Consider the following 57,671-nt stretch of genomic DNA (forward strand, 5'->3'; position numbering starts at 1 on the left):
GAAACGCTTTACAGATAATGGATTTTCTACTGATACTTTTATCCCGTTTTCTACTAAATAATAGGCTAATTTATAATGATAATATCCCGTTGCCTCCATTACACAATGGCTAGTTATAGTTAACAATTTAACAAACTTGTTAAACCCTGAAAAACTATTTTTAAACTGATAATAATTACCATCTGAATCCGTAACATCAAAAACTGATTTACTGATATCTATTCCAAAATATTTAATATCTTTATACATAAGAAAAGTTTTATTGAAAGGACAATCTACACGAGTTTCAACTACTTAAAAGCGAGGTCTAAAAAGCCTCATAGAACTGTACGGAATCTGAGTAGAAAAGAGAGGGGATTTTCAATGTTGTCGAGATCTATAGTCTCTACATGTATAATAACCTTAATCCTCTCTTTTGTGCTTTCTGGTTTAGTACTTAAATTTACTACTTTGTAAACTTAAGCCGTGTATAATTCATTGCTAGTACTAGCCTACTTACGAAAATTCTCGCGAATTTTCTATTCGGTTTGTATTTGCTAAATTAGTTGCTGAAACACGCAACGAAATCATACACAAACACGTTACCATTAATAGTGCTGAATGAAATTTAAGATTACTTAAAAGCTCAAGAAAGTATTTTAAAAGTATCGCTTATTTAGCAAATTATTAGATTAATATCCTTTTTTGGGAACTAAACGCCAAAGTGTTCTTTGTCCATTTAAAATATGTTAAAAATATTGAATATGCAGTTTGTAATTGAAAAATTATAGGCTGGCGTTCTGCCTCGTTCTTATTCCAAAAAAGGTGGTGGTGCTTAAAACTATGTACCAACCTAAACGCTTTATGGTTGAGTATATCTTCCAGGTTTGATTGTTTAAAGTTAAAGGTGTTTTCTGTTTAGATAGTTAAGGCTAGCGTTCTGCCTCGGTTGGTTTTAAGAGTATTTAGTATGGCTCTAGTTTTACATTTGGTTTGTGTAGCACTAAAAAGGGTAACAATGCATATAAAAAATAGCTACTTTCTTACTGGTTTCAAATATTTTACTAAATTTGATATTCAAAAAAGCTATGAAAACTTCCGAATTAAAATTCGCAACTTTTCATATCCTTAAACGTTGGCATTCATATAGTGAAAAACTTCAAAATTAAATTTGATTTCTGAAAAAACATATAGACCAAAAGCACCTCTAAACCAATTTGTAGATTTCATTTGGATTGGACAAGCACCTGAATTGAACATTGAATCCAATCATTATGCTGCTTTATTTACAGAACTTATTTTTAATTATGGAAACACATTTAATGTTGATGGTCAGAATGTAGAAAATTTTAAAAATAAATATGTACATCAAATAATTTCAGGCTTAAAAACAGAGCCATTTCAAACAAAAATATCTGGAATATACAACTCAGCTGGATTAATTTTGAAGCCATTTTGTTTTGGTTTTCTTTTAGATAAATTAGGTACTAAAGATTTTGAATACCTATCTGAAATAATTTATGAATTTCTTTTTGAAAGTAATACACCTAATTTCAAAAAATTAGAATCGGAATTAGAAAACATTTTCTGTAAAATTCAATTGGATAATGATTTAATAAAATATGAACAGTTTATTTCTAAGAAAGATTTAAACAATGGAGTTATGCAGAGTTTTAACCAATCAATTGAAGTTTCTCAAAAAAACTTTATTAAAAAATTTAAAAAGCATTACAAAATAACGCCAAATCAATACTTTAAACTAAAAAAAGTTAATGAAACTATCCAATTAATTGAAAATAACAAATCCTATAATTTGACAGAAATAGGATTACAATCAGGTTTTTATGACCAGTCACATTTTATAAAGATTTTTAAGGGATTTTGTGGTTATAGCCCTAAAGAACATTTAAAAAAATTTCAAAGGTAAATTCTGTACAATTTTTTCATTGCAGATTATAAGAATTTTGCACTTTTAATTTATACAAGATAATTATGGAAAATAAAAACAAAGTATTTATTGCAAAAAGTTTAGACGGTTATATCGCAGACAAAAATGGAGGCCTTGATTGGCTACAGTCTATTCCAAATCCCAACAATGATGATATGGGATATGTGGAATTCACCAACGGAATTGATGCACTGGTTATGGGACGAACAACATTCGAAACTGTAATCGGATTTGATGTTCCTTGGCCATATAACAAACCAGTTTTTGTTTTGAGTAACAAATTAAATGAAATTCCTGAAAGCCATAAAGAAAAGGCTTTTTTAATCAAAGGAACTTTGATGGAAATTTTAGACCAAATTCATAAAAAAGGATTTCATAAATTATATATTGATGGAGGAACAACTATCAGAAGTTTTCTAAAGGAGGATTTGATAGATGAAATGGTACTTACCACAATTCCGGTTTTATTAGGTAGCGGCTCTTCCTTATTTACAGAACTTCCAAACGAACTGAATTTCGAACTAATTGAAAGAAAAAAATATTTAAACCAAATAACACAGAATCATTACAAACGGAAAAAATAAAATACGAAATGCCAACAAAGAACTGTAGTAAAAAAAACTAATTTTTGTTTAATTTTTAACCAAAGTATTTCTGTAAGTTTCATCGTATATTAATCTTGATTTCGCGATAGCAAAGGCTTGTTTTAATAGCTTATTACAAACGGCTATTAAGGCAAGTTTCCAAAGCTAAATCTCTATTTATTCAAGAAAATGAGACTTCAAAAGAAATTAATGAACTGATTAGGTTAACAGATAAACCGACTCAAATTGAATTTAAAAAAATAGTAGAATTAATCAAGTTAGTTAATAATACTGAACATTATAGTGGTTCTCAATGGCACGACTATAAAATTCATTTGAATGCAGTATTACTAGAAAATGAATTTGAATCAAAAATATTATAAAAAGCCAACAGGTAACATTGGCAATAATTAAAAAACAAATGAAAAAAATCAATCTTATCGTAATAATCTGTCTTATTCTTTGTTCTTGTCAGAACAACAATGAGCAATTAGAAGTTTTTCCTGTCGAAAAAATTAATTCATCAAATCCCGATCCAAATCTAGCTCTAATCCCTGTAATGAATGGAAGCATATTTTTTATAGCTGGAAAAAACACTCCTAAAAATGCTACTTATAGAATGTATTTCGACACTTCTAAAAATCCTAAAACAGTATTTGATTTAACAACAACAGAAAAGAAATATACCAATTTGAAAATTAATAAAACTTATTATTGGAGAGTAGAAACAATTGGAGTAAAAGGAGAAGTTTTAGCAAGCTCGCCTATTTGGAATTTTACAACAGATAATAAAATTATTATAAGAACCCAAAAAGATTTGGAACTATTAGGTAGTAATAAATATTCAAAAATTGAAGGAACATTAGTTATTGGAGACCTATTCAGCCTTACTGAAACACTTCCTCCTCCAACAGATATATCTGACTTATCACCTTTAAGCGATTTAACACATGTCGTAAAACTTGTAATAAACAATAATAACTCTCTTATAAACCTTAATGGATTATCAAACCTTAAAGTTATTTATAACGATTTATTTATTGGTCAAGGACAAAATTTAAGTGGAGGTAACTCATCATTAGTTGATATTAGTGCTTTATCAAAAATACAATCACTAAATGGAACATTAATAATATACAACAACAATAAACTGAAAAATTTAAATGGTTTAGAACTTCTAAAATCTATTCGTAAAGATTTAGTTATTGAAGATAACTCCATGTTAAATAATTTTTGTGCTCTTACAACACTTTTTAATAATACTGGATTATCTGAAAATTATTATGTCAAAAACAATAAATATAATCCCACTAAAAAAGACTTGATTGAGAAAAGATGTAATAATTAATTACTTATTACCATCACATTATAAGGTTAATTATTAGTTTTGACTGTCTTTGCTTCTGTCATTTATTTGTTAACTTTAGTCCCTCTAACACATAATCAAATCATACATAAATACGTTATAAAACATTTGTGGAACGAATATCAACGGAAAAATGAAATTAAAAAAATGATTTATTAATATTTTTTATATCAATAGTTCTTTCTTGTAAAAAAAGAAAATAAAATTCTTAATGCTAAACAAGTTTCAACTACAGAAAAACTAAGTAATTAATTACTCTAGGATATTTTAATTATTTTTATCAAAAAATATAGCTACTAAAATTAATTATTATGAAAAAAACGGTATTATTACTTTTAACATTTTTCTCGTTTTCTATACACTCACAAATACCTAAAGAAGCTTTCGACTTAACAAATTCTTTATCAGATTTATGGAAAAAAGAAAACTCAAAGGAAGCCATAAAAGCTTCTAAGGAATTAAATAAAATTTTTCAACCATTTTTCATTGAAAACATACACAACACATTAGCTCAAACTATTCATAGAAATAACGGAAATGGTAATGAATCACTTTTTCTAAATCAACTTTATAACCAAAATCAAGTATCAATAAATAAAATAATTGAACCTATATACTTATGGAATAAATCGCTAAAAATAAATAAGCAAGCTGAAGCTAATTCATTATTAATTAAATATTATAAAAAACTATCTAATTCAACAAATTATAAATCAAAAACTGAGTTATATGCTTTTCTAATTATAAAAGGTTTTGATAAAAAAAAATTAGGAAACACTAAGTTAAAAAATAAAATTTTAACAAAAATATCATTTAATATATCTTCAAACCAACTTATAAATAGTACCAAAGAAAAAAGTAGAAAAAATAGTGAAGAACGTGCACATTATAGATTTTTACTAGCTTATTATTACAATACTCTCTTTAATAAAAATAAGATTGAAAAATTAATTAAAAATGCTTCAAAATATAGTCCTGATAAATCCGATTTAAAGAATATGTCTGGTTTTTTTTATGATGCTCACATTTTAATTAATGGCCCACATAATATAAATTATAAGAAAAAATATTTTACTTATTTAATTAAAAACGGCAAAGGTGAACATGCTGAAAGCATTTTATTAGAAAGAGCTTATATTCAGCCAACTGATGAAAATTTAAAAGATTTAAAAGACTTTTATAGCATAAAAACGGCAAATAAGCCTTTTGATTTTTTTTGGAATAATTATCTCAATTCTAAAATGAAAAAAGTTCCAGAAATTAACTTAAAATTCCAATCTGAAACTTTAAACCTAATAGAAAAAAGGAATAACTGGATTTATATTGACATATGGGGTGGGGAACTTGGTGTAAACCTTGTATTAAAGAACTTCCTAAATTTAATATTTTAGCTAAAAAATATAATGAAACATCAGGATCGAAAATAAAATTTTACACACTTTCCTATAATTCAGAAAATCTAGAAAATTTTATGACTAAGAACAACTATACTTTTCCTGTTCTTGAAATAAACGATCAAATAACTAAATTATTTAAAGTAAACGGTTACCCCACAAAAATTTTAATTTCACCTGATAATAAATATCTTAAAATTCCTTATGGAGTTAACTGGACTGAATATATTAAAAATTATGCTCTAATAAAAAATTAATAATGTTATTTATAAAACTACTTACTTTTAAAGCAAATTTTATATAACAGATTTAAACCTAAAAAATGAAAGGAATACTATTTATTGAAAATTACATTTCTAATCCTTCTGAATTATTTAACAAATTAAAAAGCAATGTTAATTGGGATGAAAGAATGGCTAATAGAAAAACTGCTAGCTTTGGAAAAGCATATAATTACTCTCAAATAAGTTATCCTTTTCAAAAATTTTCAGTTGAACTGACTTCAGTAATTGATTTAATTAATAAAAATCTAAACTTCAGGCCTAATAATTGTTTAATTAATTATTACTTAGACGGAAACTCAAAAATGGGTTTTCATTCTGATCAAACTGATATTTTATACGAGAATACAGGAATTGGAATTTTATCAATTGGAGAAACTAGAGTTTTAAGATTCCGAAATATTAATGATAAAAAATTAATAGAAGACTTTAAACTTCCTTCTGGCTCATTTATCTATATGACAAATGAAATTCAAAAAGAGTGGCAACATTCTATACCTAAATCAGATACTAATAATGGACGAATGAGTTTAACATTTAGAAAAATTAAATAATTATTAAAAAAATAAAAAGTTTTCTTTTTATCAAACTACACAAAAATAATAAAAAACAATTTGCAACCACAATTCTCTTTATTTGATTTACTTATTTTAATTGGAATTATTCAAGGAGTCATTACTAGCATATTATTACTTAGTACTAAGAAAAATAAAAACAGTAATAAATTTTTAGCTTTTGCTTTATTATCTTTTTGTTTTTTAAGTACTAAACCTCTTCTACACACTTTAAATTTATGGAATACATCCTTTTTTCGATTTTTCCCTAACGGAGTAGAATTAGCATTATCTCCTTTAATTTATTTTTATATAAAATCTCTCATATCTCCAGGATTTCGTTTTAAAAATAAAAATTGGATACATTTTATCCCTTTCACTTTGGCACAAACGTATGCTTTTGTTGTTTACTTTTATGCTTTACTAAGTCCCGATTTTTATGAAAAAGATTTAATTGCCCTAAACTTCAAGTTTAACTATATAAAACAACTAGAAGAATATTTACTATTGGCTTTTCTACCTTTCTATCTATTTTATGGCTATAAAGAACTTACTGATTATAAAAAATGGTTATGTAATACAACATCAGACAATACATATCCAAATTTTAAGTGGCTACAAAACATCTATTCACTATCTATCTTAATTGGTGTTTTTTTACTTACAAACCATACTTTAGATATATTTTTCAATCTAAAAAACAAAACAATTATTCATTATAATCTACTTACTCTTTTTATAGCTTTTATAATTTATTATTTAGGATTAAAAGGATACTTACAGCCTAATTATACGTTCAGCAGACATGAAATTACTTCTCAAAACAAATCAGTTATACCACTCTCTAATATTAAACTAGAAGAAACGATAGATCATCTTCAAAAAGCAATGCTTAAAGATAAAATTTATTTAAACCCTAAATTAAACATTTACGAACTATCAAAGTTATTAGGTATTTCTCAAAAAAGTATATCGTTGGCCATTAATCAACATTATAAAATGAATTTTAGAGACTTCATAAACGACTATCGTATAAATGAAGTTAAGTCTAAACTAAATGATTCAAACTACAAAAAAATGTCAATTCTTGGTATAGCTCTTGAATGTGGTTTTAATTCCGAAGCTAGCTTTTATCGTATTTTCAAAAAAAATACAGGAATATCTCCAAAAGAATTTATTGAACTTAAAAATGATACTAAACTATAGTTTTTACTCTCAAAACAGGTTATGAGAGTTCCTTTTTAAATAAAAAAGTAACGAATTGAAAAGCTTTTTTGTCCTTTGTATAAATAAATATTTACATTATGAATTATACATCAATCAAAAAATGGATACTAGTCATTTTTTTAATTTTAATTACTATTAGTATTGTATCTTGTATTGGAATTAAATCACAAATCAACCAACATCTTGGAAAAAACACAGAATTAGTAGACACATCAATTTTTAAAATTTCATCCAACCCAATAGCTATAAAAAATATAAGTGTATTATCTCCAGATAGTTCAAAAATGTTAGATAGTTTAACTGTTTTAATTAAAAACGGAAAGATCTTAAACATTGCCAAAGGAATAAATATTACAAACCAATACAAAATAATAAACGGAACAGGAAAATACCTTATTCCTGGTTTTATAGACTCTCACGTACATTTAAAAAACAGTAAAAATGATTTACTTCTATATTTGGCTAATGGTGTTACTTACATAAGTGAAATGACCGGAAGTAAAAGGCATTTAGAATGGCGAAAGGAAGCTCAAAATGGAGCTGTAAGCCCTAAAATATATGTAGCAACAAGAAAAGTAGGAAGTGAAAAAGGTTTTATTAGAAAAATAAAAGAACTTTATTTTGATCAACCACTAAATTACACAACAGAAAAAAAAGCTAGAAAAGCTGTCCGAAAATTCAAAAAACAAGGATTTGATGCAATTAAACTTAATGGTACATTAAGTAAAGAAATACACCATGCAATTACTGATGAAGCGAAAAAACAAAATATTCTAACTACAGGCCACTTAAGTTACTCTATTGGGTTAAATCATTTTTATTCCTCTGGACAATCACAGTTATCTCATATAGAAGAAATCACTAAAAATACTATGGAAGATTATACTGGCGTTGTTTACAATACTCCTAAAATTTATTTAAAATATCTTAATCAAAATAGTGATTCAATAGCTATAAACCTCAAAAAAAATAATATTGTTGTTTCTTCAACAGTTTGGGTATCCGAAAGTTTTCCAAAACAAAAATTCGAACTTAATAATTTTATTAAAACCATTGAACTTAAATATACAAACCCTGGTTTAATTGAAGGGTCAAGACTAGCTAAAGGCTGGCTTCCTGGAAATAATGCTTATGAAGATATAGAAGTTAAAAAAAATCCAAAAATTAGTGAAAAATCAAAAATATTTTGGAAAACCTACGCTAAAGCAATTAAAATTATGGCCAAAGCATTAATAAGGCATAATGTAATTTTAACAGCTGGAACAGATGCTAATGTTACTGGTGTAGTACCTGGATTCTCTTTACATGATGAATTTGAATCATTAAAAAAATGTGGTATGTCAAACTCTAAAATTCTTCATAGTGCAACAGTTGTTCCTGCTGAATGGATGAAAAGTAATACTGGTAAAATTAAAATTGGTTATGACGCTGATTTGGTTCTTTTAAATAAAAATCCTTTAGAAGATATAAAAAACACGAAATCAATTAACACAGTAATTGCTAATGGAAAATTGTTAAACAGAAGAAGTTTAGATAAAATGTTGCAATTAGTAAAAGAAGCTAATCATAGAAGTAGAAAAATAAATATTGATAAATATATTGAATAAAAAATACCTAGTTTAATACTTTTGAATAATCAATAAAGAAAAATTACTGTTATTTCTAGTGGTAGTTAGAGTGTAAATTAAAAAGTTTGCACTTTTTTGATTATTATAATTACATTTTATAAGTTAGTTCGTCTAATAGTTAATTAGAATCTATAGGTCTTAATTAAATCTGTACTGATGATTCTATCATACTAAAAATACAATCAATGTGCGAATCCAATTTAAATTTATTTAACCTAATCATAATTGCATCTGTTTTTATAGGAACAACATTCGGAATGTTACTTATTTTTACTAAACGAATTAATAGAAAAGCTAATATTTTACTTGGTTTAGTTACCTTTATTATTGTGTTATGGAATATTTGGGTATTAAGTTTAGATTTTCAAATAACAAATTACTTCCCATTATTTTATATAATCCCTTTAAATTTTTCACTAGCTCTTGGTCCATTATTATATTTATACGTAAAAAGAATAACCAATTTTAATCATCTTTTGTCTAAAAAAGGTTTTCTTCATTTTTTACCTTTATTATTAGAATTAGTTGTTCACTTAATTATAAGCTATGATGCTTTTTCAAATAATATTATTGGTATTGAAACAAACACTTACCTTAAATTAATGCCTATTTTACAGTTATTTGCTATTATTTCCATTGTCACATACTCTTTCTTTGCTTTAAAATCTATTAAAAAATATCATTCATGGCTGCATAAAAACTATAGTAATAATGATGCTTATAAATTAAAGTGGCTTTACAGGTTAATTATAATATTTGCCCTTCTTTGGTTTTTGTGGGTTCCTTATACTATAATTGACTATGTAGTATTTAATTTTCAGCTAGGCATTAATGATTATTATCCCATGTATGTTTTACTTTCAGTAATAACTATTTGGATAAGTGTTGAAGCTTTTTTAAGACCTGAAATAATTTTACTTGAAGCTAAGAAAGAAAAAAATGACTCTGAAGAAAACAGCACAATTAAAGAAAAAACATCTGAAGAAATTATGAAAAAGGCTTCTTGGTTAAAAGAACAAATGCTAATAAATCTTTTTTACCTTAACTCAGAATTGACACTAAAGTCTTTAGCAGAAAGCCTTAACATGCATCCTAATATTTTATCTAAAGTAATAAACGAAGGTTTAGGTAAAAACTTTTCAGACTTTGTAAATGAATATCGCGTAAACGCCATTATTGAAAAAATGCAAAATAAAAGATATGACCACATAACTCTATTAGGCTTATCATTTGAATGTGGCTTTAACTCTAAAACCACTTTTAATAGAGTATTTAAAAATATTAAAGGTATTACTCCCTTACAATATAAAAAATCATTGAAAAATACTTCTGAAGCACAAAAAATGAGTACCATTCTATAATTTGGAGCTATTGGTACTTCCTTTGAATAGTAAGTTTGTTGAATAACATAATTTAATATTCAAAAAATGAAATTAAAATACAATTTAATCTTTCTTACTTACCTTATAATCTTTTGTAATACTATAATTAGTTTTGCACAAAAAAAGGAAATTGAAAATATTAATTTTTCAAAAATTGATTTTCAAAAAGTTAAAACCACTCCAAATTACTATTCTAATAAATTCATTTTAAATAAAGATGAATTTCTAAACATTCATTTTAACTTAAATAAGCCTCTTATTGAAAGTTTGAAGTCATTGGCTCCTAACTTAACGCAAAATCAATTATTAAATAAGGGAAATTTCCAATTCACATTTTTAATAAATGGTAAAAAAGTTTATGTTGAAAACTTAAATAAAGGTGCTGGTAGCATTAAAAGTAAAACAACTCAACTTAAATTTTTAATTCCGCTACTATATCCAAAACAAATTGATTTTTGGGGATGGTTTATGTGGTTAAAATTTATGAAAATTGGTGGCGGACAAGATTATTTTAGTGAAGGTAATCATTCTTTATCCATTCAAATAAGACCTTATATAAAAGAAAAAAAAGTGAAAGTTGGAAAAATTATAGCACAAGGAAATATCGCTATAAAAGTAGCAAAAATAACAGTAGATGAACGTTTAATACCAGTTCAAGAAATACTACCAAATAGTGGTTGGGAATTATCTAATGATAAATATAACCATCAAAAAATAGAGGCTTTAAATAGGAAAATAGCTGAAAAAAGATTTGAAAATATAAATGGAATTGTTGTTATTAAAAATAATAAACTTTTAATAGAAGAATATTTTAATGGAGAAAATAGAAATAGTTTACATGACTCAAGATCAGTAGGAAAATCATTTGCATCAACACTCCTAGGAATAGCTATTGATGAAAAACATATTAAAAATGAATATGCTTTCTTAAAAGAGTTTTACAAATTAAAATTATTTAAAAATTATACTCAAAAGAAAGATTCTATAACATTAAAGTCTCTTTTAACTATGAGTTCTAGTTTTCTTGGTGATGATACCGATTATAGTAGTCCAGGAAATGAAGAAAACATGTATCCTAAAAAAAACTGGTTGAAATTTTCACTTGATCTCCCCTTACATAAACATAAAAAAATAGGACAAGAGTTTACATATTTTACCGCTGGAGTAATCATTTTGGGTGATATTATACATAAATCTGTTCCTAAAGGATTAATTTCTTTTGCTGATACAAAGCTATTCGCTCCTCTTAATATTACTAATTATAAATGGCAATATACTCCTCAAAAAGTTGGTAACACAGCTGGTGGAATACAATTAAGAGCTATTGATTTTGCTAAATATGGGCAGTTATATAAAAATAATGGTCAATGGAAAGGTAAACAGATTTTAACAAAAAAATGGGTAAATAAAAGTTTATCTAAACAAATATCTCAATCAAATGCAGGTATAAAAAATAGACATTATGGTTATCTTTTCTGGAATAAAACATACACAGTTGCTAATAAACAGTATGAAGTTTCTTTTGCTAATGGTAGGGGTGGAAATAAAATTTTTATTTTTAAGAACATTCCTTATGTTATTGTAATTACCTCTTCTGCATATAACACTCCAAATGCACATTCTAATGTTGATAAAATGATGGCTCAATATATATTACCCGCAATACTACCAAATTAGTAATATATCTATATTAATACTCATCATTAGCTTTATTGTAAAGCAAATGATGAGTATTAATAATAACTATTTTATTTATATAAAAAAGGTAGTTTTTTAAGCTTATTGTAACCTATATATTTCACCTAGCGTCCAACCATAAAATAATATATAGAAACCATAAAAATGAAAAGAACCTCTCTTCCAAAATATTTATTAGCAATTATTTCTTTTATCCTTTTAAATTTTCAAACAATTAGTTATGCTCAAAATTTAGAATCTACTATCGATAGTATATTGCAAAAAAAATATCCTACAAACGCTCCTGGTGCTACTTTTTTGGTTTCAAAAAATGGGAAAATCATATATAATAAAGCTTTTGGTCTTGCTAATCTTGAATTAAATGTTCCTATGCGTCCTAATAATGTTTTTGAAATAGGTTCTATAACTAAACAATTTACGGCTATTTCGATTTTAATGCTAGTAGAACAGGGCAAAATAAAATTAAATGATGATATAACTAAATATATACCTGACTACCCTACTCGTCAAAAAAAAATCACAATACATCATTTATTAAATCACACTTCTGGTATTAAAAGTTATACTTCTCTAAAAAAACTTTATAGTATAGACAAAAATGATATATCTCCTGAAGAACTTATTAATCTATTTAAAAACGAACCTATGGATTTTAATCCTGGTGAGTATTATAAATACAACAACTCAGGCTATGTAATTCTAGGTTATATAATTGAAAAAGTATCAGGTTTAACTTATGAAGAGTTTGTTACTAAAAATATTTTTAAAAGATTAGGCATGAAAAATTCTACGTATGGAAACCATAGAACCATTATTAAAAATAGAGCATCAGGATACCACCTTAAACAAAATTATCAAAACTCTAGGTTTGTTAGTTATACCCTATCCTATTCAGCAGGGGCACTTCTATCCTCTGTTAATGATTTAAATATTTGGCAACATGCATTAACAGAAAATAAGCTTTTAAAAAAAGAAACAATAAAGAAAGCCTTCATTAATTATAGTTTAAAAAATGGTAAGAAAACAAACTATGGGTATGGATGGAATATAAAAACTTTAGGTAATATAAATTCTTATGAACATGGAGGTTTTATCTTTGGCTTTAAATCAATGGGAGTATATTTACCTGAATCAGGTATTTATGTTATCGGTTTAAATAATTGTGATTGTAATTCTCCAACAAAAGTTACAAGAAAGATTGCAGAAATAGCTCTTAAGCATTTAAACTGAATCCTAAGTAATAAAACTTAAAACCTTACCTAATTGACATCTAATCTTTTTTCAATAACAAAATAATACGTAATTTACATACTTAAGTTAGATTTAAGTTTAAAAGTATGCTAACATCTATTATTTTGTTTTCTGGATTTGCTGGTATTACAGTATTTGTAGGTGGACTCTTGGCTAATTATTTTAATCATCATATTAAAGAAAGCCCAATAAAATACGGAATCACTCATACACTCATGTCATTTGGAGCTGGTATCATTTTGTCTGCCTTAGCATTAGTTTTAATTCCAAAAGGTATGGAAGAACTAAGCTTGGTTCCAATGGCTTTCTCGTTTCTTATTGGGGCAATTCTCTTTATGCGCTTAGATCAGTTTTTAGCAAAAAAAGAAGGAAAAACTGCTACACTGTTGGCCATGATGATGGATTTCATCCCTGAATCAATTGCTTTAGGAGCTGTATTTGCTATTGATTCTAGTGCAGCAACTCTTTTGGCTATATTTATTGGATTGCAAAACTTGCCTGAAGCTTTTAATTCTTACCGCGATCTAGTGCTAAGTGGACTTAGCACTAAAAAAACACTTTTTATATTTTTAGCTTTAAGTTTTTTTGGAATCATCGCTGCTTTAATTGGATACTTTCTTTTAACTGACTCTCCTAAATTAACAGCACATCTAATGACTTTTGCTAGTGGAGGAATTTTATATTTATTAGTCCAAGATATCATACCAGAAAGTAAACTAGAAAAAAATTACTTGACTTCTTTAGGAGCTACATTAGGTTTTCTTGTTGGTATTATAGGTGAAAAGATAGTTTAACTATACTCAAAATAACAAAATAAAGACATTTAATCAATCCCTCACTCCTATTCATTTAAATTACTTTTTTTTATGCATGAAGCATAAATTGCATAAAGATGTCGCATTCATGGCGGGACCAAAAACAGTAATGTCATTATACTTTTGTACTTCATATTTTTAACATTTACACATTGAATAATAAAAGAATTAAGTTTCATAAAACACTATTACATGAAGCTATAAGCATTATCAAAACTCCAATAATAATTGCACTACTTGTAACCATTGTTCGCTATATTTTAGAACTGTTAGGTATTTCTGAAAACATTATTTTCATTATAGGATTACTCTGGTTAACCTTGGGATTTTCCATTTACTGGGGAATAAAATTAAGTGATACTAAAACCCCTTTTATATTACTTCTTTTATGTTTAACTATTTTTTCACCCTTATCAAGAATTCCCGTTGCAATTCTTTGGTGGGTTGATAATAAATGGGAAATTGGAACTCATTATGGATTATATTTTAATAGTTTTGAGCAGGCTTTATTTAATCAAATAATTTATGGCTCTTTAATCCAGCTAATACCTGGCTTCATACTTGGTGCAATTACAATTGCTATTATGCAAAAGCAACATAACAAAAAACATAAAAATGGATAAAAATCATCTAGCAGAAAAGATTAAAGAATTAAGAAATAAAAGAGGGATGTCTCAAGAAGTACTTGCAGAAGAATCTGGTTTAAGTTTAAGAACAATACAAAGAATTGAAAATAGTAACTCAAATCCAACTGGAGAAACGCTTAAACGGTTATCCAATGCTTTGCATGTAACTCCAGACGAATTAATTGATTGGAGTGTAAAAAAAGATACTAAAAGTTTACTTTTTTTAAACCTCTCTGCCCTAACTTTTCTGTTTTTTCCACTACTTGGAATTTTAGTGCCTTTTATTGTATTTACAAATAAAAAAGAAAAAGTTAAAAATATTGATACACTAGGGAGAGATTTAATAAACTTTGAAATAACATGGAATATAGTATTATTTTCCCTTCCTATTCTATTATTTATTTTGTCAAAAACGCCACTTATAGAAAACCTTACTCTTAAATTATTTTTTATTTCTATTGGAGTGTTATATTTCTTCAATTTATGTTTTATTCTTTTCAATACTCTAAGAATTAATAATGAAAATATCACTATTTATTATCCTAAAATTAAATTTTTAAAGTAGTTTATACTACCTACATCTGAAGAAGTTATTTTTTTAATTAAAAAAAGTAAATAAAACAATCAATTAATAGAGAAATCAGTATTTTTAACACAATTACTATACTAGCATTAATCGTCATTACATTAAAAAATCGAGGCACTAAAAAATATATTAAACATTATTTTACCCATTGAAAATAAAGATTGGGAAGCAGTAAAACCACATTTATCAGTAGTTAGTTTTGATAAAAATGAAATATTACTTTCTCCTCCCAATATTTGTAATCATATAATTTTTATTAAAAATGGATCTATAAGATCATATTTCAGAGATGATAATTTAATGGAAACTAATTTATTACTTCGTTCAAAAAATGAATTCATAACTGATTATGAAAGTTTTATTAGTCAGAAACCTTCAACTTTATGGATACAAGCTATTGAAAAAGGAGAAATGATTCTTTTAAATCATAAAGGACTATATTCTCTTTACAACAATTCTTTTTATTGGAATAAATTTGGTAGAATTATAAGTGAACAAATTTTTATTAATAGTAAACGAAGAACTGAGCAACTTTTATTTTTAAGTCCTAAAGAAAGATATTTACTTCTTTTAAAGGAGTTCCCTGATTTTTTTCAAAAATATTCATTAAAACATATTGCTAGTTATTTAGGTATTACTCCACAATCATTAAGCAGGATTAGAAATCAAATTTCTAAACATTAATTACCCAAAGTTAAGTGCCTATTTTATTTTATTATTTGAAATTTGCTTTAAAATAATAAGATTAATTCCATGAGAACAATTGATATTATTGGTGCTGGAATAGGTGGGTTAACAATGGCAATAGCTTTAGAACAAAAAGGCTTTAAAACAAGAGTTTTTGAACAAACAGAAAACATTAAACCTATAGGTGCTGGCATTATTTTAGCTAATAACGCAATGCAAGTTTATAAAGCACTTGGATTACACAAAATAATTGAAGAAAAAGGAAATCATATTTCTTCACTAAATATTACTAAACCAGATTTAATCCCTCTTTCAAAAGTAAATCTATCAGCATTTGAACATAAATTTGGGGTTAAAAATATTGCAATACACAGAGCTGTTTTACAGCAGATTTTAATTGATCAATTATCTTCTTCTTCTCTTAAATTAAACTTTAAGTTAGAAAAAATAACAAAAAATTCAAATGGCCATACCTTAAAGTTTAAAACGGGGCAAACTATTCAATCTTCAACCCTAATTGCTGCAGATGGATTAAACTCAATTGTTAGACAGCAATTATTTTCAAAAACCAATATTAGAAATGTTCAACAATTTTGTTGGAGAGGAATTACAGATTATTCTTTACCTCTAAAGTATCAAAATGAACTAAACGAAGCGTGGGGAATGTCTAACAGGTTTGGGTTTGTACAAATTGCTAAAAATAAAGTATACTGGTATGCGCTAAAGTCTTTTAAAAAAAATAAAGAAGAATTAAATAGCAACAACATCAAAAACTACTTTTCTCAATACAAGACTATTATTCAAGAAATAATATCTTCTACAAACAAAAAACAGATACATACTGCAGAAATTTCTGATTTAAAACCGATTAAACAGTGGTATAAAGAAAACGTATGCCTCATTGGAGATGCTGTCCATGCAATGACCCCTAATATGGGACAAGGAGCTTGCCAAGCAATAGAAGATGCTTTTATACTTTCTGAATGCTTAAGTAAATATCAAAATAACATTGCTTTTAAAAAATTTCAAAAATTACGAATAAAAAAAGCTCATCAAGTAGTAAAAAAAAGTTGGATGATTGGAAAAATAGCACATTTATCAAACCCATTTTTAATTAGTATTCGTAATCAAATAATCAAGCTTACGCCAGAATCAATCAATAAAAAACAGTTTAACCAAATTTTTAAAATCTCTCGTTTATGATAACCCTAATTTTTTCTTTAATTTTATTTTTTACCTTTACTTTGTTAGGAAGTTTTCATATATATTGGTTATTGGGAGGTACATGGGGTGTAAAAAAAGTTATTCCTACAAAAAATAATCAATTAAAAAGTGTTGCTATTCCTAAATTTGCAACTGTTATAGTAGCAGCTGTATTAATATTATTTGGTTTTGTTTATCTTGTAAAAACAGAACTAATAAATATTGAACTACCTAATATAGTTATAGAATATGGATATTGGTTTATTCCTTGTATTTTTATAATTCGGGCAATTGGAGAATTTAACTATGTAGGATTTTTCAAAAAAATAAAAGGCACTGAATTTGCTAAGGCTGATTCTAAAATATTTTCGCCCTTATGTTTGGGTATTGGAATTCTAGGAATATTAATACAGACTATTAAGTAGTAATAAAAATAAATATGATGCAACCAAGGATAGAAATACTTCCTTCAAAAAAATTAGTAGGAAAATCGTTAAAAATGTCATTAGCAAACAATAAGACTCCTAAATTATGGGGAGACTTTATGCCTAATAGAAAAATGATAAAAAACACAATTAATTCCAATTTTTATTCAATTCAAATTTATGATGAATCATTAAATTTCAAAAACTTTACACCAAATACAGAGTTTATAAAGTGTGCTATGGTTGAAACTTCAAAATTTGAAGATATTCCTGAGAATATGGAAACTCGAATTTTAAAGGGTGGACTTTATGCTGTTTTTATCCATAAAGGAATGGCTAAAGATTTCCCTAAGACATCTCACTATATTTTTAGTCAATGGTTACCTAATTCTGATTTTGAATTAGACCAGCGAGAACATTTCGAATTATTAGGAGCAAAATACAACCCTATTGATGAAAACTCTGAAGAGGAAGTTTGGATACCAATTAAAGAGAAAAATCTTTAAAATTTGTTTTGAAAGACCTTATTTCGTATCTATTTCCTAAATTAGAAGCATAAAATATGTAATTAAACTATTGACAGATACGCTTCCAACATGAATACAGAAAATATACTCAAAATAGGAATGGCTCAAATTTCGCCAGTTTGGTTAAATAAATCAAAAACTATTGAAAAAATAAAAGACTCTATTAACAAAGCTGGAAATTCAAATTGTGAACTTCTAGTATTTGGAGAAGCACTTCTTCCTGGTTACCCTTTTTGGTTATCAATGACAAATGGTTCAGAATTTAATTCTACCGTTCAAAAAGAAATACATGCCCATTATATAAGAAACTCTATTCAAATTGAATCAGGAGAATTGGATGAAATTTGTAGTCTTGCAAAAAAGAATAATGTTGCCATATATTTAGGAATAATAGAACGTGCCAAAAACAGAGGTGGCCATAGTTTATATTGTTCTTTAGTATATATAGACTCTGAAGGTGAAATTAAATCTGTACACAGAAAACTACAACCAACTTTTGAAGAACGATTAACTTGGTCACCAGGTGATGGTAATGGATTAAGAGTTCATGATTTAAAAAAATTCTCTGTTGGTGGTTTAAACTGTTGGGAAAACTGGATGCCATTAGCAAGAACTGCACTATATGGTATGGGAGAAAATTTACATATTGCTGTTTGGCCAGGATCTGACACTAACACAAAAGATATTACTAAATTTATAGCTAAAGAATCTCGATCTTTTGTAGTATCAGTTTCTAGTTTAATGAAAATTGAAGATTTTCCTAAAGGCACACCACATTTAGAAGAAATACTTAAAAACTCACCTAACATTTTAGCTAATGGTGGATCATGCATAGCAGGACCTGATGGTGAATGGGTTGTTGCTCCAGTTATAAATAAAGAGGGCATAATCACAGCTGAAATTGACTTTAATAGAGTACTGGAAGAAAGACAAAACTTTGATTCTGTTGGACATTATTCTAGACCAGATATAACAAAACTTACCATTAATAGAGAAAGACAATCTGTAATTAATATTATAGATTAATTACTTATAAAAAATAACTCCTAAGCATACCATTTATAATTTGAATGAAATAGAAAAAATGTTGAATGTTTTTATAAAAGAGCTTCGTATTACTGAAGAAAAACTAATCAATGAACTAACAACAAATTCAACTTTAACAACACATAAAAAAGGTGATTTTATAATTAAAAACAACCAATACATTAAAGTATTAAAAATTGTTTTACAAGGAAAAGTAAGGGTTTACCAAGAAAATGAAGAACGTGAAATCCTAATTTATTATTTAAACAGCATGGAAACTTGTACTCTGTCTCTTTCCGCTTGCTTTGAAGATTGTAAAAGTAGTGTAAATGCTATCGTTGAAGATAATTGTACTATTTTGAATATCCCGGTAAGACATGTTAAAGATTGGAATTTTAAATACAAATCTTGGAATACTTTTACCACAAAAACTTTTAGAGAAAGTTATAACCACTTAATAAATCAATATTCAACCCTAGCTTTTCAACCTTTAAAAGATAGATTGTTTGATTACTTATTATCAAAAGCAACTGATTCAATTGTAAAAAAATCTCATCAAGAATTAGCAAAAGAATTGGGTACTTCAAGAGAAGTAATATCTAGACTTTTAAAAAAGCTTGAAAAAAACAATAAACTTCATCTTGGACAAAAAGAAATACTCCTTTTAGTAAAATAAATAAGCCTGTGATAAAAGTCACAGGTATTTACTTTTTTATCATCTTTTCTTTGTAATAAACTTAAATACATTAAAATGAAAAGATTTAAAATAGTTCTACCAATATTTATATTTCTAATTGTGAGTAATTCTTTTGGACAAATTTCAAAAAATAAAAATAAATCACCCCAACAATCTTACATTAGTCATAGTCCAACTAAACATCATAAAGTAGCTTTAGAAGTATTAAAAGCTAGTAAAACATGGATTTCAAACTTTAATACTAAAAACATAAAAGCCTGCTTGCAAGGATACTCTAAAAAAGCAGTTATGAATGTTACTCCTTATGGTGTAAAAACTGGTAAAAAAGAAATTTCAAACTTTTGGAAACCTTTTATTAAATCTGGTGCCACTAACTTAATATACACAAATGTAAGTATTGAAATAGCTAATGAAACTACCGCTTTTTTATCAGCTAATTGGAGTATGAATGTAGGAAAAGGTATTATATTTCAAGAGAAATGGAAAAAAATTGAAGGTCAGTGGTTACTAACTTACGATAATTTTCAAATATTGGAACAGTTTAATACTCCACAAGAAAATACTACTTCCTCTATTACTAGTCATAACATATTAGAAAAAGTTATTACAGCATCAATAAACTGGATAGAAGGCTTCAATACAGGTAAAAAAGATGTGTGCGGAAATGGATACTCCAATAATGCTACAATGAATGCCGTTCCTTTTACATCTGTAAATGATAAAAAGAATATCAAAATATTTTGGGATAAACTAATTACTGACGGAGCTACAAATCTTACCTATCATAATCCAACATTCAGTGTTAAAACAAACAATAGTGTTATACTTTCATCTCATTGGAGTATGAATATTGGTGAGGGAAAAATTTATCAAGAAAAATGGGAAAATATAAAAAATGAATGGCTATTAACATATGATGAATTTCAAATAATTAAACAATATTAATAACTAACACCTACTTTAAAATCAAAGTAAGTTATTTATAAAAAGCCAAGAATAATTAGTATTTATTCTTGGCTTTTTATAGATGTTTTTAAACAATACTAATACGTACTTTCTTACTTTTTAAGCGAGTATTATTTAAACTATCTACTAAACTTTTAGCTTCAGTAACAGGTACAGCAATAAATGCACAATCTTGTTTAAGTTCTATAACACCTAATTGATCTTTAGTTAAATTCCCTTTTTTAAAGAAAAGTCCAGCGATATCTCCTTTTGAAATTTTGTCTTTTCTTCCTCCTGAAATAAATAACGTTTCCCAATAACGAGGTTTCAGTTTTTCTTTATTAGAAATAGTTGCATTTGGCACATTCTTAATAAACTCAGGCAAATTTTCTTTTTCCCATTTTAAAACATATGCTGTTCCTTTAGCATTTACCCTAGCTGTTCTACCATTTCTATGTGTGAATTCTTCTACTCTTTGTGGTAGTTCATAATGAATTATATAATTCATTTCTGGAATATCAATACCTCTTGCTGCTAAATCTGTAGCTATTAAAACTTGACTTGTTCCGTTTCTGAATTTTATTAAAGAACGCTCTCTATCTCTTTGCTCCATTCCTCCAGAAAAACAACTATGTGCTACTTTACTTTTTGATAAAAAGTCACTTACATGTTGAATACTATCTTTTAAATTACAAAAAATAATTCCTTGTTGATTACCAACATGAAGTAATAAGTTTAAAAGTGTTTGATTTTTATTCTTTGCTGGAGAAACTACAGTTTTTATAGCTAGTTTTTTTGGTTTCTTACCTGTTAAATAGTTTAATACTGTTGGGTTATTTAACCTCACAAAATCTGGCACCTCTGATTCTTGGGTTGCTGATGTTAAAATTCGTTTATTAATGTTTGGTAACTGGTTAATAATACCTCTCATTTCATACTCAAAACCAACTTCTAATGACTTATCAAATTCATCAAGTATTAATGTTTTAATACTATCTTTAGAAAAACGTTCATTTGCAAAATGATCTGATATTCTACCTGGCGTACCTATTAAAATACTTGGAGTATGTTTTAATTCTATTTTATCTTTTGCCATAGACCTTCCCCCATAAACAGCATTTACTTTTAATCCTGTTCCCATTTCACGAATAACTTGCTCTATTTGAATAGCAAGCTCTCTTGAAGGAACTAAAATTAATACTTGAACTTCTTTATTATTTGGATCTATTAACTTTAATGTAGGTAATAAAAAACCTAATGTTTTTCCAGTTCCTGTTGGTGAAAGTATTACAGTATTTGCTGTAGTATCAATAACTGAAATAGCCTCATTCTGCATTTCATTTAATTCATAGATATTTAATTTTGCTAAAATATCCTCTTGCGTTTTAATTGTATTTGCCATAATATATACTATCTATGAATTTTTTATTTTTCGCAAAGATAGTTAGTCTTATAACAGTAATTACCATTTAATATCTAATAAAAAACTCATTAAGAAAGTTCTTAATGAGTTTAAACAATATAAAATAATTTATTTTTAATTATTTGGATATGGATTTACATTCTTTGACCATGTCAACACTGTTTCATCTCTTACTGTTGAAGGACTATTTGGCATTGCTTTATAGTAAGGATTCCCTTTATCATAACCAATTGAACTTAACTTTACATCCCCATTACTCATAATATCTATTTTAGAATACCCAAAAAAGGTGGCTGAACCAGGACTTCCACTATTCCCTGCAATTACTTGATAAGTACCTTTATTACCTGGTTGCATACGTTGATAATCATGTAAATGTGCTGACAACATTGCTACCACTTTGTTTTCTACCAATTTAGGCCATAAAACTGGACCTTCAGGAAACCCTTTATGCCCTGTTTCTGGTTTTCCACTTACATAATAAGGTTTATGACCTAATACAAAAACATGATCTATTTTAGAATCTTTTTTATATTCTTCAACTTTATTAATTATCCATTGAGTTGGTATTTGCCCTTCTAAACCATAAGGATTTTCTTTTGTTGGGCTATTATAAGTATCGGTGTTCATCAATACAAATCCAATATTTTTTCGAGTAAAAGCAAAAGTCATTTGATTATTAATACTATCATTTCCTTTAACATAATCCCTATCTTTAGGCATATATTCTGCCATATGCTTCATCCAAATTTGAGTAGCTCCTTTCAAAGGCCATTCATCATGGTGAGGTACATTATAATCATGCCAATATAACATTTCATGATTCCCTGGAATGGCTACCATTTCTATATTTGATTTACTAATAGAACTAAAACTAGTGTTATAGTATAATTTCTTCCATGCAATTAGTTGATTTTCTAACTTAGTTGTAGTAGATTCTGCCAATACCATATCTCCTAAAAAGAAAAATAAATCTGGTTTCCTTTTTAAATCAGAAATTTCGGTCCAAATTCGTTTCATTGCTGATAAGTTAGCTGTTGAAGCATTTGTTGCTTTAGTATCTCCTACTTGATGCCTATCTACTCTATTACATCCTAAAAAAGTAAAACTAAAAACTATAGAATCTTGTTTTTTAGAAACCTCTTTAAATTCTTCTTTTACTATTTTATCTTTTTTCTTCGTATTACAACTAGTTCCTACAAATATAATTAGTAGTATTAGTACATATTTAGCTCTCATAATTGATTGGTTTGGTTACTATTCAAAGTTAATTACTTCTCTTCTTTTAATTCTAAAAAAATTACTCTCTAAAATCAACAACAATTGGCGTTTTAGAAGTTGTATTATTTATATATAAATCAGACTCGCTTACAAAAGCCACAGTGACATTTATTTTTTCTGGGTTGACTTGGAAAATTTGTTGTAATCTTTCTTCAACTAGATGATAAATTTCATTAACCTCGGAATCTTTTGTATTTGTTTTTATTAATAAAAACTTCACATCAACTTGTGTCTCTGAATTAAAAAATAGTTGAATTTGAAAACGGTCAACTTCATTAAAAATCCAATCAAAATCATTTATAAAATATGCTTCAGCATCAACTGAAAATGATTTAGATTCTCTAGATACTAATGTTAAAACTCGTTTATTTCCTTCTTCTTTTATAGTTCCTACATCTCCCATCTTATATCTAAAAACTGGAAATCTTTTTCTTAATAAATTAGTTACCACTACCGTTCCGTTTCCATTATTATCTGGATTTTCTACTTCTACAATTATATCATCCAATATATGAAATGACATTGGTTTTTTTGAATAATTTGACCAACCCCATATACCAGTTTCCGCTGAGCCATATAACGAATAAATTTGTTGAACTCCAAATGCTTTTTTTAGAAGAACCACTTGAGATGCTAATAAAAACTCACCAGCATACATTATATTTTTTATAACTAATTGCAAATTATTATCAAGTACGTACTTTGCAAAAAGCACCAGTTTTGATGGTGTTCCCATTACTATGTTCCCTTTGAACTGTAATGCACTATTGTATACTAATTCAAAAGATGAAGACGCTCCTAAAGAAATAGTTGTAGCATTACACTTTTCTAAAACATCATCTACAATAGCAGCTGTTCGATACATATCTTTGTAACTAAATAAGTTTAATGCTATGGTTTTAGATGAAAACATTCCAAATTTAACTAGCTCTTGAGCTAACAGTTTACGTTGGTATAAGTTTTCTTCGATATCTACTGGAAAAATAAGAGGCTTTGCCGACGAACCTCCAGAACGTACTAAATATACCCCTTTTGATTCATCCTTTAGTTTGAATTTACTACTTAAAATTTTTCTTAAAGTATGTTTTTCCATAGGAAATACCTCAGACATAGATTGAACATCATCGTAATATTCTTTAAATAAAGAAGATGATTTTACTATAGAAAAATGTTCCTTCAATTTTTCATTTATCATTTTTCGCTATCGTTTTAAAATTTATGAAGAAAAAAGTAATGTATTTGATTTAAAAATATTTTTCTATACTTCACTATAAATTTTATTTTTTGAGATAATGTATTCAAACTAGACATTGCATGATTAATCCATCGTTTTGATACAACTCCTTTTAATCGTATATCATAATAATCAGTGCTTTTATTAAACCTAGTAAGTACAGGTGGAAAATCAATTTCTTTCCAATGATTATACTTTTTTCTTGAAGCACTTCCTGGTACTTCTCTAACTTTTAAAAACTCTCCCATCAATAAACCAACAGTATTCCTCTCTTTAATTATCATTTTTTTTAACACTCGATACCAATAGTCTATTCCCTCATAAATAATAGGTTCTTCAATGTATTTAATTGATTCACCATACGTTTTTTTTAAAACTACGTTAGAGCCTAATAAGTAAAAATTATGTGATGTAATTAATTTTAAAGGATTATTTATACGGTAAACATTAGGTTTTATTAATGTAAGTTCTTTTTTTAATTTATCAATTTTTGGATATACTCTATTACTTGGAAATAACTCAATTCCTAAAACTAAAAAATTAATGGTATGTAATGACATTACATGTATTGCTGTTTCAATCAAATTTTCTTTGTAAATATCATCTGCATCTAAAAAACTTACAATATCTCCAGTCGCTTTTGAAAATCCTATATTTCTAGCATATCCTATTCCATAATTTTTTTTTAGTTCAATCAATTCTACACGAATCCTTTTAAAACAAATAGGAGCTATTTTTAAATAGTCTTTCACTATTTGTAAGCTATCATCTGTACTTTTATCATCAACGATAATTAATTCATAAGGTAACTTACTTTGTACTGCTAAAGAATGTAATGTTTCTTTAATATAAGCAGCTTTATTATATAATGGAATTATAATTGAGAACCTCATTTATTTCATTCTTATAGCACTTGGTAATACATAAGCTCCACTGTGAACATTAATAATACTTTGTTTTGATCCTCTATAAACGCCTAATCCAAATGAATTTTCATTGTAAGCTAATAACATACCAACAATATTTATTTCTTCAATACTTTTATCATTTTCTATAGAAAACTTTTTTTGTGGTATATATTCTTGGACCATGTATTCACTCCATTTTTCATTAATTATTTTTCTCCAAGTATCTGAACTACATTCATTTTTAACAAACATGTCAAGTCCTCTACCTCCACTACTTTTTTTAAGTACCCAGTTAGCATTAGAGTTAATTAGTTGGTCTCTGATTATTTCTAAATCTAAAGTATAAGACGGGATAAGATATTTTTTTAAAAAATTATAGTCTTCACTGTTTACATACCTTCTCATTATTTGCTCATCATATAAAGCTGCTAATACTTTTTTATCATGAATTAAAATAATTGAACGTACATCATTTATACATTTTTTAGATCGTATTAACGCTTTTAAAACTGAAGGCTTTAATTGCATTAGTTCTTCCCTATCCATTTCAAGAATAAACTGAGTAGCTTCTTTAGCTTCAAAGATCAATTTACCTTCAACAACTTCAAAATCATTAGGTGAAACATCTTTAATAGTAAAACCTAGTTTAAGTAACTCATTAAACATTAAATATGCTTCAGTTCCTTTTTCTTTATTATGTACATAATATAGTGTTTCTTTTATGTCAAAATCATTTGACAAATTTGTAATAAATCCTGACTGTTCATCAATAGAATCCCATTCAGTACCTTCTTTTGGTTTTAGTTCATTTAATATCTCATTTATATAGTAACTAATCATCCAACCATTAATAGGATATCTACACCCTATTTCACAAATTTTTGGTACTCCTGACATATCAAAAACTAAATCTGGACGATACATACCTACTTTGTATGGTATTGAATATGCTTCTACTAATATATCTTCTAATTCTTTATCTAACTGATAAAATTGCTGTATTCTTTCATCATTAAAATAATTTAGAACTATCTTTTCAAAAACATCATTCAATAAGTTTGTTAATCTTGAAAACTCTACTTTTGAATTAGAGCTCATTACAACTGGAACATTTTTAAATAATTTTGTATCATGAGATAGCGTTCCTAAATGTTTTTTTAGTAACTGATTAAATTTTAATGCATCAACTCCTACCTTAGAAATATCCCAAGTATTTTCATCCTTTTTATTAACCTTATCTTCAATCATCTAAATTATTTTAAAAAGTGTATTCTTGAGAAAGTTCTTTATTTAAAACTCCCATTACCTCAGATTTTAAATGTAAATAGTCTTCTATTATTTGTTTTAAATCATAATTATTTACATCTATTTCAAAAGCCTTTGCATAAGAATTAACTGCATCTACTGCATGAAAAAAATGATTTTTCTCTGTTGGACCACAATGAACACGAATCCATGCAAGAGCACTGTCTATTTCTGACTCAGTTAAACGCCCTTCATCTTGCAACCAATTTTCAAATAAAGGAATGATAAATTCAACTTCACCATGTGTATAAATTTCATGTACTAAAGTTGTTAATAAACCTACCATAATATCTTTATTACGTAACGAATTTTTATCTTTCCAAGCCTTAAATGCTATCGCTTCTTTATTTAAAAATGTATTAGACAACCAAGAATCATCGCCAGCAATACTTGTTGCCATATTATAAAATAATTTAGAGTGTAATATTCTACCTACCACTGCTAAATCTTCATCAACAATTCTATTTAAACTTGATACTGATTTAAATAAATCATGTTCACTTTTTACTTCTTGATTTTTATGAATAATCATGGTCATACGATTACTTAAACCTGCAACTGTCATTGCACTATTATTTGTCTGACTCCAACTTTTAAAAAAAGTATTTAGTACTTCTTTATTTTGTTTTTGGGATGTAAATTCTTTAAAAGATTCTTCTATAACTGAAAACTTTTCTTCTTGTAAAGGAAAATAAGTAGACAACTGAGTTTTTAAGTGAGAACTCTCCATTTGATCTATTACAGGAGAAATAATTGAAATTAAGTTCATAATAAGTACGTTTTAAATTTTAGTTAGTTTTCTCTATTAAATAGCCTTACATACAACTATTTTATAATCATACTGCTAGTTTAAGAATTATACGTACTCTTTTCTTTTAAAAAACTCTAGACGTTTAAAATTCAGGTATAAGAGAGCGTTATTTTTAGTTATTAAAAACAAAAAGAGGTTAAAATCATAAATTGACTTAACCTCTTTTATTATTTCTTTAATAAAACTAATATACTTACGTTATGACGTTTTACCTGTTTTTAAATATTTTATTGCATTTTCAATAGATCTGTCTCTAGCTTTAATAAGTGTCTTGGTAAAATCAAAAAAGAACACCGAACTTTCACCTGTTGATTCAAATTCTAAAACTTGTTTCATAGCCTTTACATCGTAAATAACTACAGTAACACTTACTGTACAAAACTCAGTTGAATTATGGGTTCCCATTGACCCTGGACCAAACCCCGGAGAATAACTAGAACTAACATAATTATCAATTGTAACACCTTTTAAATACAATAAATATTTTTTATCTGTTTTAGTTAAAAGATTATTAATTATATCATTATTTTTTTTGCTATATCCTTCAGAAAGCGCCTTCCATTTATCACTTAAATCTATAACTAAATTGGTATATAAATTACTACTATTTAACGATGATTTAAAATAGTTAGCAAACGATTTTAAAAACACTTCATTACTCTCGTAATTTTTCTTAAATGTTTTTTTAAAACTATTTACAGTTACTTCTTTATTTGCAACAATTAGCATTGATTCAGATTTCAACACCTTTTCCGTTTTATGTATGTTGTTTATGAAATGTTTAGTTGGAATACAGGAAACTAATGAGATTAATACAAAAATGTATATTACTTTTTTTAACATAGCTTAGTTATTTTAAATTTAAGGCGGCAAATATATAACTCAAGGTATTATTTCACAACACCTATTTTATTTTCCTTTTCAAACCATATTGATTTTCTTTACTTTAAAATTAAAAAAACATGGTTTATCTAATCATAAACCATGTTTTTTATTTAATTATAATTCACAAATTAAAAAGAAAATATTCTTACTTATTTACTTCATAACTTTAACCCATTGTCCTTTATTACGAGCTATATAGTCATTGTCATACATTGCTTCTACTTGAATACCTGGTAAATAATACTCTCCTAAATAAGAAGCATTCAACAGTACTCTAAACGTTTTAGTTTCAAATTTATTTAAGGTAAAATAATTACTAATGCTTGCATCTCTAATATCTGTATAATCAACTTTTGATGAATTAGTATTGTTTCCAAAATCTGTGAAACGAGTATTTATAATTTCCCAACCTGATGGTATAAATTGTGTTAAAGCTACATTTTCAACTTTCTCATTAGTTGAATTTCTTACAGATATTTCTGCAACAAAATTAGTTCCTTGAGACAAACTATTTGGCTCAACTTTAACTCCTTCTTTTGATTTATAAACTACTGTTGCTTCTAAATTTTTTTGAACAACTTTCTCTTCACCAACTGGTAAAATTCCTTTATTAAAAACTCTTACATATAAAACTCCTTTATTTTTATTCGATACTTTTAATTTATTATCTTTTTGCAAGCCAACTAAATATTTAATAAACAATGCTTTGGATGTGTTTATTTTTTCTATGTTGTTATTAAATGAGTAACTAGCATTAATACCTGAACTTTCTCCATTTTGAAGCGCATATTGGCTTATTGCTAATAAACTATATGAAGTTGTTTGTGTACTCATCCAATTTTCACTAGATAAAGTTTCAGCAATTTCTTTAGCTAATTTAATTGCTTTTGTTTCCTCATTTAATAATGTATAGGTTTCTAAAGCCATTGCCTTATTTCTAGTTTCTGAACCATAATTATAGTAATACCTCTTAGAGTAATTTTGAGATGACAAACTATTTAAGATCAATTTTGCTATCGATTTTTTACCTAATAAAGCATAAGCTGCCGCTAATCTCATTTTAGCTTCATTAGAAATAGAATTGGTTTCTCTTAAACGATTCATTGATGCTAAATCAGGGCTATTTGCTAAACTCAAAGTGTATAATCGGTATGCTTGTGTTAAAGCATTATTATAATATCTTGAATTATTTCTCCAATTTCTTGATTCTTGTTTTTGGTATTCAATCCATTTTGACCTAAATCCAATAGGTAATACATATCCTTTTTTAGCAGCTTCAATCATAAAGTGCCCTGCATAAGATGTTCCCCAACTATTTGCATTACCACTTCCTTGCCAATAAGATAAACCTCCATTTGATAATTGAAAGTTTGATAAACGCTGAATTGTTGCTTTTATGTTTCTTTCGATTGATTGTTTTTTCTCTACTGGTAGTTCAAATATTTCAGAAAGAAATAATTGAGGAAAAGCACTGGAAGTAGTTTGCTCAACACATCCATGTGGATATTGAATTAAATACCCCATACGTTTTGTAAAATTCATTGGTGGTAATGTAGACAATTCTATACCAACAGCATTTGTTCCTTGAGTTCCAAAAGTTGAAAAGTTTATTTCACTTTGCTCGTTTGATTTTAAAATCAAATCTTTAACTTCTGTTGTTACAGGGTTTGGATTTAACACATCTATTTCTACTTCGTAAGATGCTTTTTCATTTCCAGAACTAGCTTCAATATTTACCTTACCTATACCTTTAAAATCATTAACTTTTAACGTAAAATATGCCATTTTTTCATCAGGCTGATTAAAAGTAACAGTTTGTGTTTTGTCTCCAATAATAGTATAAGATTCATTAGGCTTCACTGTTACCTTTATTTTTTTTACTGAAGGTTTCATTGCAAATACAGTAACTGGTAAAGTAACTGTTTCTTTTGGTGTTATTTTACGAGGTAATGAAGCTAAAATCATTACGGGTTTACGAACAAAAGAAGTTTTTTCATCACTACCGTATGCTTCCTTTTTTATATCAGTTGCAACAACCATTGCACGAACAGAACCAACATATTTGGGTATTTTTACCACATGTTCCTTAGTATCTCCTTTTTCTAAATGAAAAGACCCCAGATAAACAACCATAGGTTTAAACCTATTTGCTTTTTTGTTTTTACTACCAGCTTCAGCTTCATCTCCTCCTATACTTAATATTTGATTTACCTTACCTCCATAAGCACCTACCACATCATCAAAAATATCCCATGTTTTTACACCTAATGATTGACGTGCATAAAAAGTACTCCATGGATTAGGCGTTTTAAAACGTGTTAAATCTAACAAACCATCATCTACTAAAGCAATTGTATATGTCATTGCTTTCCCTTTTTTCTCTTTTACTTTAATTGTAGCTACTGATTCTGGTCGTAATTCATCAGCTATACTAATCTCTGGTTCTAATTTTGTAGCTGGATCATTTACCAACATTGGTATTGATCCATACATTCTTATTGGTAAATCATTTACTGTTTGACTATGTTTTTGTAACAATGATATATTTACAAAAACATTAGGTGTATAATTAGCTAACACTGGAAAACTAAATTCAGTTTGCTTAGCTTTTGTTTCTACCCAAAAATTATCTAATACTTCAACACCATTTTCAATGGTAATTAAAGCTCTTCCCCCTTCAGATGAGGGAAACTTTACTGTGGCTGTTTCATTTACTTGATACGATTCTTTATCTGTTGTAAATACCAACATCGTAGCATTTGTTTTGTCTTGACTTCCTTTTTTCTTTCCATACCAAGAAGGCCAATCGAAATATGCAATATTTGATGTTACATGTTTACTTTTTTTATCTCTTACTTTTATTAAATAACGCCCCCAATCACCTTCATCAACTTTTAAATCAAAAGAACCTTTACCAGCTGCATTCGTTTTTACCTGTAACGTTTTGTATGGTTGATGATAACGAGTTCCATCGTAATTCGAAAGTCCGTTATCAAATGTGCTCCACCACCATCTCCACGACAATTTGTACACCTTTACTTCTAGATTATTTCTAATACCTACTCCTAAATCGTTAACTGAAGCTACATTAAACGTATACTTTTCATCTGTAAACAAATAATTTCTAGACTGTTGCTCTTCTGCATTTAATAACCCAACATACGAAGTATATGGTGATACTTTTTTAGAAAATACATCGGTACTAAAATCACCTCCATTTTCATACACTTTAGTTATAAAACTGGCTTTTAACATCCCTGGAGCTTTATTAGCCAATCTCGGTTTTACTGAAAAAGTTGTTTTTCCTTCATTGTTTAAAACTCCTTTTAAAACTTTGAATTCTTCCGTACCAAATCTTCTAGTAATATCATCAAACTTATAATTTGAATACTTAGGAAAAGCTGTTACTGTTTGAGTAAATTTCCCATTAATGTCTAACTTTAAATTTCTAGCAATGGCACCATGCAACCACTTTACTTCCACATCTCCATCAATAGATGTATTCGCCTTAATAAAATCTGCTTTTGTATTTAACTTAATTTTTAAACGGTTAGGCTTAATTGTTTCTATTTTTAAATTTTTATTAAAAACCGCCCCACCTACACTTACTCTTAACTTCCAATTTCCTGTTATTGCATCTCTATTAGTTTTAGGAGAATACGCATACACATTTTTGGGAATTTTAAATAATATTTTACGTTCAGTAATTTTCCCTTGCGGATTAATCAACTCAAATTTTATTGGATGTTTTTCTGGAATTGGATTCGCATTATCATTTAAAACAAAAGTTAAAAATAATTGATCTCCTGGTCTCCAAACTCCTCTTTCTCCATAAATATATCCCTTAATTCCCTTTTGAAGTTTCACTCCTGAAACATCAAACTTACTCATTGACAATGAATTTCCGTCATTCAGTTTAATATAGGTAGTATTATTATTTTTAGTTACAACAGCAAAAAAAGCATTGGTTATACCTTCAATTTTTACTATTCCTTCTTTATCTGTTGTTGTTTCAATAACTGGTTGCTGCTGTAAATTATATAACGTTACCTTAGCTCCTTCAACTGGCTTAGTTGTTAATAAATCAGTCACAGCAATAAAAGTTGTATTATTGTTTCCTTTTTTAACTATTACACCCAAATTAGTAGCTAAAATATTTGTGCTAATATTTTTATTATAAAAATAGGATTCAGTACAAGGATTTTTTCTATCACTCCAACGATAGCTACGATAATTATCATTATAATAGTTAGGATTATCGAACGCCTTAGTATTTACTTCTTTTTTACCATAAACTATTGTAGTTGTTGAAAGTGTTTCATCACAAGTGTAATTTGAATATTCTTTTTTAAATGAAAGCTCTACCCTATACATTGCTCCATTTTCAACAGTAATAATTTCTGCTAAATCTATAGCAAAGGCATTTTCTTTAGTCAAATCAACACCTTGATTTGTTAAGTTTACAGTATAACTTGCTACTGGCCTTCCTACATAACGTAAATTACCTTTATTACTTAGGTTGTTATATTGTAAAAACTGTAATACATTATCTTTATATATTTTATAAATAGTTGCATCAACAGCTTTAAGGTTAACAGCTTTAAAGTTTATTTTTAAATTTTTTGAATTTGGTATAATTGTTCCACTTTTTATAAAACTTACAAGCGGATTTAATTGTTTAAAGTGTAATGTTTTACTATAACTTTCTTTTAAAGCATATCCGTCAATACTTTTAAGTCCTTTAAATATTTCAATATCAACTTTATTTTTAAATGCTGCTTTTGGATAGATTGTTACTATATTGTTATTAATAGCATACGTAAAATATCTTTTTTGAGTATTTACAAACTGAATAAGCCCTTTTAAATCTTGATTCTTCTTTATTGCATCAGAAAAACTAATCTCTATATGTTGTTTTTCAGTATCAACAACTTCAATATTTAATACTTTAAAGTTGTTCTTTCCTGTAATTGATAATTCTCTTTCTCCTTTAGATACTGAGTTAATTGCTTTACCATTCCATAAGACATTTATACTTTTATCATCTTCAAATCTTTTTAATTTATCAATTTTAAAAGTCGCTTTAGAAACAAACTCTTCTGAAGTATCAAACTTTATATCTGTGGCTTTTCCATTATAACTTGCACTCACTAACTCTGAAAGTTTTGAGCTTTCAATTACATCACTCGCTGTTAAAACTCCTTCAATATAATATTCATCTTTATTTAATACAGTTGGTGACTTTAATGCTACATTAAATAACAGTTTTTTTGTTTTAATTTTAACAGTAAAATCTTTCAGGTTACTATCAATACCATCGTATAGTTTTGATAAATGTAAGGTTACATTGTATTCTTGATTACTTTTTAACTTTTCAGAAGGAACAAAAGTTAATAAGTTGTCTTTTAAAACAACCGTCCCTTTTACTTTAGGTGTTATCGTAAAAACATCATTTTTTACATCAGCTACATTTGCTTTATTCTTTAATAAAAAATCTAAACTAGAAGTCGTCGATATTAAATTCTCAGGAAAAACTGAAACATATTCACTATAATCATGAACATTACTTGCTTTAGACTCGTTTTTTTTACATGATTGTACACCCAATACAAATACTAGTAAAATGATGATTTGATAGACTCTTTTCATATTAAAATAGTTCTTTTTCTTAAAAAATATTTGAAGTACTTCAAAGTTAGTTATTTTACTTCTTGTTTTAGTTAAAAAGAGCTTATATTTTTTACTTTTACACTTTCAAATTTAAATTATGCTTGGATTAAAATTCGATACTGAAACTTCATGGGTTGACGTTGCTAAAAATGGATTACAACAACTATTAACTGACCATGCTTTTGCTGAACAAAAAGCCGCTTCTAACGCTGTTTCGATTATTATAAATTATTCTGAAGAAACTGCACTTGTTAAGGATATGAGTGATATTGCTATTGAAGAGATGGAACACTTTAGAATGGTTCATAATATTATGATTGAACGTAATATGGTGTTAGGTCAAGGAACGAAAAATGATTATGCTTTAAAGCTTCAAAAGTTTTTTCCGCATACAGGGAAGCGTTCAGAAGCATTAGTACATAGATTATTAGTTGCTGCTTTAATTGAAGCTAGAAGTTGTGAACGTTTTAAAGTGTTTGCTGACAATTTGAAAGATGAACAACTTTCTAAATTTTATTTAGATTTGATGGTTTCTGAAGCTAATCATTATACCTTATTCTTAGGATATGCAAGAAAGTATATGGATAAGAATATTGTTGATAAAAAGTGGAATGATTTATTAGCATTTGAAGCTGAAATGATGAAAAATAGAGGTACTACTGCCAAAGTTCACGGATAATAGAGATACACGATAATTCAACAATTATTGAAAATTAATAACTCACATAATGTTTAGTAAAGAAGAATCTGCTCAATTAAGAAAAGAATTTTGGACTAGCTTTGGAAAATCTTTTCCAAGAAAATGGTTGTTATACAACACTAAAATAAAAGGATTTGCGTTTAAATTTCAAGCGGATAGAAAAAAAGCTTCTGTTTGCCTAGATTTTGAGCATCCTGAAGAAATAGCAAATGAGTTATTATACGATCAACTAATTTCATTAAAAAAAATACTTGAAACCGAGTACTTACCCGAAGTTATTTACAATGATAATTTTGAGTTAGATAATCGTAAAATAATTAGACGCATATATATTCCTTTTGAAAAAAAGTTTAGTATTCATAATAAAAACACTTGGAGAGACTGTTATGAGTTTTTTGTTGATACTATGACTGAATTTGAACTGTTTTTTTACGAATATGAAGATTTTATTAAGCAAGCCATATAATTCGATATAATGAAGAAACCTTTTGTTAAGTTTAATATTCTATTACTAGCTGTTTTATTTTTTACTTGTTCATCAGATAAAATTTCAGATATAAATGATCAAGCAAATACTTCTTTAGAAACTGAAATTTTATTATTAATTAACGATCATAGAGCTAGCTTAAATTTAAAAAAACTTGAAACACTAGCTGTTATAAAAACACAAACAAACAGTCATACTAAATATATGATTAAAAAAGGTAAAATATCACACGATAACTTTAATCAACGTGCTAATTATCTTCAAACAAATGCAAAAGCTACTAGCACTTCTGAAAACGTTGCTTCTGGATATTCTTCAGCAAAATCTGTAATTAAAGGCTGGTTAAATAGCACTGGTCATCGTAAAAATATTGAAGGCAATTATACTCATTTTAATATAACTGCTGCCCAAAACAATAAAGGAATTTGGTATTACACCAATATTTTCATGTATCAATAAAAACAAATTCTACCATCTAAAATATTTATTTTTTACTCGTACTTTTTTAATTATTAGTGCTTCTAAAGCAAAAATTTCATGGTAATCATAACTTATACGTTCATACCCTCCTACTCTCCATTGAGTTCCATATGAGTTTTTTATAATGAAACCTTCTTTATCATAACCAACAATGGCAACAGCATGGCCTCCATATTTATTTTTAGTATCAGTTATTTCCATCAATAGCTCACCCTTTACTATACGTTGATTAATATTTTGATATAAACCTTTAGCTACTGAATATTTAAGATAATTTCCACTTGCGCCTAATACTTTATATCCCACATCTGGTGTTATGGTATTAAATTTCCTAGAAGAAAAACTTTTCCAAGCATCTTGATATATCAGAGGATATGAAACAGGAATCGCTTTTATTCCATTACGCAATTGTTGTTTTATATATTCTATATCCTTTGCTTTCTTAGCATCTAAATATTCATAGTCAGTGACAAAAACCCTAGCCTTTTTCTTATATTTTGTAACCAATGTAAATAAACCAACTTCACCTTCATATAAATATTTAGAAAACTGAGTTTCATTCATTTCTCTAGCTCTTTCATAATCTAAATTATATGGCAAATATTTCTCTTCAATAACTCCATCCTTTTTTAAAGATTCAGGGTAAAACTTTAAAAAATGCCCTCTTTTAACTGCAGTTTTACCATCATACTGATATCCTTTTTGAAATGCATATAAATACTTCTCACTTAAATCTTTTGGTACATTAGGAAATGTTTCTAAAGCTGCTGCAATAGCAAATGCTGTACATGTATATTTTACTCCTTGGTGTTTAACTGGTGATTGACTTTTCCAATGAACTAAAGGAAGAGATCTACTTATTTTAGTAAAATCTGTAGTTTGAGAAAATATAATTTCCGCCAATAAAAGTAAACATAGAGTAAATGTATATCTCTTCATAGTTTATTGTTTTTTAAGATAGTACGCCAAATATACAATAACTACATTTTTATATAAAAGTGAAAAACACCCTAAATTAGGGTGTTTTTTCGTTGATTTATTTTTTATTTTTTTATAAAAACTTAATACTAAAAGGATAACTTGGTTCTTCATTATTACTTGCTTTAATAGCATTTAGTATCGGGAAAATAATATACGCAGCTCCTATTACTAAAAAGCCAAGTAAGCCCAAACCAAAAAATAACACTAAAGGAATACATATTAACAAATATAGAAACATAGTTATTCTAAAGTTTAAAATAGCTTTACCATGTTCATCCATATGTAAAATTTCATCCTTTTTTACAGCCCATATAATAAGAGGAACAATGAATCCTCCGATTCCTGTTACAAAATCTAATAATTGACTTAAATGGGTTAACACTAATAACTGATTATTTCTTTTCATATGTATATAGAGGTTGATTGTATAAATAAGACGCTTAACATGCAGTTTTGTTACAAAAAGTAAATTTATATCTCTATTTTACTATGTATATTTGCACCATGATTGAAAACGATACCATTATTGCTTTAGCTACTCCAGCAGGTGTTGGAGCCATTGCTATAATTAGACTTTCTGGAGAAAAATCTATTGAAATTGCCGATACTTTTTTCAAATCGGTTAAGAAAGTTAAATCGCTACGTACCCAAAAATCTCATACTCTACATTTGGGACATATTGTAAATAATGATCGTGTTATTGATCAAGTATTAGTTTCTATTTTTAAAAATCCACATTCTTATACGGGTGAAAACGTAGTAGAAATTTCATGTCATGGATCAAGTTTTATTCAGCAAGAAATCATTCAACTATTTTTACAAAATGGGTGTAGAATGGCTGATAATGGTGAATTTACCATGCGTGCTTTTTTAAATGGAAAAATGGATTTAAGTCAGGCAGAAGCAGTTGCTGATGTTATTGCTTCAAATTCTGCAGCTTCCCATCAAATGGCTATTCAACAAATGCGTGGTGGAATTACCAATGAATTAAAAGAATTACGTGGTCAATTATTAGATTTTGCTGCCTTAATTGAATTAGAACTCGATTTTTCAGGTGAAGATGTTGAATTTGCCGACCGAACTAAATTTAAAGAACTTGTTTCAAAAATTACGTTTGTACTAAAGCGATTAATTGATTCTTTTGCTTTTGGAAATGCAATGAAAAATGGGATTCCAGTTGCAATAATAGGGGAACCTAATGTTGGAAAATCAACACTTTTAAATGTTTTATTAAACGAAGAAAAAGCCATTGTTTCTGACATTGCAGGTACTACTCGTGATGCCATTGAAGATGAAGTTATTATTGACGGAGTTGCTTTTCGTTTTATCGATACTGCTGGTATTCGTGAAACTGAAGATGTTGTTGAAAATATTGGTATAAAAAAGGCGTATGAAAAAGCAGAAAACGCTCAATTAATTATTTTCTTAATCGATTCAAATAAATTTTCTTATTCTAGTGATTTATTTTTAGAGGAAATTGAAACTATCAAAGAGCGTTTTCCAAATAAACGTTTACTAGTAATTGCAAATAAAATTGACACATTATCGTGTCATGACTCTTCTATTTTACAATCAGAAATTGAGCATTTAATTTTATTGTCTGCAAAACAAAAAACAGGAATTGATGAACTAAGAAGTGAGTTAACTTCCTTAGTAAATACTGGAGCTTTAAGTAATAATGAAACTATTGTTACAAATTCTCGTCATTTTGAAGCTTTAAACAATGCGTTAATAGCTATTACTTCTGTACAACAAGGTATTGACTTAGAAATTTCTACCGATTTATTTTCTATTGATATTCGTGAGTGTTTACGTCATTTAGGAAATATAACTGGTGAGTATGATGTTGATAAAGATATTTTAGGGCACATTTTTGGTAATTTCTGTATCGGGAAGTAACCAAGTAAAAACAATACATAACTAAAACTCTTTAAACTCAATAAAATCAAAAGTTTAAAGGGTTTTTAATTTTCTTTATTAGGTTTTAATTTTACTTTATTTTCTTTATTTTTGTCTCTGATTTGTCCCGCAATTCAAAACAAAGGGACAAAAAAGACAAATTTTAATCAGAAAAGCGAAATTGTGGCACATACTGTCACTTATTGACACTATATGCTATCCTATTACAAAATATGAGTAGTAACATCGAAATAGAAAAAAAATGTGTGTACTGTAGTAATAAGTTTATAGCTAAAACTTTAAAAACTAAATATTGCTCACTTAAATGTAATCAAAAACACTACAAACAGCGTAAGCGTCAAGAAAAAATAGATAACTACACAGAAGAACAAATTAATCCCCCGAATGAACAAAACATTAAAATTGATTTAAAAGACAAAGAATTTTTAAGCGTTTCTCAAGCCGCTTTATTGATTGGAGTTAGCAAACGTACTATTTACAGATTAATACAAAATAAAGAACTAAAGCACCATAAGATAGGCAGTAGAACAATAATTAAGAGATTTGATATTAACAAATTATTTGAAGAGATATGAAAATAACGTTAAGGACAAAGAAACTCAAAAACGGTATGTTGAGTTTATATTTAGACTACTATACAGGTACTGACTCTAATGGGAAAATTATCAGAAGAAAGAAAACCTTAAAAGGTTTTGACATCCATGAGAAACCTAAAAATACTTCCGAAAGAAAGTATAATAAGGAAAAAAAGGAATTAGCCGAAAAAATAAAAACCCAAGAACAAAATAAATACAACCATCAAGAATATGGCTTTAATGAAGATGATAAATTAAACGCTGATTTTTTAGAGTACTTTCAAACCCTCACAAACAAAAGATTTGAAAGTTACGGTAATTATGGTAGCTGGGATAGTACATTAAAGCATCTCAAAAAATTCACAAAAAACAAACCAATTACTTTTAAAGATATTGACTATCACTTTGTCCTAGATTTTAAAAACTATCTACAACACAAAGCTCTTAAAAAAAATGGAGAACCCTTATCTCAAAACTCCCAATACTCCTATTTTAATAAATTTAGAGCTTCTTTAAAAGAAGCATATAGGGCTAGAATAATTTCCGATAATCCAGCCACGAGAGTTGAGGGTATAAAAGAAAAAGAAACTTTTAGAGAATATCTAACTCAAGAAGAAATAGAAACTTTAGCAGAAACACCTCTAAAGCCAAAAGTATTAAAAAATGCTTTTATTTTTTCTTGTCTAACAGGTTTACGATTTGGAGACATTAAAAACCTAAAGTGGTCTCAAATAGAAATACTTAATGGAGAGAAAAGAATTAAAATTAGACAAAAAAAAACAGAAAGTATACAATACATAGACTTACATCCCCAAGCTTCTGATTTAATAGGCAAAAAAGGAGTTAATGACCTTATTTTTCATGGATTGAAATACGATAATGAAAAAATAAAAAACTGGGTAAAAGAAGCTGGGATAAACAAAAAGATAACGTTCCACTGTGGAAGGCACTCCCATGCCACCTTACTAATGACCTCAGGAGCAGACCTTTATGTGATTAAAGAAATTTTAGGTCACAAGCATATACATACTACCCAAATCTACACAAAGGTTGTTAGTCAAAGAAGGAAAGAAGCTATTAAGAAATTACCTATTTTAAACCTCAACTATGAATTATAACAAGTTAACCGAACAGCTAAAAGTTTATGAAGAAAAAAGAGCTGACCTAATTAATCAATTTAAAGAATTAATAGATGAGATTGGAAGTTTTATCGAAAGAGAATATAATATTAGACCTAATGCAAATAAATTTGCTGATTGGTTCATCAATAACCACACATCAATTTTTAAAAAGAAAAGACGTGTCCCCTTTAGATTAACTAGAGAATATATTTTCGAATTCTGTTCAGAGTATCAAAAAGAACTAGCTGAAACTGCACTAAGCCAAAAAATACCTACACATATTTATTCAACGAGTGAAAACACTTATAGAGATAAGGTTGAGAAGGTTTTTGAAGAATATATTCCTAAAATGGAAGCTAAAGTAGAAACTTATACTTTACTTAAGTTAATTACTGATGCCTCACATATATTATTTTATGAAGAGCTTCCCGACAAGATAGATAAACTTGTTATAAATGAGTTTGATGCAAAACGAGAAAGCATAAGGTATCTTTTTTATCAAGTTTACCTATTAAATAAAACAAAAAAAATTAAGCGTTTAATTGTAGATTATTTATTAAAAAAGTTTGACGCTCTTTCTAATAATGAAACAGAAACCTTATTAAAAAAACTATCAAACAAACCTCAACATTTCGATAAGGTGAAATAAAGTCACCAAAATCACTTTTCTGCACCATTCCTTTAAGTAATACTATTGCAATGTAATTACATAATAAAGTAAATCAAGGAATTGCAATTCCATTTTGTTAACATTTAAACCGTTGAGAAATGGAAGAAATTTTATTAAAGTTAGAAGAATTAAAGAAAGTAGCTCTTCTACAAAAGGAAGTATTGACTATCGATGAAGTATCATTGTATACAGGCTATACAGTAGATTACTTATATAAACTCATACATCTAAAGGAAATACCTTATCGCAAACCTCCTAAAGGCAGGAAACTGTTTTTTATAAAAGAGGAACTAATAAGCTGGCTTACGAGTAATAAGGAATACTCAAACGAACAACTAGATCAAAGAGCAGCTAATTATAGAATTAAAAACGGTTTCTAATGGAGAGGTTTTATAACACCAGTCCATCTGATGAAAATATAATAAGTCAAACTTATACCCCTTTTTCGTCCACATTTGAACCTGACACACTCAGAATTTACTTACATAATTCATACATCGAAGACAACTATGATTTCAATCTTCTTTATGAGTTAATTAAAGCAGAGCAAAAAGGTAACAGAATTGTTGGTAGGTACAGGAATTTTAAAATAAGTATTGATTCTTCTCAGGGTATTACTTTGACAGGTAGCTTCTCTAATTATTATGTTGGTAAAACTAAGATTTTACCATTCAATAAGCTGAAAGATGCTGTAAGTAAACTCAGTGACGAGCTTGGACTTAGCTTACACGAAGCAAGACTGTACAGGGTTGACGTTAATTGGAATACTATAACAGATAAGGACGTTAGCACTTACACTCATCATCTATTTATAGATTTACCAAGATTTAAAAGATTAGAGCAAGATGATGGAGTAACATTCAAGACTCAATCAAAAGCCTTAATATTTTACAATAAATCTAAAGAGCTTTTCGAAAAACAGAATAAGATTGTTAAAAATTGGTTCAGGATAGAGTTTAAACTTCTCAAAAATGTAAAAAAAAATTCAGGGTTAAGTAAATTAAAAGAGCTTTATAGTTTTTCTAAATTTAAAATACTTGTTGATATGCTTTATAACTACTACAATAAGGTTAAGAAAAAAATAGTTCCCAAAAATTTTTATGACTTAAAAAACGTCAAATATTTTTTAAACTATTTAATAGTAAAAGGTATAGAAAACTCAGGGGGTATTGAAGCTATATATAAAGAAATTGAACAACTAGATAGTGAAAATAAATTTACGAGTAGAAAGCAAAAATATAGGCTTAGGCTTAAAATGAAAACTATATCTGAAAACAACGAACTAACAACTTTACATCCTTTAGTGGTGGAGTTAAATCAAAAAATAAATTTTTCATACAAAAACACAAAAACATGGATTTAAAAGAAACAAATAAAAATTTAACACCAAAACAAGAAAACTTTTTAAATGTATTAAACTTATACTTAAAGAGGCAAAGAGAAGTTCAATTCTTTGACATTTATCAGGGAGATAAGCAAGAAATAACCAATTGGTTTCTACGTGACAAATTGTTTAGAACAAATTATTTAAAAAGAATTGGGCTAGATAAAAATGGTAGAGATTTTTTAACAGAAACTATTGAAAGCTTAGATCAGTTTAACATAAGAATGGCTATTAAATCTTTAAAGTTATTAGATCGGCAGAAAAATCTCTTATTAGACATACTCTAATATTAAAATATTTTTATAAAACCTTAAAATTTCGTATCTTTAGTAATGACACAAGATACGACTATCATAACAGCTCCGTTTGCATATGCAGCGGAGCTGTTAAAGCAAAATTACCTATGTATTAGCGTAACAGGTAAAGTTTACGGTAACTACAAAAGAAAAGAAGAAATAGAAAGAATCAGAGGCTTAAACACCTACAGGTTCTACCATAACCAAAAAGCAAAAGATTACTTTGCTTGCTATCTCTTATACAGGGACAATCTTCAAAGATTAGGAATAGAAAAAATACAAACTACCATTTCCTCCCTCCTAATCAAACACAACAAATCGAAAGTAGCTCTTTTAGGATATGGGGTAGCCAATGATTTTTGCTATAGACACATTTTAAGCGATTTTCTCAATCAAAACAACATAACTACTGCAGAATACACAAAAACCTCTCTAAAAGCTCAAAAAGAGTTGTGGAAACACAATGAGTATAAAGTTAGAGGTCACTTCAACTTAACTGATGATTTAGTGGGTAAAACACTTGAAAAAAGTAAATGGATTTTCGCTAAAACAATGCCAAAAAACCCTCATTATTATACTTTGCGAAAGGAATTTAGCAATAATGAACTCTTTTTACACATAGTCTCTCATATTAGATATTTTGGGAAACCTAAAATATTTGAGGGTGTTTTATATAGAGTATTTTATTACAATGGCTATAAGTACTGGGAACATCCTTGCGATTTATTGAATGAGGATGTGATTTTAATCAACAGGAAAATTTTGGAGTAATACAAAATTAGGTTACAAAAATCTTACACCTAAAAAAAGAAACTATAGTTAATTGCATAGTATTTTTTTTAATAAACAATAGTGCAGAAAAAATATTTATATAATACAATAATATTTCACAAAAATTTCACACCTAAAAAAAGAGCAACCCTCGTTTATCATATAATCTCAGTAATTAAAAAAAAAGTGAATATAAAATTACCGATACACACGGTAAAAATTAGGCATTACCGATTGTATCGGGAAAATTTTTAGGTGTCTGATTTTTACCGACTATATCGGGAAAAATTTTAAGAAAATATTTTTTACCGACCGTATCGGTACTGTTTGATTTTTACCGACCGTATCGGGGAAAAATCTCACTGCATTATCATTCATAAAGAATATGTAAGATTTTAAGAGTGTTAAAATCCACAAACGTCCCACTAAGAAACGTTACAAAAAATGAAATACATAAGTTATTATAGAGTTAGTTCTGTTAAACAAGGAAACTCAGGTTTAGGTTTAGAAGCTCAAAAATCAGCTGTAAGCCATTTTCTTACTTCAAACGATGAATTACTATCCGAATACCAAGAAGTTGAAAGTGCAAAGCTTGATTCACGTCCTGAATTACTTAAAGCTATTGAACATTGTAAAAATGAAAATGCTACGCTTTTAATAGCTAAATTAGATAGACTTTCTCGAAATGTTAAGTTTATATACATGCTCAAAGAAAGTAATGTAAATTTTGTTTGTGCCGATATGCCTGATGCCAATTCTTTGACTATTGGAATACTGGCTGTTTTAGCTCAAGAAGAAAGAGAGCTAATAAGTAAACGAACTAAACTAGCTCTTGCAGAGCTCCGAAAAAAAGGAGTTAAACTTGGTTCTCCTCAAAATTTAACGATAGAAGCTCGAAAAAAGGGTACAGAAGCTATAAAACGAAATGCTTTAAAGAATCCACAAAATAAAATGGCAACATTGGCAATCGTGGGAATGAGAGAAAGTCAAAAGCTAAGTTATAGAAAGATTGCTACACAACTCAACGAGAATGGATACAAAACTCGAAGAGGCAAAGAATTTACAGCTTCACAAGTTTTAATACTTTATGACAGATATAAAACCCATTCTTTAGCAATTAATTCGTAATTTTGAAGTTCAACAAAATTTAATTTGTAGTAAAGCAAAATTTTAAAATATAAGATTGTAAAATAATTTCTAAATAAAATATTGACTAGCGTTAGCTATTTATTCTTGTTATCGAAAACCGCCAAATTCAAGATACACACAAGTTTAATAGACCTAATGCTCATGCTATGGCGTGGGCTGTGTTTATTTGTGTGTAGGGTGCTTGGCGGTACCTCGATAACGGTAAGCTGCAGAATCCCACGCTTCTTTTTTTATATAATTTTAATCATCGCTTTTTGGGACTGGAAGCATTTAAAAAATCACTCAAATGAATACAGTTAAAAAAATTGTTTCGGTATTACTTTTATTTTCAGGCTTAGGCGGTTTAATTCGTAAAGACTTTATTCCTGCTTTTTTATTTATTGTTTTAGGGGTTTTACTCTACCCTACTATTTCTTCTAAAATCAAAGAAAACTTTAAACCATGGAACAACAAAGTTGTTAGATACGGAGCGTATTTCTTAATATTTATTATCTCAGGAGCTTTTATAAGCTCAAAGGACAATTCCTCTACAAATTCTAACAACCTTTTTACATCTTCAAAAAGTAATTCCAAGTACTCAAATTACAATCAACAAACTTTAGATAATGTCTCTAAACTATCTGATAAGCTAAAGAAATCAAGAGACACAGCTTTAACTAAATTAAAATCTACTCAAACCTATAAAAATTTAGTAATTGACAAAATTGTTACTAAAGAATACTTGCCAACATTAACTCTAATTAATAATTGTATTAAAGGAATTTATAAAGATGCAAATGGAGATTATGCCTGTATATTTTATTTGTCATTAGTTGACGAGGTTGATAAATCTTTAAAAAATAAAAAATATGATTTTGAAAAAGGTTCAGATAAAATTAGGTTCACAGATTATATTACAAAATTAGCTGCTCCAAGTTTAGGTGGACTACCTGTTGAAGTGGTTGAAATCTTTGAGAGATACAAAAAAAGATATAATGTATTTGGTAAGCCTAGTACAGTTTATAATACTGAAACAAAACAATCGGAGAGTATTGAAAAACCATATGATATGACTGGGGTATTTACCTTGTTTCAGCCAAACAATAAAAAAATATTAAATAAACTATATGAGGCTAATACCTCTGTTAGTTCTTGGTTTTCATCAAAGAATAATGAAATTCTTTATTACCCTTTCTTAGGAACATTAAAAGGCTATAAAAAACACGTTAGAAATGTTTACCCTGAAAGTCCGTATGTATTAAATGTAGATGCTGAACTTACCGCAAACCAACTATACAATGCTTACAATGAAAACGAAATAGCAGCAGACAAAAAATATAAAAACAAAAAATTAGCTGTTACTGGTATAATTTCAGAAATAAGTGAAATTTGGGGAAAGGTTACTGTAGACTTAAAAGTTGGTGGTCGTTTTGAATTTACTACTATAAAATGCTCTATTGATGATAAAGATTTAGTAGCCAGTTTAAGAAAGGGACAAAAAATAACTGTAATTGGTACTTGTGATGGTTTAACTGCTAACCTATACATAGGACTAAATGATTGTAAGTTATGGGGTAATTAAAAAGTCTACTAAAAAACATAGAAAACACAAGAAACTACAAGCAGTTTAAGTACTAAATAAAAATTGTTTTATTCTAACATTTGGGCTACATTCGCAAGATACATTCTTGTAAATGTAGCCTTTTCGTAATTTAAAAATTATTAAATAAATTTAATAACTTCAAAATTTGGTTTTTAAATAGGCTAGCAAACAAGAAACCAAAATTAAAACCCATTAAAGTATAAAATGACAAGCATAAACCAAAGAGCCGAATTACAAAATCAAATTTGGAAAATAGCCAACGATGTGCGTGGTTCTGTAGATGGGTGGGATTTTAAACAATTCGTATTAGGAACATTATTCTATCGCTTTATAAGTGAAAATTTCACTAACTATATTGAGGCTGGTGATGAAAGTATCAAATACTCAAATTTACCAGATACTGTAATTACCCCTGAAATAAAAGAAGATGCAGTAAAAACAAAAGGTTATTTTATCTATCCAAGTCAGCTTTTTGTTAATGTGGTTAAAAACGCCAACGATAACGAAAATTTAAACACAGATTTAGCGGCTATATTTACAGCCATAGAAAGCTCTGCAAATGGTTATCCTTCAGAGCAGGATATAAAAGGTTTATTTGCCGATTTTGATACCACCAGTAACCGATTAGGGAACACCGTTGAAAATAAAAACAGCCGATTAGTAGCCGTTTTAAAAGGTGTAGAGGGTTTAAAATTAGGAAAATTTGAAGATAATCAAATAGACTTGTTTGGTGATGCTTACGAGTTTTTAATATCTAATTATGCAGCCAATGCAGGTAAATCTGGAGGAGAGTTTTTTACACCTCAAAGTGTTTCTAAACTTATTGCTCAATTGGCAATGCATAAACAAGAAAAGGTAAATAAAATTTACGACCCAGCTGCAGGTTCTGGTTCTTTGCTTCTACAAGCAAAAAAACACTTTGAAAGCCATATTATAGAACAAGGTTTTTACGGGCAAGAAATAAACCACACCACCTACAACTTAGCACGTATGAATATGTTTTTACATAACATAAATTACGATAAGTTTCATATAGTATTAGGTAACACGCTTGAAAACCCAAAATTAGGAGATGACAAACCGTTTGATGCTATTGTTTCTAATCCACCATATTCTGTAAAATGGAAAGGAAGTGACGACCCAACATTAATTAACGACGACCGTTTTGCACCTGCAGGAGTATTAGCACCTAAATCTAAAGCAGATTTTGCTTTTGTTTTACATGCACTGAGTTATTTATCAAGTAAAGGACGAGCAGCATTAGTATGTTTTCCTGGTATTTTTTATCGTGGAGGAGCAGAACAAAAAATAAGAAAGTATTTAGTTGATAATAATTATGTAGAAACCATTATAGCTTTAGCTCCAAATCTATTTTACGGTACATCTATAGCTGTAACACTTCTGGTACTTTCTAAAAACAAAACCGAAAATAAAATCCAGTTTATAGATGCTAGTGGCAAAGGCTTCTTTAAAAAAGAAACCAATAATAATGTGCTTTATGACAATCATATCGAGCAGATTATGCAAATGTTTGATAACAAAGAAGAAGTAGCACATATAACCACAACTATAGATAATACTAAGATAGCTGAAAACGATTACAACCTATCTGTAAGTAATTATGTAGAACCTAAAGATACACGTGAAAAAATAGATATTGTTGAGTTAAACAAAGAAGTAGCCACTACAGTAAAAAAAATAGATAAACTACGTGCCGATATTGATAACATTGTAAAGGAGATTGAGGCATGAGTAGATTAGACAAGTTATTGGAAGGGGTTAAAGTGGAATGGAAAACATTAGGGAGTTTTACTAATGTTTTAAGAGGTAGAAGACTAACACGTAAATTATTGTCTTCAGAAGAAAAATATCCTGTTTTTCATGGTGGCTTAGACCCTTTAGGTTTTTATTCAGTAAAGAATCGAAGTGCAAACACAGTTATGATAATAAATGTTGGTGCTTCAGCAGGTACGGTTGGTTATAGCGATGTAGATTTTTGGTCTTCTGATGGTTGTTATTGTGTAGAACACACTAAAATATTAAATAATAAATTTCTTTATTATTTTCTTTTAGGAGAAGAGTTTTTTTTGAAATCGAGAGTAAGAAAAGCTGGTATTCCAACCTTAGATGCATTCGTTATTGAGAAACTCGAAGTCCCAATCCCATGCCCAGATAACCAAAAAAAATCTTTAGAAATACAAAAAGAAATAGTTCGTATTTTAGATACTTTTACAGAACTTACTACAGAACTTACTACAGAACTTACTACAGAACTTACTACACGTAAAAAACAGTACAGTTATTATCGTGAAGAACTACTAACTTTTGATGAAAAAAAAGTAAAGCATCTACCTATGGGCGATGAAAATTTAGGTGAATTTATTAGAGGAGGTGGATTACAGAAAAAAGATTTTACAGCTTCAGGGGTTGGTTGTATACATTATGGTCAAATCTATACACACTATGGTACATATGCTAATAAAACTAAATCATTTGTTTCAGAAGAATTTGCAAAAAAAGCACGTATAGCAAAGTATGGTGATTTAGTCATCGCTACAACAAGTGAGAACGATGAGGATTTATGTAAAGCTGTTGTTTGGTTAGGAAATGAAGAAATAGCAGTAAGTAGTGATGCTTGTTTTTATAGACATAATTTAAACCCTAAATATGTTGCTTATTTTTTTCAGACAGAACAATTTCATAAACAAAAAAGGAAATTTATAACAGGAGCTAAAGTAAGGCGTGTGAATGCAGATAACTTGGCTAAAATAAAAATTCCAGTACCGTCAGAAAAAGAACAAAAACGCATCGTTTCCATCCTAGATAAATTTGATACCCTCACTACTTCAATAAGTGAAGGTTTACCAAAAGAAATAGAATTACGTACAAAACAATACGAGTATTACCGTGAAAAGTTACTAACCTTTCCTAAAGATAAAGATATTGTAGAAATATAAATATATGAGTCAGTCATTAACACAAATAGCACAAGCTCTTAAGGAAAGCACAAAAAAAGTACAGTTAATTTACGCTTTTAACGGTACAGGTAAAACACGTTTATCACGTAAATTTAGATTGCTAGTCGACCCAAAACCCACAACAGTAGAGCAAGAAACACAAGAAGTGTCAGATATTAAAATTCTATATTACAATGCTTATACTGAAGACCTTTTTTATTGGGATAATGATTTGGATACTGATAGAGATAGAAAGCTTATAATACGCCCTAATAATTTTACAAATTTAGCTTTAAGTTTTTTAAAAGACCAAGGATTAGATAATAATATAGTTACCAATTTTCAGCATTTTACCAGTGACTCTATAACACCAAAATTTAGTGCGGATTTTTCGGAAGTAACATTTTCTGTAACAAGTGGTGATGACCAAAGTGAAAATAATATTAAAATTTCTAAAGGAGAAGAAAGTAATTTTATTTGGTGTGTATATTATAGCTTAATAGAACAAGTAGTTGAGCTTTTAAATATTCCAGAACTAGAAGATAGAGCAACTAATATATTTAATGATTTGGAGTATGTATTTATTGATGACCCTGTAAGTTCGTTAGATGATACTCATTTAATTGAGTTGGCTGTAAATATAGCAGAGTTAGTAAAATCAAGTCAATCAGAAATAAAATTTATAATTACTACACATAATCCATTATTTTATAATGTTCTTTATAACGAGTTTAATAATGCCAAACCTAGTTCTGGGTATAGAAGAAGAGATTCTGAAAAAAAGCGTTTTGAAAAATTGATTGACGGTACATTTTTAATTTCAAATCAATTTGATGACTCGCCTTTTTCTTACCATTTATTTCTTCTAAAAGAATTAGAAACTGTCATAGAATCAGGTCAAATAAAAAAATATCATTTTAACTTCCTTCGTAATATTTTAGAGAAGACTTCAACTTTTTTAGGATATAATAAATGGAAAGACCTTTTACCCGAAGATACAGAGGGTGCTAGGGACGCTTATTATAACCGTATTATAAATCTTTCTAGCCACTCAAATCATCACGGAGAAGAGGTGTCGGTAATATCAGAAAATGATAAAAATGTACTACGCTTTTTAGTAAATGAAATAAAAACTAATTATCGTTTCTACTCAAATAATAGTTCAAATAATGAAACAATATAAAACCATAGCAGAATCAAACAATTTTATTGTTTTAGATAAATATCAAAAGTTTTCAGAACTAAATGAAGCACCTGTAACTTATCAAACAGAAGCAGGTTTAGAAAAAGAACTCGTACAAGATTTAGTAAATCAAGGTTATGAATATGTAAAAAGCTTAACGACACCTAATGCTATGTTAGCTAATGTTCGTGTACAATTGCAAAATCTTAATAATATGCAATTTAAAGATAAAGAATGGGAGCGTTTTCTATCAGAATATTTAGATAAACCAAGTGATAATTTAGTAGATAAAACAAGAAAATTACACGATAATTATATCTATGATTTTGTTTTTGATGATGGTCATATTCAGAATATTTATTTAGTAGATAAAAAGAATGTAGTACGTAATAAAGTACAGGTAATTTCTCAGTTTGAGCAAACAGGTACACACGCCAATCGTTATGATGTAACTATTTTAGTAAATGGTTTACCTTTAGTTCAAGTAGAATTAAAAAAACGAGGGGTTGCTATTCGTGAAGCCTTTAATCAAGTACACAGATACACTAAGGAAAGTTTTAACACCGAAAACTCATTATTTAAATACCTGCAAATATTTGTGATTTCTAACGGTACAGACAGTCGTTATTTTGCAAATACAGTACAGCGTAATAAAAACAGTTTCGATTTCACAATGAATTGGGCAACTGTTAAGAATAAACCCATTAAAGATTTAAAAGACTTTACCTCTACATTTTTTGATAAACGTACACTGTTAAATGTATTGCTTACCTATTCTGTTTTTGATATCAATGACACGTTATTAGTAATGCGACCATATCAAATTGCTGCAACAGAAAGAATCCTATGGAAAATAAAAAGTTCTTTTAATGCTAAAAATTGGGCAACAACAGAAAGTGGTGGTTTTATATGGCATACTACAGGCTCTGGTAAAACATTAACCAGTTTTAAAGCTGCACGTTTAGCAACTAAATTAGGTTTTATAGATAAAGTATTTTTTGTGGTAGATAGAAAAGATTTAGATTTTCAGACCATGAAAGAGTACCAAAAGTTTTCACCAGATAGTGTAAACGGTTCAGATAGTACAGCAGGATTAAAAAGAAACATAGATAAAATAGATAATAAGATTATTGTTACCACTATTCAGAAGTTGAATAACTTAATGAAAGGTGAAAACGATTTAGATATTTACCAAAAGCAGGTAGTCTTTATTTTTGACGAAGCACATCGTTCGCAATTTGGTGAAGCACAAAAGAACTTAAAGAAAAAGTTTAAAAAACATTACCAATTCGGTTTTACAGGTACACCAATTTTTGGTGATGATATCGTAAACGGAAAAGTAATTCGTAAAGGTAATGCTCTTGGAGCTCAAACTACTCAAAGTGTATTTGGTAGAGAACTACATTCTTACGTAATTACCGATGCCATTAGAGATGAAAAAGTACTAAAGTTTAAAGTAGATTATAACGATGTTCGCCCTAAATTTAAAGGAATTGAAACAGAACAAGATTTAACGAAGTTATCGGCAGCAGAAAATAAAAAAGCCTTGCTACATCCTGTTCGCATCAAAGAAATTTCAGAATATATATTAAAGCACTACAGGCAAAAAACGCATCGTACAAAGGGGATTAACAACGGTTTTAACGCTATGCTTGCTGTCAGTAGTGTAGATGCTGCCAAATGCTACTATGAAGAACTGAACAAACTTCAAAAAGATAGTGATAAACCTTTAAAAATAGCAACTATTTTCTCTTATTCAGCCAATGAAGAACAAGGAGCTATTGGAGAAATACAAGATGAAACCTTTGAGCCTACAGCTATGGATGTTAGTGCTAAAGAGTATTTATCAAAAGCTATTGATGATTATAACGTTGCTTTTAAAATGAATTATGGTATTGATAGTAAAGGCTTTCAAGACTATTACCGTGACCTTTCAAAACGTGTAAAAAACAAAGAAGTAGATTTACTAATTGTTGTCGGTATGTTCTTAACAGGTTTTGATGCTCCTACCCTAAACACCTTATTTGTAGATAAAAATTTGCGTTATCATGGCTTAATACAAGCCTTTTCACGTACAAATCGTATTTATGATGCTACTAAAATCTTTGGAAACATAGTAACTTTTAGAGACTTAGAGCAAGCAACCATTGATGCGATTACGTTATTTGGAGATAGTAGCACTAAAAATGTGGTACTAGAAAAAAGCTATAAAGAATATTTAGAAGGCTTTACAGATATTATAACAGGTAATTCGCGTAGAGGATATATTGAAGTGGTAGAAGAATTAAAAGAAAAATTTCCAAATCCTGATGAAATTCAAACAGAAAAGGATAAAAAAGAATTTTCTAAACTATTTGGTGAGTACTTACGTGTAGAAAACATCTTGCAAAACTATGATGAATTTAATCATTTAAAAGAATTGCAAAGCATTGATAAAACAAATGAAGAAGCATTAGAAGAATTTAAAAAAATAAACTTTTTAACGGACGATAATATTGCGAGTATGCAAAATATTGATGTGCCTACAGAAAGAATAATACAAGATTATCGCTCCACTTATAACGATATTCGTGATTGGATAAGAAGAGAAAAAAAAGGAAATGAAGCAGAGGAATCTGATATTGACTGGGATGACGTAGTCTTTGAAGTCGATTTATTAAAATCGCAAGAAATAAACTTAGACTACATTTTAGAGTTAATCTTTGACAATAATAAGAAAACTAAGAATAAAGAAGATTTAGTAGAAGAAATAAGACGTGTAATTCGTGCAAGTATAGATAATAGAGCAAAAGAGAGTTTAGTAGTAGATTTCATCAATGAAACGGATTTAGATAATATAAAGGAAAAAGCGACTATTATAGATGATTTCTATGCATATGCAAAAGTAAAACAGAAAAAAGAAGTATCAACATTAATAACGGAAGAGAGCTTAAATGAAGAGGCTGCAAAACGTTATATTTTAGCGTCTTTAAAGCGTGAGCATGCAAGTGAAAACGGAACAGAGTTAAATTCTATTTTACCTAAAATGAGTCCTTTAAACCCACTGTATTTAACAAAAAAACAAAATGTTTTTCAAAAAATTTCTTCTTTTGTCGAGAAATTTAAAAATGTTGGAGGAGATATATAAAATATTGCAAAAGATTAAAATCAAAAGTTATGGGAAAGACAATAATCACGCATTTTTTAGAAGGGACACCAAAAGGAATACAAAGTATACAATTAAGTAACAGAACTTTAATATCTTATATTATTCCTCGTTCAGAATTAAAAAAATGCAACGAATTAATAGAGTTACAAACACCATGTATGTATATTCTTTTCGGAGAAAATAATAAAGGAAATGCTAAAGCCTATATTGGGGAAACGGATAATTTTTTAGAACGTATAGCTAATCATAATCGCAAAAAAGATTTTTGGCAAAAAGCATTTGTATTTACAACTATGGCTAGTAACCTAAATAAAGCTGATATTTTATACTTAGAATATTTAGCTATTACACTAGCAGAAAAAGTTAATAACTACGATTTATCCGAAAATAAGCAAAATCCTAAACACCCTACGTTACAAAGACACTCTTTAGATACTATGAACGAGTTTTTTAGTGATATTAAGTTTATTGTAGAGTTTGGAGGTTATAATATATTTAAAACAGTAGAAAAAACTACACGCTTATTATTTTATACCAGTGGTAGAAAATCGGAAGCTAAAGGATTTTATGATGAAAATGGCTTCACTGTTTTAACAGGTAGTATAATAGCTAATACTACTGTAGCTTCACATTCTAATCCTGAAAAACGGGAAAGTTTAATTGAGAAATATACAGAGTCAGTAAACGGTAAAACTGTTCTTACAAAAAATATAGAATTTAATAGCCCAAGCACTGCCGCTCGATTTGTATACGGAGGAAGTAGAAACGGTTGGCTAGTATGGAAAACTAAAAACAATAAAACTTTAGATCAAGTTTTTAGGAAATAAATGATATGGAAAATGTTATAACCGAACTTAAGAATATTATAAATATAGGAAAGTTAGAAAGCTATACCTTTAACCTAAAAGACCTTCCTAATTATAGTGACTACAAATTAGATATAAGGAAACATAAAGAGTTTACAAAAATTTTTAGCTCTTTGAATGAGAAGGCTAATGACTGTTTATATTGGTTTTCTACTGATAATGAAAAAGACACTACCTTCTTAAAAAAAGAAATAGAAGTATATAGAGAAGCTTTAAAAAATAGAAAAGATATAAGGGTTGTTCCTGCTAAAAATACTAATCTTAATAGTTCTGTTATTTATGTAGGAGTTAGAAAAGGAGGTGCAAGAAGTTTTACAAGAATTAACAACAAACGTGTTGAAGATAGATTAACTCATATTGAAGGAAGAATAATTCAACATTTAGGATACTATAAAAAAGGGACTACACAAGGAGTACAGTTTGTACATTGGGCAAAAGACTGTAATATAGAAGTAACGCTCAATGTTATAGAGTTTCAAGAATCAACAAATCAATTTCTATACATAATTGAGAAGTTACATGCTATAAAATTAAAACCTATCTTAGGAAAGCATTAAAACATTTATATATCTTTGTGATACTATCAAATGATACTATCACAAATGAAACCACCATATCAGATAACAGATAAAATTTTAAAGTTAGTAGTTTCTATTTCTGAAAAACTTGGAGAGGTAAAAGCTACACACCTTTACAAACCTCCTACTGAGCTAAGAAAAAAGAATCGTATTAAAACTATTCAATCATCATTAGAGATTGAGGGTAACACACTCACAGAGGAGCAAATTACGGCACTTTTAAACGATAAACGAGTAATTGCACCACAAAAGGATATTGTAGAGGTACAAAACGCTATAAAAGTCTATGAACAATTACAAAACTTTAACCCTAATAATCTAACTGACTTAGAAAAAGCTCACGCTATTTTAATGCAAGGTTTAATAGAAGATGCTGGTAAGCTAAGAATAAAAAATGTAGGTATCGTAAAAGGCTCTAAGGTAGAGCACCTTGCCCCTACTGGTTCTTTAGTAAAAGGACTTATGAATGATTTATTCAGCTATCTTAAAACCGATGAAGATGTATTATTGATAAAAAGTTGTGTATTTCACTACGAGTTTGAATTCATACACCCGTTTTTAGATGGCAATGGTCGTATGGGTAGGTTATGGCAAACTTTGATATTAATGCAACAATACCCAGTATTTGAATTTCTACCTGTAGAAAGTTTAATTAAGAAAAACCAACAAGAATACTACAACGTTTTAAGTCTATCAGACAAATCAGGACATTCTACACCATTTATTGAGTTTATGCTTGACATTATACTCCAATCTTTGGAAAGTCTCTTAAAAACGCAAAACAGAACGCTTACACCACAAGATAGAATTGAACTATATAAAGACATTATAGGTAATAACCATTTTAGCCGTAAAGATTATTTACAAAATTTTAAAGATATTAGTCAAGCTACAGCAAGTAGAGATTTAAAGTGGGCTGTTGAGCAAGAAATCCTGATTAAAACAGGAGATAAAAGATTAACAAAATACCAGTTCAATTTTACTTAAATCGATTTAATTTTACTTTAAAAACATATTTTTTGTACCCTATTTGTCTCTTTGAACCACATAACACCTATAAACAAAGAGATTGTGTTTTTTGTATCGGGAAGTAACTTCACAAAACTATCACACTCAAAAAATACACCACCTTTATAAAAAAGGTAGTGTATTTCATTTTAAAGCTAGAAACTGTATAATCTAACCTATCAATAAATCTGATTACATTTTAATTTTTTACTATTTTTAGCACATTACTACTTTCTCTTCCTATTACTTTTACCATGTAAACTCCTGGTTGTTGTTTAGATAAATCTATTTTTATTGAGGAAGATTTTACATCATCAGAAAAAACTAATCTGTTATATAAATTATGAACCTCTATTCTTGAAATGTCATCAATTAATAATTTTGGTATTTCTATAGTTGTAATTGATTCCGTAGGGTTTGGATATGCACTAATTACTAGTTCGCTATTTGGATTATTTTTTGGAAGACAGTACGGAGGGTAATAAGCATTAATCTTAATCTTGTTGATTCTTTTTTTAGATATTAAAAGACGACACCTAGAATCCACTTCATTCTCAAATGCTATTATATCTGATGGCTTTCCTTGAGTTGAATTTGATTCTCTTGAATCATAATCAACAATTCTACCTGATAAAAGACTAGGATTTAGTCCATAATACCAGGCATGTGAATGCTCAATTTGAGATTGAGGGACTTCATTAAAAGAAGTTTCATCTGACTTCCATATTCTCATTAATACAGTTCCTGTTGAATTATTTCTATAAAGAGCAACAATATCATCATAATTTTCCCCTTTACGATCTATATTTAGTGATAGTACACGTTTTGATACCCTATCAGCATAAAAATTTTCATTTGGACTGGAAACAAACCATCCATATGAACTTTGATACCAAAAATTTGACCCTGTTGATAACCATACATGAATTCGTGTTTCTCCATTACCATAATCATAAAAAGCAGCTATATCATCTACCTTACCATCTTTATCAAAATCACCAGAGACTACACGATCAGTTACTCTACCAGCAGAATATCCAGTGCTATTCCACCAACCTGTAGAATACTGATACGAAAAACCTGATCCTGTTAATAACCAAACATGAATTCTAGTTTCTCCGTTTCCATAATCATAAAAAGCTGCGATATCATCCCAATCTCCGTCTCCATCAAAATCACCAGAAACTACTCTTCCTGTTATTTTATCAGGGTCATATCCGTTAAGTTCATATATAGTACTTTTTGTAAACGAAGGCTGAGTAGCTCCATTGCTTTTAAATAGATCAAAACGCATACTAGATGCACCAGTTTTATTTATTAATATGAAATCATCTATATGACCATCATTATCAAAATCACCTCTCACCATTCTTCCTTTAACATTGGCTAAATCATAATTAATCATAGTAGTTCCAACATTTAAAACTCTATCTCCATTACCTTCACTACTCAACGTATTAATTGTAAAT

53 protein-coding genes and 1 pseudogene (2 of these 54 running past the window's edge) are annotated in these 57,671 nt (G+C 28.2%); 41 read left to right on the top strand and 13 right to left on the bottom strand.

Annotation, left to right across the window (positions count from 1 at the left end):
* Nucleotides 1-249 carry the beginning of an IS110 family transposase gene (locus ACKTTQ_RS07620; RefSeq protein ID WP_408048825.1) on the bottom strand. The gene continues 504 nt to the left of window position 1, outside the view, so 249 of the gene's 753 nt are visible here — the first part of the coding sequence; its start codon is at nt 247-249; its stop codon lies beyond the left edge, outside the window.
* Between the two features lie 901 nt (nt 250-1,150).
* Between ACKTTQ_RS07620 and ACKTTQ_RS07625 the strand changes: the two genes are divergently transcribed.
* Both ACKTTQ_RS07625 and ACKTTQ_RS07630 read left to right on the top strand, forming a co-directional pair.
* Nucleotides 1,151-1,906, top strand: a complete 756-nt coding sequence (locus ACKTTQ_RS07625) for a helix-turn-helix domain-containing protein (RefSeq protein ID WP_299134632.1) — start codon at nt 1,151-1,153, stop codon at nt 1,904-1,906.
* A 65-nt stretch (nt 1,907-1,971) separates the two neighbouring features.
* Nucleotides 1,972-2,511 (top strand): dihydrofolate reductase family protein, encoded by a 540-nt coding sequence (locus ACKTTQ_RS07630; RefSeq protein WP_408048826.1) that lies wholly within the window; start codon nt 1,972-1,974, stop codon nt 2,509-2,511.
* Between the two features lie 48 nt (nt 2,512-2,559).
* On the opposite strand, the pseudogene ACKTTQ_RS07635 reads toward ACKTTQ_RS07630, so the two are convergent.
* Nucleotides 2,560-2,670: pseudogene (locus ACKTTQ_RS07635) on the bottom strand (IS110 family transposase); the annotation flags it as partial.
* 262 nt (nt 2,671-2,932) lie between these two features.
* Here ACKTTQ_RS07635 and ACKTTQ_RS07640 point away from each other — a divergent pair.
* From ACKTTQ_RS07640 to ACKTTQ_RS07730, 19 genes are all read left to right on the top strand, one after another.
* Entirely contained in the window at nt 2,933-3,859 is a 927-nt protein-coding gene (locus ACKTTQ_RS07640; protein WP_408048827.1) for a hypothetical protein, read from the top strand.
* Nucleotides 3,860-4,188: 329 nt separating this feature from the next.
* Entirely contained in the window at nt 4,189-5,268 is a 1,080-nt protein-coding gene (locus tag ACKTTQ_RS07645; protein ID WP_408048828.1) for a hypothetical protein, read from the top strand.
* The gene (locus ACKTTQ_RS07650) at nt 5,208-5,528 is read left to right on the top strand and encodes a TlpA family protein disulfide reductase (RefSeq protein ID WP_408048829.1); all 321 of its coding nucleotides are present in this window, start codon (nt 5,208-5,210) and stop codon (nt 5,526-5,528) included. Before ACKTTQ_RS07645 ends, ACKTTQ_RS07650 begins: the two co-directional genes overlap by 61 nt.
* A gap of 65 nt (nt 5,529-5,593) precedes the next feature.
* Nucleotides 5,594-6,106, top strand: coding sequence for an alpha-ketoglutarate-dependent dioxygenase AlkB (locus tag ACKTTQ_RS07655; protein WP_408048830.1), 513 nt, complete (start codon nt 5,594-5,596; stop codon nt 6,104-6,106).
* Nucleotides 6,107-6,166: 60 nt separating this feature from the next.
* A complete protein-coding gene (locus ACKTTQ_RS07660; protein ID WP_408048831.1) occupies nt 6,167-7,312 on the top strand; it encodes a helix-turn-helix domain-containing protein in 1,146 nt (381 codons plus the stop codon).
* A gap of 98 nt (nt 7,313-7,410) precedes the next feature.
* Nucleotides 7,411-8,940 carry an amidohydrolase family protein gene (locus ACKTTQ_RS07665; protein ID WP_408048832.1) on the top strand — a complete coding sequence of 510 codons (1,530 nt, stop codon included), beginning with the start codon at nt 7,411-7,413 and terminating at the stop codon, nt 8,938-8,940.
* A gap of 206 nt (nt 8,941-9,146) precedes the next feature.
* Nucleotides 9,147-10,322, top strand: coding sequence for a helix-turn-helix domain-containing protein (locus tag ACKTTQ_RS07670; protein WP_408048833.1), 1,176 nt, complete (start codon nt 9,147-9,149; stop codon nt 10,320-10,322).
* A gap of 66 nt (nt 10,323-10,388) precedes the next feature.
* The gene (locus tag ACKTTQ_RS07675) at nt 10,389-12,020 is read left to right on the top strand and encodes a serine hydrolase domain-containing protein (RefSeq protein WP_408048834.1); all 1,632 of its coding nucleotides are present in this window, start codon (nt 10,389-10,391) and stop codon (nt 12,018-12,020) included.
* A gap of 165 nt (nt 12,021-12,185) precedes the next feature.
* On the top strand, nt 12,186-13,271 hold the full coding sequence (locus ACKTTQ_RS07680) for a serine hydrolase domain-containing protein (RefSeq protein WP_299134662.1): 1,086 nt from the start codon (nt 12,186-12,188) through the stop codon (nt 13,269-13,271).
* Between the two features lie 107 nt (nt 13,272-13,378).
* Nucleotides 13,379-14,086 (top strand): ZIP family metal transporter, encoded by a 708-nt coding sequence (locus ACKTTQ_RS07685; protein ID WP_408048835.1) that lies wholly within the window; start codon nt 13,379-13,381, stop codon nt 14,084-14,086.
* A 173-nt stretch (nt 14,087-14,259) separates the two neighbouring features.
* The gene (locus tag ACKTTQ_RS07690) at nt 14,260-14,730 is read left to right on the top strand and encodes a hypothetical protein (protein ID WP_093871509.1); all 471 of its coding nucleotides are present in this window, start codon (nt 14,260-14,262) and stop codon (nt 14,728-14,730) included.
* Nucleotides 14,723-15,298: a helix-turn-helix domain-containing protein gene (locus ACKTTQ_RS07695; RefSeq protein WP_408048836.1), complete on the top strand. Its 576-nt coding sequence runs from the start codon at nt 14,723-14,725 to the stop codon at nt 15,296-15,298. Before ACKTTQ_RS07690 ends, ACKTTQ_RS07695 begins: the two co-directional genes overlap by 8 nt.
* 321 nt (nt 15,299-15,619) lie before the next feature.
* Nucleotides 15,620-16,003: a Crp/Fnr family transcriptional regulator gene (locus tag ACKTTQ_RS07700; RefSeq protein WP_093871511.1), complete on the top strand. Its 384-nt coding sequence runs from the start codon at nt 15,620-15,622 to the stop codon at nt 16,001-16,003.
* Nucleotides 16,004-16,072: 69 nt separating this feature from the next.
* Nucleotides 16,073-17,209, top strand: a complete 1,137-nt coding sequence (locus tag ACKTTQ_RS07705) for an FAD-dependent monooxygenase (protein ID WP_408048837.1) — start codon at nt 16,073-16,075, stop codon at nt 17,207-17,209.
* Nucleotides 17,206-17,634, top strand: a complete 429-nt coding sequence (locus ACKTTQ_RS07710) for a DUF3995 domain-containing protein (RefSeq protein ID WP_408048838.1) — start codon at nt 17,206-17,208, stop codon at nt 17,632-17,634. Before ACKTTQ_RS07705 ends, ACKTTQ_RS07710 begins: the two co-directional genes overlap by 4 nt.
* A gap of 14 nt (nt 17,635-17,648) precedes the next feature.
* Entirely contained in the window at nt 17,649-18,140 is a 492-nt protein-coding gene (locus ACKTTQ_RS07715) for a GyrI-like domain-containing protein (RefSeq protein WP_408048839.1), read from the top strand.
* A 90-nt stretch (nt 18,141-18,230) separates the two neighbouring features.
* The gene (locus ACKTTQ_RS07720; protein WP_093871519.1) at nt 18,231-19,187 is read left to right on the top strand and encodes a carbon-nitrogen hydrolase family protein; all 957 of its coding nucleotides are present in this window, start codon (nt 18,231-18,233) and stop codon (nt 19,185-19,187) included.
* A gap of 40 nt (nt 19,188-19,227) precedes the next feature.
* Nucleotides 19,228-19,863, top strand: a complete 636-nt coding sequence (locus tag ACKTTQ_RS07725) for a Crp/Fnr family transcriptional regulator (RefSeq protein WP_408048840.1) — start codon at nt 19,228-19,230, stop codon at nt 19,861-19,863.
* A 75-nt stretch (nt 19,864-19,938) separates the two neighbouring features.
* Nucleotides 19,939-20,829 carry a Cif family virulence factor gene (locus ACKTTQ_RS07730; protein ID WP_408048841.1) on the top strand — a complete coding sequence of 297 codons (891 nt, stop codon included), beginning with the start codon at nt 19,939-19,941 and terminating at the stop codon, nt 20,827-20,829.
* Nucleotides 20,830-20,917: 88 nt separating this feature from the next.
* Here ACKTTQ_RS07730 and ACKTTQ_RS07735 read toward each other — a convergent pair whose 3' ends face one another.
* From ACKTTQ_RS07735 to ACKTTQ_RS07770, 8 genes are all read right to left on the bottom strand, one after another.
* Nucleotides 20,918-22,231, bottom strand: a complete 1,314-nt coding sequence (locus ACKTTQ_RS07735; protein ID WP_408048842.1) for a DEAD/DEAH box helicase — start codon at nt 22,229-22,231, stop codon at nt 20,918-20,920.
* A gap of 135 nt (nt 22,232-22,366) precedes the next feature.
* Complete coding sequence (locus ACKTTQ_RS07740; protein WP_408048843.1) at nt 22,367-23,491, bottom strand: metallophosphoesterase family protein; 1,125 nt, start codon at nt 23,489-23,491, stop codon at nt 22,367-22,369.
* Nucleotides 23,492-23,552: 61 nt separating this feature from the next.
* Nucleotides 23,553-24,728, bottom strand: a complete 1,176-nt coding sequence (locus tag ACKTTQ_RS07745) for a phenylacetate--CoA ligase family protein (protein ID WP_408048844.1) — start codon at nt 24,726-24,728, stop codon at nt 23,553-23,555.
* Between the two features lie 14 nt (nt 24,729-24,742).
* A complete protein-coding gene (locus tag ACKTTQ_RS07750) occupies nt 24,743-25,660 on the bottom strand; it encodes a glycosyltransferase family 2 protein (RefSeq protein WP_408048845.1) in 918 nt (305 codons plus the stop codon).
* Nucleotides 25,661-26,923, bottom strand: coding sequence for a hypothetical protein (locus tag ACKTTQ_RS07755; protein WP_408048846.1), 1,263 nt, complete (start codon nt 26,921-26,923; stop codon nt 25,661-25,663).
* 10 nt (nt 26,924-26,933) lie between these two features.
* Entirely contained in the window at nt 26,934-27,749 is an 816-nt protein-coding gene (locus ACKTTQ_RS07760) for a hypothetical protein (protein ID WP_408048847.1), read from the bottom strand.
* Nucleotides 27,750-27,989: 240 nt separating this feature from the next.
* Nucleotides 27,990-28,634: a hypothetical protein gene (locus ACKTTQ_RS07765; RefSeq protein WP_408048848.1), complete on the bottom strand. Its 645-nt coding sequence runs from the start codon at nt 28,632-28,634 to the stop codon at nt 27,990-27,992.
* 195 nt (nt 28,635-28,829) lie between these two features.
* Entirely contained in the window at nt 28,830-34,325 is a 5,496-nt protein-coding gene (locus ACKTTQ_RS07770; protein WP_408048849.1) for an alpha-2-macroglobulin family protein, read from the bottom strand.
* 118 nt (nt 34,326-34,443) lie between these two features.
* Here ACKTTQ_RS07770 and miaE point away from each other — a divergent pair, with 118 nt between their 5' ends.
* The 3 genes from miaE to ACKTTQ_RS07785 are packed head-to-tail and all read left to right on the top strand — an operon-like array spanning nt 34,444 to nt 35,992.
* The gene (gene miaE / locus ACKTTQ_RS07775) at nt 34,444-35,025 is read left to right on the top strand and encodes a tRNA-(ms[2]io[6]A)-hydroxylase (RefSeq protein ID WP_093871530.1); all 582 of its coding nucleotides are present in this window, start codon (nt 34,444-34,446) and stop codon (nt 35,023-35,025) included.
* Nucleotides 35,026-35,074: 49 nt separating this feature from the next.
* Nucleotides 35,075-35,512, top strand: a complete 438-nt coding sequence (locus tag ACKTTQ_RS07780) for a DUF4268 domain-containing protein (protein ID WP_093871531.1) — start codon at nt 35,075-35,077, stop codon at nt 35,510-35,512.
* A 9-nt stretch (nt 35,513-35,521) separates the two neighbouring features.
* Complete coding sequence (locus ACKTTQ_RS07785; protein WP_408048850.1) at nt 35,522-35,992, top strand: CAP domain-containing protein; 471 nt, start codon at nt 35,522-35,524, stop codon at nt 35,990-35,992.
* A 9-nt stretch (nt 35,993-36,001) separates the two neighbouring features.
* Here the strand turns inward: ACKTTQ_RS07785 and ACKTTQ_RS07790 are convergent, their stop codons facing one another.
* A complete protein-coding gene (locus ACKTTQ_RS07790) occupies nt 36,002-36,952 on the bottom strand; it encodes a C1 family peptidase (RefSeq protein WP_408048851.1) in 951 nt (316 codons plus the stop codon).
* Between the two features lie 112 nt (nt 36,953-37,064).
* Nucleotides 37,065-37,400 (bottom strand): DUF4870 domain-containing protein, encoded by a 336-nt coding sequence (locus tag ACKTTQ_RS07795; RefSeq protein ID WP_093871532.1) that lies wholly within the window; start codon nt 37,398-37,400, stop codon nt 37,065-37,067.
* A 98-nt stretch (nt 37,401-37,498) separates the two neighbouring features.
* On the opposite strand from ACKTTQ_RS07795, the gene mnmE reads away from it, so the two are divergent.
* From mnmE to ACKTTQ_RS07880, 17 genes are all read left to right on the top strand, one after another.
* The gene (gene mnmE / locus ACKTTQ_RS07800) at nt 37,499-38,893 is read left to right on the top strand and encodes a tRNA uridine-5-carboxymethylaminomethyl(34) synthesis GTPase MnmE (RefSeq protein WP_408048852.1); all 1,395 of its coding nucleotides are present in this window, start codon (nt 37,499-37,501) and stop codon (nt 38,891-38,893) included.
* 233 nt (nt 38,894-39,126) lie between these two features.
* Nucleotides 39,127-39,489: a helix-turn-helix domain-containing protein gene (locus ACKTTQ_RS07805; protein ID WP_408048853.1), complete on the top strand. Its 363-nt coding sequence runs from the start codon at nt 39,127-39,129 to the stop codon at nt 39,487-39,489.
* On the top strand, nt 39,486-40,607 hold the full coding sequence (locus tag ACKTTQ_RS07810; protein WP_408048854.1) for a tyrosine-type recombinase/integrase: 1,122 nt from the start codon (nt 39,486-39,488) through the stop codon (nt 40,605-40,607). The genes ACKTTQ_RS07805 and ACKTTQ_RS07810 overlap by 4 nt, the downstream gene beginning before the upstream one ends.
* Entirely contained in the window at nt 40,597-41,259 is a 663-nt protein-coding gene (locus ACKTTQ_RS07815; protein WP_408048855.1) for a hypothetical protein, read from the top strand. Before ACKTTQ_RS07810 ends, ACKTTQ_RS07815 begins: the two co-directional genes overlap by 11 nt.
* Nucleotides 41,260-41,378: 119 nt before the next feature.
* Nucleotides 41,379-41,660 (top strand): helix-turn-helix domain-containing protein, encoded by a 282-nt coding sequence (locus tag ACKTTQ_RS07820; RefSeq protein ID WP_408048856.1) that lies wholly within the window; start codon nt 41,379-41,381, stop codon nt 41,658-41,660.
* The gene (locus tag ACKTTQ_RS07825; protein WP_408048857.1) at nt 41,660-42,643 is read left to right on the top strand and encodes a hypothetical protein; all 984 of its coding nucleotides are present in this window, start codon (nt 41,660-41,662) and stop codon (nt 42,641-42,643) included. Before ACKTTQ_RS07820 ends, ACKTTQ_RS07825 begins: the two co-directional genes overlap by 1 nt.
* Nucleotides 42,634-42,951, top strand: coding sequence for a hypothetical protein (locus tag ACKTTQ_RS07830; protein WP_408048858.1), 318 nt, complete (start codon nt 42,634-42,636; stop codon nt 42,949-42,951). The genes ACKTTQ_RS07825 and ACKTTQ_RS07830 overlap by 10 nt, the downstream gene beginning before the upstream one ends.
* Nucleotides 42,952-42,996: 45 nt before the next feature.
* Nucleotides 42,997-43,731: a hypothetical protein gene (locus tag ACKTTQ_RS07835; RefSeq protein WP_408048859.1), complete on the top strand. Its 735-nt coding sequence runs from the start codon at nt 42,997-42,999 to the stop codon at nt 43,729-43,731.
* 444 nt (nt 43,732-44,175) lie between these two features.
* Nucleotides 44,176-44,859, top strand: coding sequence for a recombinase family protein (locus ACKTTQ_RS07840; RefSeq protein ID WP_408048860.1), 684 nt, complete (start codon nt 44,176-44,178; stop codon nt 44,857-44,859).
* A gap of 307 nt (nt 44,860-45,166) precedes the next feature.
* A complete protein-coding gene (locus tag ACKTTQ_RS07845; RefSeq protein WP_408048861.1) occupies nt 45,167-46,441 on the top strand; it encodes an OB-fold protein in 1,275 nt (424 codons plus the stop codon).
* 225 nt (nt 46,442-46,666) lie between these two features.
* The gene (locus tag ACKTTQ_RS07850; RefSeq protein ID WP_408048862.1) at nt 46,667-48,214 is read left to right on the top strand and encodes a type I restriction-modification system subunit M; all 1,548 of its coding nucleotides are present in this window, start codon (nt 46,667-46,669) and stop codon (nt 48,212-48,214) included.
* Nucleotides 48,211-49,419 (top strand): restriction endonuclease subunit S, encoded by a 1,209-nt coding sequence (locus tag ACKTTQ_RS07855; RefSeq protein WP_408048863.1) that lies wholly within the window; start codon nt 48,211-48,213, stop codon nt 49,417-49,419. Before ACKTTQ_RS07850 ends, ACKTTQ_RS07855 begins: the two co-directional genes overlap by 4 nt.
* A gap of 4 nt (nt 49,420-49,423) precedes the next feature.
* The gene (locus ACKTTQ_RS07860) at nt 49,424-50,602 is read left to right on the top strand and encodes an AAA family ATPase (protein WP_408048864.1); all 1,179 of its coding nucleotides are present in this window, start codon (nt 49,424-49,426) and stop codon (nt 50,600-50,602) included.
* Nucleotides 50,589-53,729 (top strand): type I restriction endonuclease subunit R, encoded by a 3,141-nt coding sequence (locus ACKTTQ_RS07865; RefSeq protein WP_408048865.1) that lies wholly within the window; start codon nt 50,589-50,591, stop codon nt 53,727-53,729. Before ACKTTQ_RS07860 ends, ACKTTQ_RS07865 begins: the two co-directional genes overlap by 14 nt.
* 29 nt (nt 53,730-53,758) lie before the next feature.
* Nucleotides 53,759-54,577, top strand: a complete 819-nt coding sequence (locus ACKTTQ_RS07870) for a GIY-YIG nuclease family protein (protein WP_408048866.1) — start codon at nt 53,759-53,761, stop codon at nt 54,575-54,577.
* A gap of 5 nt (nt 54,578-54,582) precedes the next feature.
* On the top strand, nt 54,583-55,173 hold the full coding sequence (locus tag ACKTTQ_RS07875) for a hypothetical protein (RefSeq protein ID WP_408048867.1): 591 nt from the start codon (nt 54,583-54,585) through the stop codon (nt 55,171-55,173).
* Nucleotides 55,174-55,218: 45 nt separating this feature from the next.
* Nucleotides 55,219-56,181, top strand: a complete 963-nt coding sequence (locus ACKTTQ_RS07880; RefSeq protein WP_408048868.1) for a Fic family protein — start codon at nt 55,219-55,221, stop codon at nt 56,179-56,181.
* A 220-nt stretch (nt 56,182-56,401) separates the two neighbouring features.
* Here ACKTTQ_RS07880 and ACKTTQ_RS07885 read toward each other — a convergent pair whose 3' ends face one another.
* A protein-coding gene (locus ACKTTQ_RS07885) for a T9SS type A sorting domain-containing protein (RefSeq protein ID WP_299134706.1) crosses the window boundary here: on the bottom strand, nt 56,402-57,671 show its 3' portion. Its footprint extends 191 nt past the window's final position; 1,270 of the gene's 1,461 nt are visible here — the last part of the coding sequence; its start codon lies off the right edge, out of view — the gene reads right to left on this strand; it ends in the stop codon at nt 56,402-56,404.

The sequence above is a fragment of the Tenacibaculum halocynthiae genome (assembly GCF_964512825.1).
In the GTDB taxonomy this organism is placed as follows: domain Bacteria; phylum Bacteroidota; class Bacteroidia; order Flavobacteriales; family Flavobacteriaceae; genus Polaribacter; species Polaribacter halocynthiae.

Bases quoted from the DNA above. Each gene is read 5' to 3' on its own strand.
- ACKTTQ_RS07630 (WP_408048826.1), top strand. From the start codon at position 1,972: ATGGAAAATAAAAACAAAGTATTTATTGCAAAAAGTTTAGACGGTTAT.
- ACKTTQ_RS07640 (WP_408048827.1), top strand. From the start codon at position 2,933: ATGAAAAAAATCAATCTTATCGTAATAATCTGTCTTATTCTTTGTTCT.
- ACKTTQ_RS07645 (WP_408048828.1), top strand. From the start codon at position 4,189: ATGAAAAAAACGGTATTATTACTTTTAACATTTTTCTCGTTTTCTATA.
- ACKTTQ_RS07650 (WP_408048829.1), top strand. From the start codon at position 5,208: ATGGGGTGGGGAACTTGGTGTAAACCTTGTATTAAAGAACTTCCTAAA.
- ACKTTQ_RS07655 (WP_408048830.1), top strand. From the start codon at position 5,594: ATGAAAGGAATACTATTTATTGAAAATTACATTTCTAATCCTTCTGAA.
- ACKTTQ_RS07665 (WP_408048832.1), top strand. From the start codon at position 7,411: ATGAATTATACATCAATCAAAAAATGGATACTAGTCATTTTTTTAATT.
- ACKTTQ_RS07670 (WP_408048833.1), top strand. From the start codon at position 9,147: ATGTGCGAATCCAATTTAAATTTATTTAACCTAATCATAATTGCATCT.
- ACKTTQ_RS07675 (WP_408048834.1), top strand. From the start codon at position 10,389: ATGAAATTAAAATACAATTTAATCTTTCTTACTTACCTTATAATCTTT.
- ACKTTQ_RS07680 (WP_299134662.1), top strand. From the start codon at position 12,186: ATGAAAAGAACCTCTCTTCCAAAATATTTATTAGCAATTATTTCTTTT.
- ACKTTQ_RS07685 (WP_408048835.1), top strand. From the start codon at position 13,379: ATGCTAACATCTATTATTTTGTTTTCTGGATTTGCTGGTATTACAGTA.
- ACKTTQ_RS07695 (WP_408048836.1), top strand. From the start codon at position 14,723: ATGGATAAAAATCATCTAGCAGAAAAGATTAAAGAATTAAGAAATAAA.
- ACKTTQ_RS07700 (WP_093871511.1), top strand. From the start codon at position 15,620: ATGGAAACTAATTTATTACTTCGTTCAAAAAATGAATTCATAACTGAT.
- ACKTTQ_RS07705 (WP_408048837.1), top strand. From the start codon at position 16,073: ATGAGAACAATTGATATTATTGGTGCTGGAATAGGTGGGTTAACAATG.
- ACKTTQ_RS07710 (WP_408048838.1), top strand. From the start codon at position 17,206: ATGATAACCCTAATTTTTTCTTTAATTTTATTTTTTACCTTTACTTTG.
- ACKTTQ_RS07715 (WP_408048839.1), top strand. From the start codon at position 17,649: ATGATGCAACCAAGGATAGAAATACTTCCTTCAAAAAAATTAGTAGGA.
- ACKTTQ_RS07720 (WP_093871519.1), top strand. From the start codon at position 18,231: ATGAATACAGAAAATATACTCAAAATAGGAATGGCTCAAATTTCGCCA.
- ACKTTQ_RS07730 (WP_408048841.1), top strand. From the start codon at position 19,939: ATGAAAAGATTTAAAATAGTTCTACCAATATTTATATTTCTAATTGTG.
- ACKTTQ_RS07735 (WP_408048842.1), bottom strand. From the start codon at position 22,231: ATGGCAAATACAATTAAAACGCAAGAGGATATTTTAGCAAAATTAAAT.
- ACKTTQ_RS07740 (WP_408048843.1), bottom strand. From the start codon at position 23,491: ATGAGAGCTAAATATGTACTAATACTACTAATTATATTTGTAGGAACT.
- ACKTTQ_RS07745 (WP_408048844.1), bottom strand. From the start codon at position 24,728: ATGATAAATGAAAAATTGAAGGAACATTTTTCTATAGTAAAATCATCT.
- ACKTTQ_RS07750 (WP_408048845.1), bottom strand. From the start codon at position 25,660: ATGAGGTTCTCAATTATAATTCCATTATATAATAAAGCTGCTTATATT.
- ACKTTQ_RS07755 (WP_408048846.1), bottom strand. From the start codon at position 26,923: ATGATTGAAGATAAGGTTAATAAAAAGGATGAAAATACTTGGGATATT.
- ACKTTQ_RS07760 (WP_408048847.1), bottom strand. From the start codon at position 27,749: ATGAACTTAATTTCAATTATTTCTCCTGTAATAGATCAAATGGAGAGT.
- ACKTTQ_RS07765 (WP_408048848.1), bottom strand. From the start codon at position 28,634: ATGTTAAAAAAAGTAATATACATTTTTGTATTAATCTCATTAGTTTCC.
- ACKTTQ_RS07770 (WP_408048849.1), bottom strand. From the start codon at position 34,325: ATGAAAAGAGTCTATCAAATCATCATTTTACTAGTATTTGTATTGGGT.
- miaE (WP_093871530.1), top strand. From the start codon at position 34,444: ATGCTTGGATTAAAATTCGATACTGAAACTTCATGGGTTGACGTTGCT.
- ACKTTQ_RS07780 (WP_093871531.1), top strand. From the start codon at position 35,075: ATGTTTAGTAAAGAAGAATCTGCTCAATTAAGAAAAGAATTTTGGACT.
- ACKTTQ_RS07785 (WP_408048850.1), top strand. From the start codon at position 35,522: ATGAAGAAACCTTTTGTTAAGTTTAATATTCTATTACTAGCTGTTTTA.
- ACKTTQ_RS07790 (WP_408048851.1), bottom strand. From the start codon at position 36,952: ATGAAGAGATATACATTTACTCTATGTTTACTTTTATTGGCGGAAATT.
- ACKTTQ_RS07795 (WP_093871532.1), bottom strand. From the start codon at position 37,400: ATGAAAAGAAATAATCAGTTATTAGTGTTAACCCATTTAAGTCAATTA.
- mnmE (WP_408048852.1), top strand. From the start codon at position 37,499: ATGATTGAAAACGATACCATTATTGCTTTAGCTACTCCAGCAGGTGTT.
- ACKTTQ_RS07805 (WP_408048853.1), top strand. From the start codon at position 39,127: ATGAGTAGTAACATCGAAATAGAAAAAAAATGTGTGTACTGTAGTAAT.
- ACKTTQ_RS07810 (WP_408048854.1), top strand. From the start codon at position 39,486: ATGAAAATAACGTTAAGGACAAAGAAACTCAAAAACGGTATGTTGAGT.
- ACKTTQ_RS07815 (WP_408048855.1), top strand. From the start codon at position 40,597: ATGAATTATAACAAGTTAACCGAACAGCTAAAAGTTTATGAAGAAAAA.
- ACKTTQ_RS07820 (WP_408048856.1), top strand. From the start codon at position 41,379: ATGGAAGAAATTTTATTAAAGTTAGAAGAATTAAAGAAAGTAGCTCTT.
- ACKTTQ_RS07825 (WP_408048857.1), top strand. From the start codon at position 41,660: ATGGAGAGGTTTTATAACACCAGTCCATCTGATGAAAATATAATAAGT.
- ACKTTQ_RS07830 (WP_408048858.1), top strand. From the start codon at position 42,634: ATGGATTTAAAAGAAACAAATAAAAATTTAACACCAAAACAAGAAAAC.
- ACKTTQ_RS07835 (WP_408048859.1), top strand. From the start codon at position 42,997: ATGACACAAGATACGACTATCATAACAGCTCCGTTTGCATATGCAGCG.
- ACKTTQ_RS07840 (WP_408048860.1), top strand. From the start codon at position 44,176: ATGAAATACATAAGTTATTATAGAGTTAGTTCTGTTAAACAAGGAAAC.
- ACKTTQ_RS07845 (WP_408048861.1), top strand. From the start codon at position 45,167: ATGAATACAGTTAAAAAAATTGTTTCGGTATTACTTTTATTTTCAGGC.
- ACKTTQ_RS07850 (WP_408048862.1), top strand. From the start codon at position 46,667: ATGACAAGCATAAACCAAAGAGCCGAATTACAAAATCAAATTTGGAAA.
- ACKTTQ_RS07855 (WP_408048863.1), top strand. From the start codon at position 48,211: ATGAGTAGATTAGACAAGTTATTGGAAGGGGTTAAAGTGGAATGGAAA.
- ACKTTQ_RS07860 (WP_408048864.1), top strand. From the start codon at position 49,424: ATGAGTCAGTCATTAACACAAATAGCACAAGCTCTTAAGGAAAGCACA.
- ACKTTQ_RS07865 (WP_408048865.1), top strand. From the start codon at position 50,589: ATGAAACAATATAAAACCATAGCAGAATCAAACAATTTTATTGTTTTA.
- ACKTTQ_RS07870 (WP_408048866.1), top strand. From the start codon at position 53,759: ATGGGAAAGACAATAATCACGCATTTTTTAGAAGGGACACCAAAAGGA.
- ACKTTQ_RS07875 (WP_408048867.1), top strand. From the start codon at position 54,583: ATGGAAAATGTTATAACCGAACTTAAGAATATTATAAATATAGGAAAG.
- ACKTTQ_RS07880 (WP_408048868.1), top strand. From the start codon at position 55,219: ATGAAACCACCATATCAGATAACAGATAAAATTTTAAAGTTAGTAGTT.